57 protein-coding genes and 1 tRNA gene (1 of these 58 running past the window's edge) are annotated in these 57,671 nt (G+C 40.4%); 56 read left to right on the plus strand and 2 right to left on the minus strand.

The window, feature by feature from the left end:
• Positions 1-47: 47 nt before the first annotated feature.
• The 5 genes from I6N96_RS17675 (at position 48) to I6N96_RS17695 (ending at position 4,016) form a co-directional block, all read left to right on the plus strand.
• A tRNA-Asn gene (locus I6N96_RS17675) sits at positions 48-121 on the plus strand.
• A 290-nt stretch (positions 122-411) separates the two neighbouring features.
• Positions 412-1,467, plus strand: a complete 1,056-nt coding sequence (locus I6N96_RS17680) for an LTA glycolipid anchor biosynthesis glycosyltransferase, IagA/BgsA family (protein WP_209558903.1) — start codon at positions 412-414, stop codon at positions 1,465-1,467.
• Between the two features lie 15 nt (positions 1,468-1,482).
• Complete coding sequence (locus I6N96_RS17685; RefSeq protein ID WP_209558904.1) at positions 1,483-2,712, plus strand: glycosyltransferase family 4 protein; 1,230 nt, start codon at positions 1,483-1,485, stop codon at positions 2,710-2,712.
• Positions 2,713-2,714: 2 nt separating this feature from the next.
• Positions 2,715-3,659 carry an NAD(P)-dependent oxidoreductase gene (locus I6N96_RS17690; RefSeq protein WP_209558905.1) on the plus strand — a complete coding sequence of 315 codons (945 nt, stop codon included), beginning with the start codon at positions 2,715-2,717 and terminating at the stop codon, positions 3,657-3,659.
• A gap of 126 nt (positions 3,660-3,785) precedes the next feature.
• Positions 3,786-4,016, plus strand: a complete 231-nt coding sequence (locus tag I6N96_RS17695; protein WP_086351056.1) for a YkuJ family protein — start codon at positions 3,786-3,788, stop codon at positions 4,014-4,016.
• A gap of 145 nt (positions 4,017-4,161) precedes the next feature.
• On the opposite strand, the gene I6N96_RS17700 is transcribed toward I6N96_RS17695, so the two are convergent.
• Positions 4,162-5,226 (minus strand): NAD(P)H-dependent flavin oxidoreductase, encoded by a 1,065-nt coding sequence (locus I6N96_RS17700; RefSeq protein ID WP_209558906.1) that lies wholly within the window; start codon positions 5,224-5,226, stop codon positions 4,162-4,164.
• Between the two features lie 272 nt (positions 5,227-5,498).
• On the opposite strand from I6N96_RS17700, the gene fabT reads away from it, so the two are divergent.
• The 44 genes from fabT (at position 5,499) to I6N96_RS17920 (ending at position 49,695) form a co-directional block, all read left to right on the plus strand.
• Positions 5,499-5,939 carry a fatty acid biosynthesis transcriptional regulator FabT gene (fabT, locus tag I6N96_RS17705; protein WP_209558998.1) on the plus strand — a complete coding sequence of 147 codons (441 nt, stop codon included), beginning with the start codon at positions 5,499-5,501 and terminating at the stop codon, positions 5,937-5,939.
• A gap of 26 nt (positions 5,940-5,965) precedes the next feature.
• The gene (locus I6N96_RS17710; protein ID WP_209558907.1) at positions 5,966-6,934 is read left to right on the plus strand and encodes a beta-ketoacyl-ACP synthase III; all 969 of its coding nucleotides are present in this window, start codon (positions 5,966-5,968) and stop codon (positions 6,932-6,934) included.
• Positions 6,935-6,983: 49 nt separating this feature from the next.
• Positions 6,984-7,211, plus strand: a complete 228-nt coding sequence (locus I6N96_RS17715; RefSeq protein WP_209558908.1) for an acyl carrier protein — start codon at positions 6,984-6,986, stop codon at positions 7,209-7,211.
• A 624-nt stretch (positions 7,212-7,835) separates the two neighbouring features.
• On the plus strand, positions 7,836-8,792 hold the full coding sequence (fabK, locus tag I6N96_RS17720) for an enoyl-[acyl-carrier-protein] reductase FabK (protein ID WP_209558909.1): 957 nt from the start codon (positions 7,836-7,838) through the stop codon (positions 8,790-8,792).
• A gap of 536 nt (positions 8,793-9,328) precedes the next feature.
• Complete coding sequence (gene fabD, locus I6N96_RS17725; protein ID WP_209558910.1) at positions 9,329-10,258, plus strand: ACP S-malonyltransferase; 930 nt, start codon at positions 9,329-9,331, stop codon at positions 10,256-10,258.
• A gap of 2 nt (positions 10,259-10,260) precedes the next feature.
• On the plus strand, positions 10,261-10,998 hold the full coding sequence (gene fabG / locus I6N96_RS17730; RefSeq protein ID WP_209558911.1) for a 3-oxoacyl-[acyl-carrier-protein] reductase: 738 nt from the start codon (positions 10,261-10,263) through the stop codon (positions 10,996-10,998).
• A 21-nt stretch (positions 10,999-11,019) separates the two neighbouring features.
• On the plus strand, positions 11,020-12,258 hold the full coding sequence (fabF, locus tag I6N96_RS17735; RefSeq protein ID WP_209558912.1) for a beta-ketoacyl-ACP synthase II: 1,239 nt from the start codon (positions 11,020-11,022) through the stop codon (positions 12,256-12,258).
• Between the two features lie 2 nt (positions 12,259-12,260).
• A complete protein-coding gene (gene accB / locus I6N96_RS17740; protein ID WP_209558913.1) occupies positions 12,261-12,740 on the plus strand; it encodes an acetyl-CoA carboxylase biotin carboxyl carrier protein in 480 nt (159 codons plus the stop codon).
• 3 nt (positions 12,741-12,743) lie between these two features.
• Complete coding sequence (gene fabZ, locus I6N96_RS17745) at positions 12,744-13,163, plus strand: 3-hydroxyacyl-ACP dehydratase FabZ (RefSeq protein ID WP_209558914.1); 420 nt, start codon at positions 12,744-12,746, stop codon at positions 13,161-13,163.
• A 6-nt stretch (positions 13,164-13,169) separates the two neighbouring features.
• Positions 13,170-14,540 carry an acetyl-CoA carboxylase biotin carboxylase subunit gene (locus tag I6N96_RS17750; protein WP_209558915.1) on the plus strand — a complete coding sequence of 457 codons (1,371 nt, stop codon included), beginning with the start codon at positions 13,170-13,172 and terminating at the stop codon, positions 14,538-14,540.
• A 227-nt stretch (positions 14,541-14,767) separates the two neighbouring features.
• On the plus strand, positions 14,768-15,631 hold the full coding sequence (accD, locus tag I6N96_RS17755; RefSeq protein WP_209558916.1) for an acetyl-CoA carboxylase, carboxyltransferase subunit beta: 864 nt from the start codon (positions 14,768-14,770) through the stop codon (positions 15,629-15,631).
• A 2-nt stretch (positions 15,632-15,633) separates the two neighbouring features.
• On the plus strand, positions 15,634-16,419 hold the full coding sequence (locus I6N96_RS17760) for an acetyl-CoA carboxylase carboxyl transferase subunit alpha (protein ID WP_209558999.1): 786 nt from the start codon (positions 15,634-15,636) through the stop codon (positions 16,417-16,419).
• A gap of 298 nt (positions 16,420-16,717) precedes the next feature.
• On the plus strand, positions 16,718-17,554 hold the full coding sequence (locus I6N96_RS17765; protein ID WP_209558917.1) for a transporter substrate-binding domain-containing protein: 837 nt from the start codon (positions 16,718-16,720) through the stop codon (positions 17,552-17,554).
• 18 nt (positions 17,555-17,572) lie between these two features.
• Entirely contained in the window at positions 17,573-18,262 is a 690-nt protein-coding gene (locus I6N96_RS17770) for an amino acid ABC transporter permease (protein WP_209558918.1), read from the plus strand.
• 10 nt (positions 18,263-18,272) lie between these two features.
• Complete coding sequence (locus I6N96_RS17775; protein ID WP_245187040.1) at positions 18,273-19,007, plus strand: amino acid ABC transporter ATP-binding protein; 735 nt, start codon at positions 18,273-18,275, stop codon at positions 19,005-19,007.
• A gap of 243 nt (positions 19,008-19,250) precedes the next feature.
• Positions 19,251-19,778, plus strand: coding sequence for a YqeG family HAD IIIA-type phosphatase (locus tag I6N96_RS17780; protein ID WP_209558919.1), 528 nt, complete (start codon positions 19,251-19,253; stop codon positions 19,776-19,778).
• Positions 19,775-20,884, plus strand: a complete 1,110-nt coding sequence (gene yqeH / locus I6N96_RS17785; protein ID WP_209558920.1) for a ribosome biogenesis GTPase YqeH — start codon at positions 19,775-19,777, stop codon at positions 20,882-20,884. Before I6N96_RS17780 ends, yqeH begins: the two co-directional genes overlap by 4 nt.
• Positions 20,885-20,906: 22 nt before the next feature.
• Positions 20,907-21,218, plus strand: a complete 312-nt coding sequence (gene yhbY, locus I6N96_RS17790; RefSeq protein WP_209558921.1) for a ribosome assembly RNA-binding protein YhbY — start codon at positions 20,907-20,909, stop codon at positions 21,216-21,218.
• 23 nt (positions 21,219-21,241) lie between these two features.
• Positions 21,242-21,889 (plus strand): nicotinate-nucleotide adenylyltransferase, encoded by a 648-nt coding sequence (locus I6N96_RS17795; protein WP_209558922.1) that lies wholly within the window; start codon positions 21,242-21,244, stop codon positions 21,887-21,889.
• On the plus strand, positions 21,879-22,469 hold the full coding sequence (gene yqeK / locus I6N96_RS17800) for a bis(5'-nucleosyl)-tetraphosphatase (symmetrical) YqeK (protein WP_209559001.1): 591 nt from the start codon (positions 21,879-21,881) through the stop codon (positions 22,467-22,469). The genes I6N96_RS17795 and yqeK overlap by 11 nt, the downstream gene beginning before the upstream one ends.
• A gap of 27 nt (positions 22,470-22,496) precedes the next feature.
• On the plus strand, positions 22,497-22,835 hold the full coding sequence (gene rsfS / locus I6N96_RS17805; protein WP_209559002.1) for a ribosome silencing factor: 339 nt from the start codon (positions 22,497-22,499) through the stop codon (positions 22,833-22,835).
• Between the two features lies 1 nt (position 22,836).
• Entirely contained in the window at positions 22,837-23,574 is a 738-nt protein-coding gene (locus I6N96_RS17810; RefSeq protein ID WP_209558923.1) for a class I SAM-dependent DNA methyltransferase, read from the plus strand.
• Positions 23,575-24,336: 762 nt separating this feature from the next.
• On the plus strand, positions 24,337-25,512 hold the full coding sequence (locus tag I6N96_RS17815; RefSeq protein WP_209559003.1) for a nucleotidyltransferase: 1,176 nt from the start codon (positions 24,337-24,339) through the stop codon (positions 25,510-25,512).
• Between the two features lie 68 nt (positions 25,513-25,580).
• Positions 25,581-26,300, plus strand: a complete 720-nt coding sequence (locus I6N96_RS17820) for a YebC/PmpR family DNA-binding transcriptional regulator (protein ID WP_209559004.1) — start codon at positions 25,581-25,583, stop codon at positions 26,298-26,300.
• A 667-nt stretch (positions 26,301-26,967) separates the two neighbouring features.
• Positions 26,968-31,281 (plus strand): LPXTG cell wall anchor domain-containing protein, encoded by a 4,314-nt coding sequence (locus tag I6N96_RS17825; RefSeq protein WP_209558924.1) that lies wholly within the window; start codon positions 26,968-26,970, stop codon positions 31,279-31,281.
• Between the two features lie 263 nt (positions 31,282-31,544).
• A complete protein-coding gene (locus I6N96_RS17830; protein ID WP_209558925.1) occupies positions 31,545-31,682 on the plus strand; it encodes a hypothetical protein in 138 nt (45 codons plus the stop codon).
• A 219-nt stretch (positions 31,683-31,901) separates the two neighbouring features.
• Positions 31,902-32,057: a hypothetical protein gene (locus I6N96_RS17835; protein WP_209558926.1), complete on the plus strand. Its 156-nt coding sequence runs from the start codon at positions 31,902-31,904 to the stop codon at positions 32,055-32,057.
• Between the two features lie 603 nt (positions 32,058-32,660).
• Positions 32,661-34,163, plus strand: coding sequence for a glycerol kinase GlpK (gene glpK / locus I6N96_RS17840; RefSeq protein WP_209558927.1), 1,503 nt, complete (start codon positions 32,661-32,663; stop codon positions 34,161-34,163).
• Between the two features lie 184 nt (positions 34,164-34,347).
• The gene (locus tag I6N96_RS17845; protein ID WP_209558928.1) at positions 34,348-35,124 is read left to right on the plus strand and encodes a DeoR/GlpR family DNA-binding transcription regulator; all 777 of its coding nucleotides are present in this window, start codon (positions 34,348-34,350) and stop codon (positions 35,122-35,124) included.
• A gap of 320 nt (positions 35,125-35,444) precedes the next feature.
• Positions 35,445-36,140, plus strand: a complete 696-nt coding sequence (gene deoC, locus I6N96_RS17850) for a deoxyribose-phosphate aldolase (protein ID WP_209558929.1) — start codon at positions 35,445-35,447, stop codon at positions 36,138-36,140.
• The gene (locus I6N96_RS17855; protein WP_209558930.1) at positions 36,141-36,587 is read left to right on the plus strand and encodes a PTS sugar transporter subunit IIA; all 447 of its coding nucleotides are present in this window, start codon (positions 36,141-36,143) and stop codon (positions 36,585-36,587) included.
• 15 nt (positions 36,588-36,602) lie between these two features.
• Positions 36,603-37,982, plus strand: coding sequence for a PTS fructose transporter subunit IIC (locus I6N96_RS17860; protein ID WP_209558931.1), 1,380 nt, complete (start codon positions 36,603-36,605; stop codon positions 37,980-37,982).
• A gap of 31 nt (positions 37,983-38,013) precedes the next feature.
• Positions 38,014-39,045 carry a Gfo/Idh/MocA family oxidoreductase gene (locus I6N96_RS17865; RefSeq protein ID WP_209558932.1) on the plus strand — a complete coding sequence of 344 codons (1,032 nt, stop codon included), beginning with the start codon at positions 38,014-38,016 and terminating at the stop codon, positions 39,043-39,045.
• Entirely contained in the window at positions 39,042-40,100 is a 1,059-nt protein-coding gene (locus I6N96_RS17870; protein ID WP_245187041.1) for an alcohol dehydrogenase catalytic domain-containing protein, read from the plus strand. Before I6N96_RS17865 ends, I6N96_RS17870 begins: the two co-directional genes overlap by 4 nt.
• Positions 40,101-40,283: 183 nt before the next feature.
• Entirely contained in the window at positions 40,284-42,017 is a 1,734-nt protein-coding gene (locus tag I6N96_RS17875) for a Na/Pi cotransporter family protein (protein ID WP_209558933.1), read from the plus strand.
• A 212-nt stretch (positions 42,018-42,229) separates the two neighbouring features.
• Positions 42,230-43,090: an AraC family transcriptional regulator gene (locus I6N96_RS17880; RefSeq protein ID WP_209558934.1), complete on the plus strand. Its 861-nt coding sequence runs from the start codon at positions 42,230-42,232 to the stop codon at positions 43,088-43,090.
• A 199-nt stretch (positions 43,091-43,289) separates the two neighbouring features.
• Positions 43,290-44,204, plus strand: a complete 915-nt coding sequence (locus tag I6N96_RS17885; protein ID WP_209558935.1) for an alpha/beta fold hydrolase — start codon at positions 43,290-43,292, stop codon at positions 44,202-44,204.
• 215 nt (positions 44,205-44,419) lie between these two features.
• Complete coding sequence (locus tag I6N96_RS17890; protein WP_209558936.1) at positions 44,420-44,956, plus strand: 5-formyltetrahydrofolate cyclo-ligase; 537 nt, start codon at positions 44,420-44,422, stop codon at positions 44,954-44,956.
• Between the two features lie 10 nt (positions 44,957-44,966).
• Positions 44,967-45,668 carry a rhomboid family intramembrane serine protease gene (locus tag I6N96_RS17895; protein WP_209558937.1) on the plus strand — a complete coding sequence of 234 codons (702 nt, stop codon included), beginning with the start codon at positions 44,967-44,969 and terminating at the stop codon, positions 45,666-45,668.
• Positions 45,669-45,698: 30 nt separating this feature from the next.
• Positions 45,699-45,917, plus strand: a complete 219-nt coding sequence (locus tag I6N96_RS17900) for a YqgQ family protein (protein ID WP_209558938.1) — start codon at positions 45,699-45,701, stop codon at positions 45,915-45,917.
• 1 nt (position 45,918) lies between these two features.
• Entirely contained in the window at positions 45,919-46,887 is a 969-nt protein-coding gene (locus I6N96_RS17905; protein ID WP_209558939.1) for an ROK family glucokinase, read from the plus strand.
• A gap of 14 nt (positions 46,888-46,901) precedes the next feature.
• Complete coding sequence (locus I6N96_RS17910; protein ID WP_209558940.1) at positions 46,902-47,303, plus strand: rhodanese-like domain-containing protein; 402 nt, start codon at positions 46,902-46,904, stop codon at positions 47,301-47,303.
• 177 nt (positions 47,304-47,480) lie between these two features.
• Positions 47,481-47,831 (plus strand): DUF488 domain-containing protein, encoded by a 351-nt coding sequence (locus I6N96_RS17915; protein ID WP_209558941.1) that lies wholly within the window; start codon positions 47,481-47,483, stop codon positions 47,829-47,831.
• A gap of 22 nt (positions 47,832-47,853) precedes the next feature.
• Complete coding sequence (locus tag I6N96_RS17920; RefSeq protein WP_209558942.1) at positions 47,854-49,695, plus strand: FAD/NAD(P)-binding protein; 1,842 nt, start codon at positions 47,854-47,856, stop codon at positions 49,693-49,695.
• A gap of 68 nt (positions 49,696-49,763) precedes the next feature.
• Here the strand turns inward: I6N96_RS17920 and I6N96_RS17925 are convergent, their stop codons facing one another.
• Positions 49,764-49,931 (minus strand): DUF3042 family protein, encoded by a 168-nt coding sequence (locus I6N96_RS17925; protein ID WP_209558943.1) that lies wholly within the window; start codon positions 49,929-49,931, stop codon positions 49,764-49,766.
• Between the two features lie 179 nt (positions 49,932-50,110).
• Between I6N96_RS17925 and I6N96_RS17930 the strand changes: the two genes are divergently transcribed.
• From I6N96_RS17930 to I6N96_RS17960, 7 genes are all read left to right on the plus strand, one after another.
• Positions 50,111-51,385: a UDP-glucose--hexose-1-phosphate uridylyltransferase gene (locus I6N96_RS17930; RefSeq protein ID WP_209558944.1), complete on the plus strand. Its 1,275-nt coding sequence runs from the start codon at positions 50,111-50,113 to the stop codon at positions 51,383-51,385.
• 246 nt (positions 51,386-51,631) lie between these two features.
• Positions 51,632-51,904 carry a YiaA/YiaB family inner membrane protein gene (locus tag I6N96_RS17935; RefSeq protein WP_209558945.1) on the plus strand — a complete coding sequence of 91 codons (273 nt, stop codon included), beginning with the start codon at positions 51,632-51,634 and terminating at the stop codon, positions 51,902-51,904.
• Between the two features lie 249 nt (positions 51,905-52,153).
• Positions 52,154-53,923 (plus strand): DNA polymerase III subunit gamma/tau, encoded by a 1,770-nt coding sequence (dnaX, locus tag I6N96_RS17940; protein ID WP_209558946.1) that lies wholly within the window; start codon positions 52,154-52,156, stop codon positions 53,921-53,923.
• Between the two features lie 85 nt (positions 53,924-54,008).
• Complete coding sequence (locus I6N96_RS17945) at positions 54,009-54,323, plus strand: YbaB/EbfC family nucleoid-associated protein (protein ID WP_209558947.1); 315 nt, start codon at positions 54,009-54,011, stop codon at positions 54,321-54,323.
• Between the two features lie 250 nt (positions 54,324-54,573).
• Positions 54,574-55,392 (plus strand): MerR family transcriptional regulator, encoded by an 819-nt coding sequence (locus tag I6N96_RS17950; protein WP_209558948.1) that lies wholly within the window; start codon positions 54,574-54,576, stop codon positions 55,390-55,392.
• A gap of 558 nt (positions 55,393-55,950) precedes the next feature.
• Positions 55,951-56,670 (plus strand): winged helix-turn-helix domain-containing protein, encoded by a 720-nt coding sequence (locus tag I6N96_RS17955; protein ID WP_209558949.1) that lies wholly within the window; start codon positions 55,951-55,953, stop codon positions 56,668-56,670.
• A gap of 196 nt (positions 56,671-56,866) precedes the next feature.
• Positions 56,867-57,671, plus strand: partial view of a pectate lyase-like adhesive domain-containing protein gene (locus tag I6N96_RS17960; RefSeq protein WP_209558950.1) — the 5' end (the start) only. It continues 2,627 nt past the right edge of the window; 805 of the gene's 3,432 nt are visible here — the first part of the coding sequence; it begins with the start codon at positions 56,867-56,869; the stop codon falls past the right edge of the window.

Below are 57,671 nucleotides of genomic sequence, written 5' to 3' on the forward strand. Positions count from 1 at the left end.
TAGTGAAGGGTTTCCCTTTGTGAGAGTAGGACGCCGCCGCGCAAAATTCCGGCATAGCTCAGTTGGTAGTAGCGCATGACTGTTAATCATGATGTCGTAGGTTCGAGTCCTACTGCCGGAGTTTAAGCGAAAACCAATTGGTTTTCGCTTTTTTTGTGTTATTTGTAAGAAGTATGTTAGAATCATGGTAGTGTAAAGTATTTCAGAAATAATTGTTAAAAAAGCAATAAGCTTCTATCTAACAGTTTTGTAATATGAAGGCTTGGATTTTCTTGAAAAACCTTTATCTATCAGGGTTTTATGATTTGTTTTCTAATAGCAGAGTAAATTAGGACTTAAGTTTGAATAAAGTCATTCTGACTTATGATATAATGTTTTTATTGTGATAGCCAGTTTTGGGAGGGAAAGACGTTGAAAATATTGTTATATTTTGAAGGTGAGAAAATATTAGCGAAATCTGGTATAGGTCGAGCGTTGGATCACCAAAAACGTGCACTTTCTAAAGCAGGGATCGAGTATACATTAGATCCGGAATGTACAGATTATGATATTTTACATATCAACACGTATGGAATACATAGTCATGGAATGGTAAGTAAAGCACGGAAATTAGGCAAGAAAGTAATTTATCATGCACATTCTACTGAAGAAGATTTCAGGAATTCATTTATTGGTTCTAATACTATCTCTCCTTTAGTGAAAAAGTATTTGGTTAGTCTTTATAAGAAGGCAGATCATATTATTACGCCAACGCAGTATTCAAAAGAACTGCTTGAAGGGTATGGTATAACCGTACCAATCTCAGCCATCTCAAATGGGATCGATCTAACTCGTTTTGAGCCTTCAGAGAAAAAGGAACAGGCGTTTAGAGAGTACTTTAAGATCAAAGAGAATGAGAAGGTAGTCATCTGTGTAGGGCTCTACTTTGAACGTAAGGGAATCACTGATTTCGTTAAAATTGCAGGAAATTTACCACAGTATCGCTTTATCTGGTTTGGTCATACACCGATGTATTCTATACCAAAGAATATCAGAGATATTGTCAAAGAGGATCATCCTGCAAATGTAGAGTTCCCAGGATATATTAAAGGTGATATTATAGAAGGAGCTTATTCTGGAGCCGATTTGTTTTTTTTCCCTTCTCATGAAGAGACAGAAGGCATTGTCATTTTGGAAGCTCTAGCAAGCCATCAGCAAATTTTAGTCCGAGATATTCCAGTTTATAAAGGCTGGCTTGAAAAGAATGTAAATTGTTATATGGGAAGCTCTCAAGTTGAGTTCGAAGAGTTGATTCAACAGATTCTGAATGATGAGCTGCCGTCAACGAAGAAAGCAGGTTTTTTAACTGCAGAGGAAAAAGACATTGAGCATATTGGTGATGAGTTGAAAGAGATCTATCAAAAAGTGTTGAAAAATGAAAGTAAAAATGAAAATCAATCAGTTATTCATCAAGGCAATGGATTTTAATGGAGGGAAAACACCGTGAAAGTTGGATTTTTCACTGATACTTATTTTCCCCAAATAAGTGGGGTTGCAACATCTATACAGACATTGAAAGAAGAGCTGGAGCATAATGGTCATGAAGTCTATATTTTTACGACAACTGATCCAAATGCCCCAACTTTTGAAGAAGATGTGATTCGAATGCCTAGTGTACCTCTCGTCTCTTTTAAAGAGCGACGAATCGTTGTTCGAGGAATGTGGTATGCTTATTTGATTGCGAAGGAATTGGATTTAGATCTGATCCATACGCATACGGAATTTGGCTCCGGAGTACTGGGGAAAATGGTTGCCAAAAAAATGAAAATACCGGTTATTCACACCTACCACACAATGTATGAAGAGTATCTGCATTACATTGCAAAAGGGAAGGTGCTGCGTCCGGCTCATGTAAAGTATTTTTCGAAGGCGTTCACTAACCACACGACAGGGATTGTCTGTCCAAGTAAAAGAGTGAGCAATAAGCTTCAGGAATACGGAATCAAAACACCCATGCGGGTCATACCGACAGGCATAGATATTGATAAGTTTGACCGCCCTGATATTACTGAAGAGATGGTTCAAGACTTAAGAGCTGATTTGGGATTGACGAGTGATAATTTAACACTGCTTTCCCTTAGTCGAATATCCTATGAAAAGAATATTCAAACGATCCTCAATGGTATGTCGGAAATACTTGAAGAGTTTCCAGAGGCTCGCTTGCTGATTGTAGGAAATGGTCCGTACGCTGAGGATTTGAAGAAACTCGCTGTAGAGTTAGGTATCAGTGATCAGGTTATTTTCACAGGTGAAGTGCCGAATGATGAGGTTGCGATTTATTACAAAGCAGCTGACTATTTTGTTAGTGCATCAACTTCTGAAACACAAGGCTTGACGTATACAGAAGCAATTGCTGCTGGGCTGCCTTGTGTTGTTGAAGGGAATGACTACCTGAACGGCCTGTTGGATCATAAGTCACTTGGGATAACATTTGAAAAAGACGAAGATTTTGCACAAGCGTTTATTGGGTATGTACACGAAAAGAATCCCTGTGATCAGCATATCATCAGCAAGAAGCTCTATGAGATTTCTTCTACCTATTTTGGTGAAAGAATGATTGAGTTCTATAATGACACGTTGATTTACTATCAGGAGCATGCACTTGCTGAAAAAGAGAGCTTAGTCTCTATGGAAAAGATAAAAGTAAAATTTATTTCTTTGAGAAAACAATAAAAATGTTAAAACCTTTGTTTGTAGTTTATACTATAAACAAAGGTTTTTTATTTTTGAGTGAGAGGGATGCAGCTATGAAGAAAATCGGCTTTATTGGAATCGGAGTGATGGGTCACTCTATCGTAGAAAACATGATGAAACATGGACTAAAAGTGAATGTCTACAACCGAACGAAGAGCAAGACAGATGAGCTGGTACGTCAAGGTGCCGCTTGGCAGGATACACCGGAAGCAATTACAGAAGCAAGCGATATTATTTTCACGATGGTGGGCTTTCCACAAGATGTAGAGGCAGTCTATTTTGGCAAACAAGGGATATTTAAGGCAGATATCACTGAGAAGCTTTTAGTTGATTTGACAACGAGCACACCTTCCTTGGCTGTTAGGATTGCTAAGGAGGCAGAGAAACAAGGAGCTTCTGCATTAGATGCACCGGTTTCAGGTGGTGATCTGGGAGCGAAAAACGGCACACTGACGATTATGGTTGGTGGAGATACTGCTGCATATCAGACCGCTGTTCCGGTTTTTGAAACATTCGGGAAGACATTCAATCTTCATGGCACTGCCGGAAAAGGACAACATACGAAAATGGCGAATCAAATCATGATTGCTGGTACAATGACCGGAATGACTGAAATGTTGGTATATGCTGAAAAAGCGGGCTTAGATATGGAGAAGGTTATCGATACACTTGGCGGCGGCAGTGCATCAAACTGGTCGATGAACAACTATGGTCCTAGGATCTTAAAAGCTGACTACTCACCCGGCTTTTTTGTAAAGCATTTTATCAAGGACTTGAGGATTGCTTTGGATGAAGCAAAATCAATGGGGATCGACCTTCCTTCAACGAAACTGGCCGAAGAGCTTTATAGCCGATTAGCAGAAAAAGGGTTTGAAAATGATGGGACACAAGCTCTGATAAAACTTTGGTGGGGAGCCGAAGGATGAGCTGCTAAATTTTTATTAAGGAACAGCAAAAAAGTGAAAAAAATTTGCGAAAAATCATGCAAGACAGGTAATGTTTTGTTACAATGGTACAGGAATGAAACTTAGTTCGCCAAGGGAGGTCAAGTTATGAAGCAATCACAGTTAGTAGCGATCATCAAAAGACTTGAAGCAATGACAGAAGCAAGTGATAATGAAATACAAGTTCGTCGTTTTGAACGTGAAGGCGTTGAGAAATGTCTGGTAAATTATGATAAGACGACTGATACTTTTGAATTGACAGAAGCAGATAGTCAGCAAAGCTATCAATTTGATAATATCGATATTGTAGCAATGGAGATCTATGACTTGATCCAATAATATTGGACCGGGAGTTTACCTTGCTCAGGACTTAAAAGAGGGTGCGCTGGAAGCACCTCATCGAGTACCGTTTATACGATATGAGAGATGCAATCTGGGTTTAGAGTGAAAAAGGCAGCGGGGACATTTGTCCCCGCTGTCTTTTTTAGTTTGCTTGAGTCAATTCTTCGAATATCTTTCGAACGGTTGTTTTCTCTTTGATTCGATAGGCATTTGATCCGGCAAAGACCAAAGCATGGTTAGGCTCTTTCGTCACTGCATTCAGCAATGTTTGTGAAATACAGTAAGGAATTGTTTTACGGTCACAGTGCTTGTAAGATAAACAGTTGCGGCACTTTTCAATAGGAATCGTTTCATGCTTGATTCTTTCTGTGAATTGATTCTTGATTGCGCGCCCCGGCATACCTACTGGACTTTTGATAATACCAATATCGCCTTCTTTTGCGTCAATATAAGACTGTTTGTAGGACTCAGGTGCATCACACTCTTCTGTGACAACAAATCGGGTGGCCATCTGCACACCGGAACAGCCCAAGCTAAGGTAATAATCGATATCAGAACGTGTATAAACCCCACCGGCAAAAATGACCGGTATCGTACGATTGAATTCTTCGCCGAAAGCATTGACGGTTGCAATGATTTCCTTCAATTCATTATCCATATTCTCAATACTTTCATCCATTGAATCTGCTTTGAAGCCCAAATGTCCGCCGGCTTTAGGTCCTTCAACCACGACAAAATCAGCGGTTTTGTTGTAACGTTTTTTCCACAAGCCAAGAAGAACCTTAGCAGCTTTATTAGAAGAAACGATGGGGGCGATTTTTGTTTTACTACCTTCCACCAATTCAGGTAGATTAACAGGAAGCCCAGCTCCACAAATAATCACATCTGCGCCAACTTCTACACAGCGTTTTACATAGCGCTCATATTGAAATGTCGCTGCCATAATATTGAAGCCGACCACACCGCCTTTTGCGATCTCCTTTGCTTTGTCAAATTGCTTTTTTATAGCGTCCATATTTGCTCTTAGTGGAGATTTTTCAAACATTTCTTCCTGGTATCCAATTTGTGCAGTTGAGAGTATGCCGATGCCGCCTTCTCTGGCAACAGCCCCTGCTAGATTTGCCAGACTCACACCGATACCCATTCCCCCTTGTATTACAGGGATTTTTGCAACAAGTTTATCTATCACCAGCGGTTTTAAAGTCATATCTATGCTCCTTGTACTCATGTATTTTAAAAATAAATAGTTTGAATGTCAAACTAAATTTACTATAGACAGTTCTGACTGAATTGTCAAACCTTTTCTTTTTGTTCTAAGCCAATTTAGCAGCATTCATTAGAATAGACCTGTTGATTTCATTGGATTTCTTTAAAGAAAGAAATAAAAAATAAGAAATGACTTGCAATTATTAAATGAATGATATATAGTTTGATTGTCAAATGATTTGATTATCAAAGTAATTACGGATGGTGTACATGATGGAACCAGATTTGGAAACAGTAAACGATTATCTTGTCAGTGTCTTTAATGACATCCTGACAATCGAGGAGTCAGAATTAAAAAAATCAAAATTTAAAGACTTATCAATCACGGAAATGCATACGATTGAAGCTATTGGCATGTACAAGAGAAAGACTTCTTCAGAGGTAGCGAAAGAGCTTGCTATTACTGTTGGTACATTGACTGTGGCAATCAACAACCTTGTAAAGAAGGGATATGTAGAGCGTATTCGAAGTGAGGATGATCGTCGTGTCGTAAAGTTAGGGCTGACCAAAAAAGGAAAGCTGCTTTATCGGGTGCATCAACACTTTCATCGTGAAATGGTCAAAAACATTTTGAACGAGATGGAGCCGGAAGAAGAACGAGCTCTATTGAAAGCATTGAAGAACCTCCATGATTTCTTACAGGAATACAAGTAAAGCTGGAGAAGATGCGGGAGGAACAAATGAATCAATATGGGAAAATAACATGTACCGGTAAGTATATTCCAACAAGGAAGGTAACCAATGATGACCTTAGTCAGTTCATGGATACCTCTGATGAATGGATAAGCAGCAGGACAGGTATTCATTCTCGTCATGTTGTTACAGATGAAAATACATCTGACTTGTGTACAAAAGCTGCTTTGAATCTATTAGAGAAATCAAAGCTGGCTCCTGAGACAATCGATTTTATTATTGTTGCAACGATTACTCCGGATTATCAGATGCCTTCCGTTGCTTGTCAGGTTCAGGCCGGGATCAATGCAGTCAATGCGTTTGCTTTTGATATAAGTGCTGCTTGCTCAGGCTTTGTTTATGCCTTGAGCATCGGAGAAAAAATGATTCGAAGCGGCTATAGTAAAGGAATTATTTTAGGTGGAGAAACATTATCTAAAACCCTTGATTGGAATGACCGAAGTACTGCTGTTTTATTTGGTGATGGGGCTGCCGGCGTAATATTGGAGGCAACGGATACACCGCATGTTTTAGCAGAAAGTCTTCATTCTGATGGAAGTCGGGGTGGATCACTGACTTCAGGCTTTGTATCAAATAACAGTCCTTTTTATGAACAGAAGGATGAAAAAAGCAATTGGTTGGAAATGAATGGTCGGGCAATTTTTGATTTTGCAATGAGTGATGTTGCAAAGGATATTCGGGAAGTACTGGAAGCAAATGATTGCGAAGTAGATTATTTTCTACTACATCAGGCAAATATACGGATGATCGACAAGATGGCGAGAAAGCTGAAATTGCCTAGAGAAAAATTTTTGACCAGTATGGATAAATACGGCAATACTTCAGCAGCCAGCATCCCAATTTTGTTGGATGAGGCAGTTGAAGCGGGGACTTTGACATTAGGAACACAACAAAACGTGATGTTGACAGGGTTTGGTGGTGGCTTGACTTGGGGCACAATGCTCCTGACACTTTAACACCTGTTTGCATATAAATTAAAAAGTAAACTTTTGGAGGAATATACGCATGATATTTGAAAAAATTCAAGGAATTATTGTAGAAGAACTAGGAAAAGAGCCTGAAGAAGTAAAATTAGAAACAAACATCCAAGAAGAATTGGATGCAGATAGCTTGGACTTATTCCAAATCATTAATGAAATTGAAGATGCTTTTGATGTGAAAATCGAATCAGAAGAAGGCATCGTGACTGTTAAAGATTTAGTAACATACGTAGAAAAACAACAAAACAGCTAATATTTATTGGATAAAGTAGAAGGCCGATCAAAAAAGGTTGAGACAGAAGCGTTCAGCTCTGAGAGATAAGAAGGAATAGCCGAAAATTGCTTCACAGATTTTTGAGATATTTCAACTTATTTCCGAAAGAGCTGCTTCTGTAACACCGTTGAAAGAGGTTGAGACAGAAGTGTTCAGCTCTGAGAAATAAGAAGGAATAGCCGAAAATTGCTTTACAGATTTTTGAGATATTTCAACTTATTTCCGAAAGAGCAACTTCTGTAAAACCGTTGAAAGAGGTTGGGACAGGAGTGTTCAGCTTCAAGAAAATAAGGAAGCTATGTTCACCGTGTTCGGTATATGCTCAGGGTCATTTGTAACTATGCAGATGATACTCAACATGTCCGACAGGAGCTCAACTGTCTGGTTTGAAACATGAAAAGGGTTATTTTTCATGTCTCATTAAGGCAGTAGGGGAACAATTGATTCAACAGAGTTGTTGAATCTACCTTATTCTTGAAGCAAACTACTCCTGTCCCGATATTTATTCATGCCTGAAATTGAATCTGCACCACGTATACATACCTATTTTTATTGATTTTCAATAGCAATTATTTTTTAGATGATAAAGGACGTATGAATGATATGCAATCAAAAATTTGTAAGTTATTAAATATAGAATATCCTATCCTCCAAGGAGGAATGGCATGGATCGCAGATGCGGCATTAGCCGGAGCGGTTTCAGAGGCCGGTGGGTTAGGGATCATTGCAGGCGGTAATGCCCCGAAGGAAGTTGTACAGGAAGAAATCAGGAAAATCAAAGAAATGACAGATAAGCCGTTTGCTGTAAATATCATGCTGCTGTCTCCATTTGCAGAAGATATTGTAGACTTGGTTTGCGAAGAAAGCGTCCCGGTCGTTACTACTGGAGCTGGGAATCCGAGTAAGTATATGGAGCGTTTTAAAGCTCATAACATCAAAGTGATTCCAGTTGTTCCATCTGTTGCCTTAGGGACTCGAATGGAGAAAATTGGAGCAGATGCAGTAATTGTAGAAGGAATGGAAGCTGGTGGTCATATTGGTAAATTGACAACAATGAGCTTAGTTCCTCAAATCGTTGATGCCGTTTCTGTCCCGGTAATCGCAGCTGGCGGTATAGGTGACGGCCGGGGAATGGCTGCTGCTCTAATGCTGGGTGCAGAAGGCGTACAAATCGGTACTCGATTCCTTGTGGCTGAAGAGTGTACCGTTCATGAAAACTATAAACAGAAAATTATTAAAGCCAGAGATATTGATACTGTGGTGACTTGCCAGCATTTTGGACATCCAGTACGAGCAATGAAGAATAAATTGACCCGAGAATATGATCAGCTTGAAAAACAAGAGTTGAAAAGCGATACCCCTGATACACAGAAATTTGACGAATTAGGTCATGGTGCACTTCGTAAAGCTGTAGTTGAGGGAGACATGGAGCGTGGATCTGTTATGGCAGGCCAAATAGCGGGAATGATCAAAAAAGAAGAAACTGCAAAAGAAATTATCGAATCATTTATGCAGGAAACAGAAGAAGTCATCCATGCACAAATTGAGCGATTCAGATAAAGAAAAATAGAAATGGTCCTAATGTAAATGAAATCTAAAAGCAGAAGCCATCGGACTATAAATGAATAAATCATATAGTTACCTGACAGGTTTCCACAACAATAAAAAGGAGAGCCAATTCCCTTTTATCAAGAATGCTAGGGAACTGGACATCGGACCACCAAAAAGAGGAAATCAGACAGTTACCTGACAGATTTCCACAATAATAAAAAGGAGAGCCCTTACTCTTGTATAGGAACCTCTAGAAGTAATGGACATCGGACCACCGAAAAGAAGAAATCAGACAGTTACCTGACAGATTTCTACAACAATAAAAAGGAGAGCCAATCCCCTTTTATCAAGAAAGCTAGGGAACTGGACATCGGACCACCGAAAAGAAGAAATCAGGCAGCTACCTGACAGATTTCTACAACAATAAAAAGGAGAGCCAATTCCCTTTTATCAAGAAAGCTAGGGAACTGGACATCGGACGACCGAAAAGAAGAAATCAGCCAGTTACCTGACTGATTTCCACAATAATAAAAAGGAGACTAGCAATGAAAACAGCTTTTGTATTTAGTGGGCAGGGTGCTCAATATATCGGTATGGGAAAAGAGCTTTATGAACAAGAAGCAATCGTCAGAGAGACATTTTCTGAAGCCAGTGAAGTACTTGGATATGATATGGCTGAGCTTTGCTTTACAGAAAACGAACAGCTGGATCAGACGATGTATACACAACCGGCAATCCTGACAGTCAGTACAGCGTTTAATCGACTGCTGAAAGAAAAAGGATTCACACCGGATATCGTAGCTGGTTTGAGTCTCGGGGAATACAGTGCGCTGGTTGCTAGTGAAGCTATTTCTTTTAAGGATGCAGTAGCATTAGTTGCTAAGAGAGGCAAATTCATGACGGAAGCTGCACCAGCAGGTACAGGTAAGATGGTTGCCGTGATGAATGCAGATCGTGAATTAATTGAAGACAGCTGTAAAAAAGCATCATCCTTAGGAATCGTATCACCAGCGAATTACAATACTCCGCAGCAAATTGTTATCGGAGGAGAAGCTGCAGCTGTTGATCAAGCAGTTGCGTTGCTTAAGGAGCAGGGCGTGAAACGTATGATTCCATTAAATGTTAGTGGTCCTTTTCATACAGCATTATTAGAGCCAGCTTCTGAAAAACTGGCACAGGAACTACAACAAATTGATTTCCATGAACCAAAAATTCCAGTTATCAGTAATACAACGGCAGAAATCATGCCGGCAGATGACATCAAGGAACTGTTGACACAACAGGTGATGAAAGCCGTTCGTTTTGCTGACAGCATTGAAAAGATGAAGCAATTAGGTGTAGATAGAATCATTGAAGTGGGACCGGGGAAAACACTGACTGGCTTCATTCGGAAAATTGACAAGGAAATTTCAACAGCACGGGTAGAAGACAGTGCAACACTGGCAGAAGCCCTAACACTTTTAAGCGAGGTATGACAATGGAATTAAAAGGAAAAAACGTATTCGTTACCGGCAGCAGCCGTGGAATCGGTAAAGCTATTGCACAGGTTTTTGCACAGCATGGAGCCAATATCATTTTGAACGGACGGGGCGAGATACCTAAAGAATTGATAGATGAGATAGAGAGCAATGGTGTCACTTGTATTGGGATTTCAGGAGATATCTCTGATTATAAAGCAGCTGGAGAGATGATCGAAAAAGCTGTAGAACAGCTAGGCAGCATTGATATTTTAATCAATAACGCCGGAATCACAAATGATAAGCTGTTACTTAGAATGTCAGGGGAAGATTTCTCGAAATGTATCGATATCAATCTGACAGGAACCTTCAATATGACACAACATGCAGTTAAACGCATGATGAAGCAGAGAAGCGGACGCATCATCAACATGACAAGCGTTGTCGGTTTGATGGGGAATATCGGTCAGGCAAATTATTCAGCGAGTAAGGCTGGTGTTGTCGGATTTACAAAATCAGTAGCCAGAGAAGTTGCAGCTCGAGGAATTACTTGTAATGCAATTGCACCAGGATTTATTGAAACAGAGATGACAGCAGTACTTTCTGACGAGATCAAGAAAAAAATGAACGAACAGATTCCATTGAAAAAATATGGTCAGACAGAAGATGTTGCTAAAGCTGCGGTATTTTTAGCTGAAAGTCCTTATATCACCGGACAGGTGTTGAATATTGACGGCGGCTTGGTTATGCAAGGATAAACCAGTTAGGGGGAAAAACGGATGAACCGAGTAGTGATTACAGGGTATGGTGTAGCATCTCCAATCGGAAATGATGCACAGACCTTTTTAGAAAGCTTAAAAGAAGGAAAAAATGGTATTGGACCAATCACAAAATTTGATGCAAGTGAGACGGGTGTAACGCTTGCCGCTGAAGTCAAAGAGTTTCCTTTCGATAAATATTTTATAAAAAAAGATGGCAAGCGAATGGACTTATTTTCTCTTTACGGCATCTATGCGGCAATGGAAGCAGTAGAGATGAGCGGTATCGATAAGGATACTATTGACGTAGACCGCTTTGGTGTGATGGTCGGTTCCGGGATCGGCGGACTTCAAACAATCCAGGATCAAGTGATCCGCATGCATGATAAAGGACCTCAACGAGTAGGCCCGTTATTCATCCCCATGTCTATTGCGAATATGGCGGCTGGTAATATTGCTTTGCGTGTAGGTGCAAAAGGGATTTGTACGGCAGTAGTAACTGCTTGTGCCAGTGCAACGCACTCGATTGGTGAAGCTTTCCGCAATATCAAGCATGGTTATTCTGATATTATTCTGGCTGGTGGAACAGAAGCATCAATTACTGAAATCGGAATTTCAGGTTTTTCTTCTTTAACGGCATTATCACATGCAACAGATAAAGATAGAGCTTCTATCCCGTTTGACAAAGACCGTAATGGGTTTGTGATGGGGGAAGGTGCCGGTATTTTTGTTCTTGAATCATTGGAACATGCACAAAAACGCGGAGCAGCGATTTTAGGTGAGGTTGTAGGTTATGGAGCGAATTGTGACGCATACCATATGACTTCTCCAACACCGGACGGAAGTGGAGCAGCAAAAGCGATGAAGCTGGCTATGGAAGAAGCAGGAATCACGCCAGAGCAAGTAGGCTATATCAATGCCCACGGTACAAGTACACCCACTAATGACAGCGCAGAATCAAAAGCAATTGAGCGAGCTATGGGAGAAGCAGCAAAAGATATCCGTGTGAGTAGTACGAAGAGTATGACTGGGCATTTGCTGGGCGCAGCCGGAGGTATCGAAGGAATTGCGACATTGAATGCACTGCAGCATCAGTTCATCCCTCCAACTATTGGATTACAGGAACAGGATGAAGAGGTAACTGTGCGTGTTGTGGCAAACAACAGCGAATCTCATACCTTTGATTATGCATTAAGTAATTCGTTAGGATTTGGCGGGCATAATGCCGTTATCTGTCTGAAACGCTGGGAGGATCAGTAACAATGGATATCAATGAAGTAAAAGAACTTTTAACACAATTTGATGGTTCAAGTTTAACTGAGTTTGATTTAAGAGAAGGCTCATTCGAACTTTATATGAATAAAAACAGTGCATCACAGCGTACTGTACAAGCACAGCCGGAAGTAGAAAAGACATCAGGGCAAACTGCATCTGTTGTAGAAGCTGAACCAGTAATTTCTGCCCGACCGGCAGAAGCACCGCGTCAAGCCTCTACTGAAGGAGAAGAAATCACCTCTCCCCTCGTTGGTGTAGTTTATTTACAGCCTGCACCGGATAAGGCTATGTTTAAATCAGTAGGAGACAAGGTCAAAAAAGGCGAGGTCGTTTGTATTGTTGAAGCGATGAAGCTGATGAATGAAATCACTGCTACTGTTGATGGAACGATCACAGAGGTATTGGTTGAAAATGAATCCATTGTGGAATATAATCAACCTCTGTTCCGCGTAGCTAAAGGAGAGTAATAGATGAATATTCAAGAAATTATGGAAATCATTCCGCATCGCTATCCCTTTTTACTTTTAGATAAAGTGGAAGAGATGGTTGCTGGGGAAAAAGTAGTTGCGAAGAAGAACGTAACGATGAACGAGCCGTTCTTTCAGGGACATTTTCCTTCGGAGCCTGTGATGCCGGGTGTATTGATTATCGAAGCCTTAGCACAGGCCGGAGCAGTAGCATTGCTATCGATGCCGGAATTTAAAGGAAAGACTGCCTATTTTGGCGCTATGGATAAGGTTCGTTTTAGACAAAAAGTGGTTCCGGGAGATACACTGACTTTAGAAGTGGAAATTCTGAAGGTAAAATCAGTAGCCGGAACAGGTAAAGGAATTGCAAAAGTAAACGGTAAAAAAGTTGCAGAAGCAGAAATAACTTTTATGATTGGATAGATGAGTATGTTCTCAAAAATTTTAATTGCCAACCGTGGCGAAATTGCCGTACGGATCATTCGAGCTTGCAGAGAGCTAGGGATTCGTACAGTTGCAGTCTATTCCGAAGCAGATCGTGATGCAATGCATGCACAGCTGGCAGATGAAGCAATCTGTATTGGACCGGCGAAAGCCACGGAATCCTACCTGAATGTTCAACGTATTTTAAGTGCTGCGATCGTCACAAATGCAGAAGCGATCCATCCCGGCTTTGGCTTTTTATCAGAAAACAGTCAATTTGCCTCTATGTGTGAAGAATGCAATCTGACATTTATCGGACCTAAATCAGAGACTATCGATGCAATGGGGAATAAAATCAACGCAAGAAAGCTGATGATTGAAGCGAATGTTCCAGTTATTCCAGGGAGCGAGGGTGTTCTTAATACCGTCGAAGAAGCGTTGGCTGTAGCTGAGAAAATAGGCTATCCAGTCATGCTTAAGGCAGCTGCCGGTGGTGGAGGTAAAGGGATTCGTAAGGTAATGAGCAAGGATGAACTTCCTTCTCAGTTTGATTCTGCCCAACAAGAAGCAAAGGCAGCATTTAATAACGGAGACATGTATATAGAGAAAATAATTTATCCTGCACGCCATATTGAAGTGCAGATATTAGGTGACCATTTTGGTCATGTGATTCATCTTGGCGAGCGAGACTGCTCTTTACAGAGAAATAATCAAAAAGTGATGGAGGAATCGCCGTCAGTCGTTATTTCAGATGAGAAGCGTGAACTGCTTGGAGAAACAGCAGTCAGAGCAGCGAAAGCTGTTGGGTATCAAAATGCCGGCACGATTGAATTCTTGATGGATGCTTCTGGAGCATTTTATTTTATGGAAATGAATACCCGTATCCAAGTGGAGCATCCAGTAACTGAGATGGTCACAGGGATCGATTTGGTAAAAGCACAAATCAAGATTGCTGCAGGTGAAGAACTGACAATCAAGCAATCAGATGTAAAATTGTCTGGGCATGCAATCGAATGTCGTATCAATGCGGAGAACCCAGCCTTTAACTTTGCACCGGCACCGGGCACGATTGAAAATCTGCTTCTGCCAAGCGGAGGAATGGGTCTGCGAGTAGATAGTGCTATGTATTCCGGCTATAAAATTCCTCCATACTATGATTCTATGATCGCTAAGGTGATCGTTCATGGAGAAAATCGTTTCGATGCTTTCATGAAAATGCAACGAGCATTAGGCGAGCTTGTCACAGATGGATTGATAACCAATGCTGAGTTTCAGTTGGATTTGATCACCCACGAAAGCGTACTTGCCGGAGATTATGATACTAGCTTTTTACAAGAAACATTCTTACCAGCATGGGAACCGGAATCAGAACAATAAAAAGGAGAACCTCTATTCTTGCATAAACAAGAGCCTAGAAGTAGAGGATATCGGACCTTCAAAATGAAGAAACTGTAAAGTTACCTGAGCAGTTTCATCAGTAATAAAAAGGAGAACCTCTATTCTTGCATAAACAAGAACCTAGAAATAGAGGATATCGGACCTCCAAAATGAAGAAATTGGCCAGTTACTGGCTGATTTCCTCAAAATGATAAAGGAGTTTAGACATGGCTTTATTCAAAAAGAAAAACTACATTCGTATCAACCCGAATCGTGATGCTCATTCTGATAATAAAAAGCCTGCTGTTCCAGATAATATGTGGGCGAAGTGTCCAAGCTGTAAGCAGACCCTTTATACAAAGGATATGGGGCCGGAAAAGACATGCCCTTATTGTGGGTACAGCTTTCGAATCAATGCATGGGAAAGACTGGCATTGACAGTAGACGAGAAAAGCTTTGCTGAATGGGATACAGACATTGTCACTGAAGATCCATTGAACTTTCCCGGATATCCTGAGAAAATTGAAACGATGCAGGATAAAACAGGACTTCACGAAGCAGTACTGACAGGACAAGCAATGATAGGTGGTGTTTCCGTTGCAATTGGTGTAATGGATGCAAACTTTATCATGGGGAGCATGGGAACTGTAGTCGGTGAAAAAATCACGCGGCTCTTTGAGCGTGCGCTCAAAGAAAAGCTGCCTGTTGTTATCTTTACAGCTTCCGGCGGCGCTCGTATGCAGGAAGGAATCATGTCCTTGATGCAGATGGCAAAAATCTCTGCAGCTTTGAAACGTCATAGTAACGCAGGATTGCTCTATATCACTGTCCTGACTGATCCGACAACAGGTGGTGTGACTGCCAGCTTTGCAATGGACGGGGATGTAATTCTAGCTGAGCCGCAGAGCTTGATTGGTTTTGCTGGAAGAAGAGTCATTGAGCAAACGATCAGACAGGAACTGCCGGAGGACTTTCAGAAGGCAGAGTTTTTACTAAGTCATGGCTTTGTGGATAAAATCGTACCTAGAAATCAATTAAAGGATGCTTTAGAAACAATACTTAAGATACATGCGATGGAGGGATGGTCATAGTGATGGAAAAAACAGCAAATGATATTGTCACGCTTGCCAGATCTCAGGATCGTTTCACTTCATTGGAGTATATTGATACTGTTTTTGATGATTTTATTGAGTTTCATGGTGATCGTTATTTTGGAGATGATCTAGCAATTGTCGGCGGGATTGCTACATTGGCCGGTAAGCCTATTACCGTTGTTGGTATTCAAAAAGGGCGAAATCTTCCTGAAAATATCGATCGTAACTTTGGTGCACCTCATCCAGAGGGGTACCGAAAAGCATTACGTCTCATGAAGCAGGCGGAAAAATTCAATCGTCCAGTCATCACATTCATCAATACGGCAGGTGCTTATTGCGGTATTGGTGCTGAGGAACGTGGTGAAGGCGAGGCAATTGCCAGAAACCTGTTGGATATGTCGGATTTGAAGGTTCCAATCATTTCGATCATTATTGGTGAAGGCGGGAGTGGCGGTGCGTTAGCACTGGCTGTAGCAGATGAGGTCTGGATGCTGGAGCATACGATTTATGCAATTTTATCTCCGGAAGGCTTTGCATCGATTTTGTGGAAAGACGGTAGTCGGGCGAAAGAAGCCGCAGAGTTGATGAAGATCACGGCTAAGGAACTGAAGGAATTGACAGTCATTGATCGTATCATACCGGAAGAAGTAAATGGTGAAGTATTAGAACAGCCGAAAATCAATCGCATGATACAAAAAGCATTAGTCGCTAAACTAACTGAGCTGTCGACGTTATCTAAAGACGAATTGGTAGAGAAACGCTACCAACGATTCCGAAAGTTTTGAAGCAGCTGCTCAGCAATTATCTACATATTCTTTATCAGAATTTGTATAGCAAGAGAAATCAAGGTATTGTACCTGGATTTCTCTCTTTTTTTGCATAAAATAAACGATTATACTTATAATTTTAGTTTTTAATGCATAAAATTTCAAAAAAACGAATAAAATGGATGATTTTTCATTTTTGGTATGGTATGATAAGAACACTTAAGAATCTTGATTATTTATTTCTTTTGAAAAGGAACATTAAATCAATTAGAAAACAACTTGCTGGGGACCAGCTGAAAAGGAAGGGATCAATCGTATGAAAAAAATGAAGACTGTGTTAATGGCACTCTTAGCCGTTGTTACTTTAGCGGCGTGTGGTGGAAATGGAGATACAAAGGATTCCGGAAGTGCGAAAACAGAAAGCGCACTGGATAAGATCAAAGAAAAAGGAAAACTGGTGGTTGGGACATCAGCTGATTTTGCTCCTTTTGAATTTAAAACGTTAGTTGATGGAAAGGACACGATTGTCGGGTCTGATATTGACATGGTAAAAGCGATTGGTGAGAAGCTGGGTGTTGAGGTTGAGTTTATGGATATGCAGTTCGATGCGGTGTTAGTTGCTCTTCAACAAAACAAAGTGGATATCGCAGTTTCAGGAATCTCTGCAACCGCTGAGCGGAAAAAATCATTTGATTTCTCAGTGCCTTACTACAATCCACCTCAAAAAATTGTGATCAATAAGAAGAATAAAGATATGTTCACTTCTATTGAGTCATTGGATGGTAAAAAGGTTGGTGCCCAAAAGGGATCGATTCAAGAAGGAGTAGTGGAGGATCAATTGCCGGATTCACAGAAGGTGTCGATTCCCCGCGTACCTAATCTGATTGTAGAATTAAATCAGGGATCGATCGATGCACTAGTACTTGAAGAAACAATTGCAGAGTCTTACCTTAGCCAGAATCCGGATTTGATGATTGCGGATATTGAGTTGACATCAAGTGAAGATGAAGCATTTGCGATTGCTTTGCCAAAGGGACAAGATGAGTTGAAAAAGGAAATCGACAGTATTTTACAGGAAATGATCGACGACGGTTCTATTGATCAGTATGTACAGGACGCGATGGCCTTAGCAGATAAAAATACAGAAGAATAGTTTGGAGGTCGTCAACGCATGAATTTCTCTTTTTTAGAAACCTATATTCAATACTTTATTTCCGGAGCAGGTGTAACGGTCATTATCTCCCTAGTTACTGTATTTTTTGGAACATTGATGGGCGTACTGGTTGCACTGCTGAAGCTCTCCAAGGTTTCACCTCTACGCTGGCTTGCCAACATTTATATTGAGGTATTTCGTGGAACACCCATGCTGATACAGGTGTTGATAGGTTTCGGGCTGCTTCAAAATCTTTTTCCTTCTGTTAATATTCCGGTGGGGATACTTACGATCGATATGGGACGCTTAGTACCTGGGATGATTGTTCTTTCATTGAATTCAGGGGCATATGTTGCAGAAATCGTTCGGGCAGGTATCACAGCTGTCAACTATGGACAGACAGAAGCGGCACATTCGCTTGGTCTGCGTCCGATACAGGCGATGCGCTATGTGATCTTACCTCAGGCACTGCGTAATATTCTACCGGCTTTGGGAAATGAGTTCATCATCTTGATCAAAGACTCTTCTTTGTTGTCTATCATTGGAATCAATGAATTGTTGAGTAGTGCGCAGACTGTCATTTCCAGCACATATATTCCGTTGGAGCCGTACTATATTGCAGCGGCAATCTACTTTGTCATGACATTTTTGACATCCAGAGCGCTGGCAGCATTCGAGAAGAAGCTTGGAAAAGGATACCATCGATAGGAGAGATGATATGAATCACGCGATTATTGATATTCAGCAGCTATATAAAGATTTTGGAGAGGTTCATGTATTGAAAGGAATCGAGTATCAGGTAAAAAAAGGAGAAGTTACAGTGATCATCGGTCCATCCGGTTCAGGGAAGAGCACCTTCCTCCGCTGTTTGAATCTTCTTGAGGTACCGACATCCGGCAAGATTTTTTTTGAAGAAACAGATATTACAGATAAGAAAAATGATATTTTCAAAATGAGAGAGAAGATGGGGATGGTCTTTCAACAGTTCAATTTATTCCCGAATATGACAGTCATGGAAAATTTAATTTTATCACCTATGAAGGTAAAGAAGATGACGAGAGAAGCAGCAGAGGAAATTGCATGGAAGCTGTTGAAAAAAGTTGGTCTGGAAGAAAAAGCAGCAGACTACCCGCAATCATTATCTGGTGGTCAGCAGCAGCGGATTGCTATTGCCAGAGCTTTAGCCATGGAACCGGACATCATGCTTTTTGATGAGCCGACATCTGCGCTGGACCCGGAGATGGTCGGCGAGGTCCTGAATGTGATGAAGGAACTGGTAGATGAAGGAATGACGATGGTAATCGTTACTCATGAGATGGGCTTTGCACGAGAAGTCGGTGATACGATCCTATTTATGGATGAAGGTATGATCGTCGAACAAGGTCTGCCGGAACAGGTATTCGATCATCCGCAGAATAGTCGAACTGCTGATTTTCTCAGCAAGGTGCTTTAAGAAACAAATTCCATTGAACATAGGAACTAATCATCAGCATTTATAGAAATTTTTGCTGAAATGCAGTATAATACTACAGAAGAGGTCGGGACAAAAGTCATGAAGCTTCATAGAAGCAGACTTTGTCCCGCTATTTGTTCATTTTTAACAGCGCCTTGTTTGAACTGAACAAAATTTTTTTATGTACATACAAATAAATCCTAGTATTGTTATAGAGGGTTTATATAGACGAGAGGAGTCACCATGTTTTCAAAATTTAAACCGACCTGGATGGTCGAGGCAATCTACCAAGTCACCCCTGCACAGCTTCGTGCGTTAGGAGTCAAAGCTGTTCTAACTGACCTAGACAATACGCTGATTGCGTGGAATAATCCAGATGGAACAGAAGAGTTATTAGTATGGATAGAGGAAATGAGAAATGCAGGTCTGCCTGTGATCGTTGTTTCCAATAACAAGGACAGTCGAATCAAGCGAGCCGTAGAAAATTTCGAGCTGGACTATGTTGCTCGAGCGATGAAGCCGTTAACCAAGGGTTTTAAGGAAGCTGAAAAGAAGCTTGGCTTGAAGCCTGAGGAAATGATCATGGTCGGTGATCAGATCATGACAGATATACGAGGTGCCAATGCGGCGGGAATCAGAAACATCCTTGTACGTCCAATCGTAGATACCGATGGCTGGAACACACGGATCAATCGCTTTTTTGAACGAATAATCATGAAGCATCTAGCGAAGAAGCATCCTGAGATGGAATGGAAAGGCGGATTAGAATGAGTGAATCAGTTCACTGCATAGGCTGTGGAGCAGAAATTCAGACAGAGAGACCGAATGAACTGGGCTACACACCACAAGCAGCTTTTGATAAAGGTATGGAAACAGGCGAGGTTTATTGTCAGCGTTGTTTTCGCTTAAGACATTATAATGATATCCAAGATGTACATTTGACAGATGATGATTTCTTACGTCTATTAAATGAGCTTGGACGAGAAGATGCGTTGATTGTCAACGTTGTAGATATTTTCGATTTTAATGGTTCCTTGATACCTGGTCTGCATCGCTTCATCGGAAATAATCCGGTATTGCTTGTAGGTAATAAAAAGGATATCCTGCCTAAATCGTTGAAAAAGGGGAAGTTGATTCAATGGATGAAGGAGCGTGCTCATGAGCAAGGGCTTCGTCCGGTGGATGTTCTTTTGACCAGTGCTAAAAAGACACATGAAATGGATGAGTTGTTGGCAGCAATCGAAAAATATCGTGAAGGCCGCGATGTGTATGTTGTCGGTGTAACTAATGTTGGAAAATCGACATTGATCAATCAAATCATCAAGAAAACAGCTGGAGTGAAGGACGTTATTACGACCTCTCAGTTCCCGGGGACAACATTAGATAAGATTGAGATTCCTTTGGATGATGGTCATTTCTTGATCGATACACCGGGAATCATCCATCGTCATCAAATGGCCCATTATCTTGGTAAAAAAGACTTGAAGTTGATTGCACCGCAAAAGGAAATCAAGCCAAAGGTGTATCAATTAAACCCGGAGCAAACCCTATTTTTAGGCGGGCTGGCTCGATTTGATTTCATTCAGGGGAAACGCAGCTCATTTATTGCCTATGCCTCTAATGATTTAATGATTCATCGAACGAAGCTAGAGAATGCGGATCAATTTTATGACAAGCATGTTGGTGGACTGCTGCAGCCCCCAAGGCCAGATGAAGTATCTGATTTTCCGGAGCTGGTACGCTTCGAGTTTTCAGTGAAGGAAAAGACTGATATTGTTTTTGCCGGATTAGGCTGGATCACTGTTCAGGAGCCGTGTGTAGTTGCGGGATGGGCACCAAAAGGCGTGGAAGTTTTAAGAAGAAAAGCATTGATATAAACATATAGAGAGAAGGATTTTCGTGGAGCTAAGAGGAAAACAGAAGCGCTATTTAAGAAGTCAGGCGCATCATCTTCATCCGATTTTTCAAGTAGGAAAAGGCGGATTGAATGAAGAAATGATCGTTCAGGTCAATGAAGCATTGGAAAAACGCGAACTGATCAAGGTCAGTTTATTACAGAATACAGAAGAAGTCGCTGAAGATGTTGCAGCAGTTATTGAAAAAAAGACTGGCTGTAATGTTGTTCAGATCATTGGACGGGTATTGGTTTTGTTCAAACCATCATCTAAAGAAAAATATCAGAAATACTCTAAAGAGGTCAAATCAATTTAGCATAGTATTGGAGGAATCAGTCGATGAAGGCAACAGCCAGTGCGATAAGAGGAACTCAAACAATTGTTAAGGAAGAACTGCAGCTTTTTCAAAAACGCAAGCAGGTAGGGATATTAGGCGGTAACTTTAATCCGGTACATATGACTCACTTAGTCATTGCAGAACAGGTCCACCAACAGCTGGGCTTGGATAAAGTCTACTTGATGCCGTCCCATCTGCCGCCGCATGCAGATGAGAAGAAGACGATCGACAGTAAGCACCGACTTGCTATGTTGGAGCTGGCTGTTGACGGCAATCCCCATTTGGACATAGAGCCGATTGAATTAGCTCGTAAAGGGAAAAGCTATACCTATGATACGATGAAGGCGCTGATTCAGAATAATCCGGATACGGACTATTATTTCATTATCGGCGGCGACATGGTAGAGTATTTGCCAAAATGGTATAAAATCGATGAATTGATCCATATGACAAGCTTTGTCGGTACACGCCGGCCAAACTATGGAATAGAGACACCTTATCCGATCATCTGGGTGGATACGCCTCAAATGGACATCAGCTCCAGCATGATACGAGAAAAAATCCAAAATAACTGCTCCGTTCGCTACCTTCTTCCGGATAATGTGATAAACTATATCTACGAGAAGGGGCTGTATGCAGATGGAATTTAGCGATAAATATATGTCGTTGAAACGGGAAGAATTGATGCAGAAGGTTCAGATGCAGATGAGTGAACGACGCTTTATACATGTCCTCGGTGTGGAGGAGTCCGCTGTCGCTTTAGCAGCTAAGTACGGCTATTCTCAAGAAAAGGCCAGTATTGCCGCTTTGACTCACGATTACGCAAAGGAACGTCCAGATGATGAGTTTCGGCTAATCATCGAGCGTGACGGCTATAATCCTGAGCTGTTGGAATACGGTAATGCAATCTGGCATGGTCTGGTAGGAGCGGATATGGTAGAGCGTGAGCTGGGTATCACGGATGAGGACATCCTGACAGCTATTCGACTACATACTACCGGGGCAGCTGAAATGTCTTTATTGGATAAAATCATCTATGTTGCTGATTATATTGAACCGAACCGGAAATTTCCGGGAGTCAAAGAAGCCAGAGAACTGGCGTTGATCGATCTTGATGAAGCCGTAGCGTATGAAACAAAGCATACCTTGCAGCATTTGATCGATCAGGAACAAAAAATATACCCAAAGACGATTGAAACCTATAATCGCTGGGTCGTGAACAATCAATAGGAGGGAACTATCATCGATAGTCAGAAAATTTTAGAAATTGCTGTAAAAGCAGCTGATTCAAAAAGAGCAGAAGATATTGTTGCACTTGAGGTCCAGGGGATTTCTCTTTTAGCAGATTACTTTATGATTTGTCAGGCAAATAGTGAAAGACAAATCAATGCTATTGTAGAAGAAATTCTTGATCAAGAAGAAGCAGCTGGTGTTGAAGTAAAACGTATTGAAGGAAAAGATGGCGGTAAATGGGTACTGATCGACCTTGGCGATGTGATTGCTCACGTTTTTCAGGCTTCAGAGCGTACATTCTACAACCTTGAAAAGCTTTGGTCTGATGCACCGTTAGTGAACATCGAACAATGGGTAGATTAAAATGACCTATAAAACATTTGCTTTTGTCTACGATGAAGTGATGGACGAAGCATTGTATGAGCAATGGCTGAATTTTTCTAAGAGGCATTTGCCAAAACAAACAGAACGAATTCTTGAGCTGGCTTGTGGAACAGGGCGTCTGGCTGTGGACTTTGCAAAGGCAGGCTATGACGTGACAGCGTTGGATTTGTCTGAAGAGATGCTGGCGATTGCCAGTAAACGCGCGGTTGAGGAAGAGGCTGAGATTCAATTTGTTCAGGGCGATATGATGGAGCTTTCAGAAGTTGGCCAGTATGAAGCAATCACTTGTTTTTCAGATTCTCTGTGTTATATGGAGAACCGCCGTGATGTTCAGCAAGTCTTTGATGAAGTTTATCAAGCATTGGAAGAGCAAGGAACATTTATTTTTGATGTTCATTCGATTTACCAGATCGACACTGTCTTTCCAGAATATAGTTATCATTATCAGACAGAGGATTTTGCTTTTCTTTGGGACAGTTACCAAGGAGAAAAAGAGCATAGCATTGAACACTTTCTGACTTTCTTTGTGAAACAGGAAGAAGATAAGGCGCTCTTTGTTCGTAGAGATGAACTGCATAAGGAACGCACGTATACTTTGGATACTTATCTGCGGATGCTTGAAGGCAGCGGCTTTATGAATGTTCAAGTATATGCTGATTTTACTGATGAGCAGCCGAAGGAAGACAGCGCACGCTGGTTTTTTGTCTGTGAAAAGTAAAAGATAAACAAGAATTGAAAGCTGAGGGACGGATGAATTTATCAGACGACTCTCAGCTTTTCTAATTACCCTAGTTCCACAGACTAACTTCCTCGGTAATAAAATAACTTGTCTTCAGTGATAAAGGATATTGCCAGTTCTACTAAATATAGGAACTGATAGTAGAATGGTATGCGTAGAGAAAATAGAAGAAATTTTTGTTTATCAAAAATTATGTCATAGTGATGAACTAGCTGCCAGTTCTACTAAATGTGGGAACCTATAGTAGAATGGTATGCGTAGAGAAAATAGAAGGAATTTTTGTTTATCAAAAATTATGTCATAGCGATGAACTAGCTGCCAGTTCTACTAAATGTAGTAACCTATAGTAGAATGGTATGTGAAGTAAAGATAAGGCTAAATTTTCTATAGAAAATTTAGTTACATAATGATTAGCTAACCAAATCAGATATGGTTCCTATATTACTCGAAAGTTGATCGAGTCTATTTAGCTTTTCTATTTGTCTAGCTGCACAAACTAGCTTCCTCGGTAATAAGATAACTTATCTTCAATGATAAAGAACATTGTCAGTTCTACTAAATGTAGGAACCTATAGTAGAATGGTATGTGAAGCGAAGATAAGGCTAAATTTTCTATAGAAAATTTAGTTACATAATGATTAGCTAACCAAATCAGATAAGGTTCCTATATTACTCAAAAGTTGATCGAGTCTGTTTAGCTTTTCTATATACAATCATCAGAAAAAGGGAGGGAATGGAATGATGAAAGCTTGTGGTATTATTGTTGAATATAATCCCTTTCATAAAGGGCACGCATATCATGTACAAAAAGCTCGTGAGCTGTCTGGTGCAGAGGTTGTAGTGGCTGTCATGAGCGGTAATTTTCTGCAAAGAGGGGAACCGGCGATCTTGGATAAATGGACTCGGGCAAAGCAAGCACTGGACAATGGTGTAGATTTAGTTGTTGAACTTCCTGTTGCTTGGGCTGTTCAGTCTGCTGATTATTTTGCCCGAGGGGGGATCAAGCTGCTGCAGGCATTGAATTGTCACTCCTTGTGCTTTGGTACAGATAGTCCTAAGGCAATCGATTATGCGGCATTTGGTCAATTTGCAGTTGAAAATGAAGCGTTGATTGCAGCAAAATATAAGGAGCTGGCAGACAAACAGCTGAATTATCCTCAACAGATGACACGGGTTTTTCAAGAGCTGTATCCGGAGCTGCACCTTGATTTTGATTCGCCTAATCATGTATTGGGACTTAGTTATGCAAAGGAGAATGCCAAATATAAGCAGCCTATGAAGCTGATTCCATTAAAGCGGGAGGTCGCCCATTACAATGAGGAAACAATCCATCAACAATTTGCTAGTGCTACAGCTGTTAGAGCGAGAGCGTTGAAAGGGGCTTGGCAAGAGCTGGCTCCGGTTGTTCCGGAAGAGACCTATACAGATTTGCGTAAAGGCCCGCTTGTTTCGTGGGAAAACTACTGGCCCCTGCTGCAGTATCGACTGATCAGTAGCTCAGTTGAGGAGTTACGGGAGATTTATCAAATGACTGAGGGACTCGAGTATCGTTTAAAGGAGCAAGTGCTTGGTGCGGCGAACTTCCATCAATTTATAGAAGCTGTGAAAACAAAGCGATATACTTGGACTAGATTGCAGCGCCTGTCTGTTTATACACTGCTGAGCATTTCAGATCAGGAGATTCGTGAGAGCTGGGAGAATAGCAGTCTGCGAATATTAGGTATGTCTGAATCTGGACAAAACTATCTGAAAAGTCAAAAAGAAGCAGCTGGATTGCCGATTTTGACCAAGCAATCCAAACAAATGAGCCGCTATTTTGAAGCTGGACTGAAGAGCGATCGTATTTATCAACTAGGAGATTCGAATATTTCGGATCAGAATATTGGTCGTTTTCCTATTCGAATAAAAAATGCTTAACAAAAGCGGCCTCTACAAGTATAATGGAAAAGGTTATTACTTATAAAAAAAGAAAGCGAAGTGAGAATATGGGCCGTAAATGGGCAAATATTAAAGAGAAAAAAGCTGCCAAAGACGCAAACAATAGTCGAGTTTATGCAAAATTTGGTATTGAGATCTACGTAGCAGCAAAATCAGGTGATCCTGACCCACATGCAAATCAAAAGCTGCGGTTTGTCATCGAACGAGCTAAAACATATAATGTACCAAAACATATTATTGATAGAGCTATCGAAAAGGCAAAGGGGTCAGGTGATGAGCAATATTCTGAACTGCGCTATGAAGGTTTCGGACCGAATGGATCGATGATCATTGCCGATGCATTAACGAATAACGTTAATCGTACTGCAGCTGATATTCGTGCAGCTTTTGGTAAAAACGGCGGGAATATGGGTGTCAGCGGAGCTGTTTCCTACATGTTCGATAACACAGCAATTATTGGTTTTGAAGGCTCTGATGCAGATGACATTTTAGAATATCTGATGGAGAAGGATATCGATGTGCGTGATGTAGTTCAAGAAGATGACCAAATCATTGTATACGGTGAGCCGGAGGATCTTCATACGATTCAAGAAGCGCTAAAGGAAAAAGGCATCGAAGAGTTTTCTGTAACTGAATTGGAAATGGTTGCACAAAATGAAGTAACATTGACAGGCGATGACTTGGAAAAATTCGAAAAAATGATCGATGTTTTAGAAGATTTGGAAGACGTTCAAAAAGTCTATCACAATGTTGACTTAGGTGAATAAATAAAATAGCAATCCCCCTTAGAAATATTCCGGACCAACGGCGTATTTCTAAGGGGGATTTTTGTTATATAGTTACCTGTGAACAGGAATAAAGGCAAATAAAAAACCCCTCATACCACACACTAATATGAAGGGAAACACAATATGAAATCTAAGATTGAATACATAATATCATGAAAAAGATTTTTTCTCAATAATTTTGCTCATTTTATAAATATGTGAGAAGAATGTAAGTTTAATCTAACTGAAATGGTACATTGTTCTAATTTTCATACAAAAATAGGAGAATAATGATTTCATCTTAGTGATATTTGTATAAATATATGCAAAAGGTATTAAAAATATAAATATGCTGTTTTTTTGACAAGTAGAAATATATATAGTTATAATTGTTAAAAATATAAAATATGTATATTTTTGATATAAAAATGATTGAAGTTAATGATTCGTTACACCGTATAAAGCCTATAACAACAGTATGTTTTTTCAAAAAATTAGATAATTACTCAAAAATATGATAAATAAATTACTTAGAATTAATGTATAATTACAGTCGTGTAACTATATGTTTCTTTATGCGAAATATGCTGTTATTACTAGGGGTTAGGGAATTGTTACTTCATAATGAAGTGTTGGAAAATAACAAGAAGGAAGGTAGTTTTAACTAATGAATTATTCATGGAAGAGAGGCTCGTTCAAGTTCTTACTGTACTCTAGTACACTGATTGTCGGAACCGCGAGTCCGATTAGTTCACTGGCTGCAATTATTCAGCCAAGTGATTCTGTAGAACAACAGGGAGTGCAGAGGGATTATGCATCAGCACTGCAAGCTTATGAGGATGCAAAATCAGATTATGAGACGACCTTGAGCAACTACAATGATGCATTGGATGTATATAACGATGCGAAAGATGAGGCAGATGTAAAATTTGCAGCAGCAGAAGTACTGAAGGATGAACTGGATACCTTAAAAGACCAGTACACCACTAAGTTGGAGACATTCGAACCAATTGCTGCAGCATATGAAGAGGCACGGGTTGCTTATGAAGAAAACAAAGAGGAGTACGAGCTCAATGTAGCGAGCTATAATCAGGAGAAAGCTGCATATGAAGCGGAAAGAGCTGCTTATATACTTGTAAAAGATGATTACGATATTGCAAAATCCACCTATGAAACAGCTGTAACTGATTATGAAGCAGCAAAAGCTTTGGCTGAAATCGAGCGAAATAATTATGAAACTTTACGTGAGCAATACGAAGAGAAGCGCACAGCTTATGAAGATGCTGCAGCAGACTACGAAGAAATCAAAACAACGTATAACGATGCAAAAATTACCTACGCAGATAATTTGGCAAGCTATAATACAAAGAAACAGGGCTATGAAGAGTTGTTGAGCCTGTACGATTCTAAGAAAGCTGACTATGATTTAGCCGCAGCAAATTTTAATTTAGCGACGGTTACATATAATGATTTAAAGGATGATTTGGAGATTTCCAAAGTAGCCTATGAGGCGGATAAAGTACTTTATGATCAAGCGTTGAGTAGTTACAAGGGAATCGCCGATGCCTATGATGTGTCTAAAGAAAATTATCTGGCTGATAAAGCGGACTATGAAAGTCAATTGGCAGCTTTGAAGACATCGATCACTGAGTATGAGAATAAACTAGCAGCATATAACCAAGTTAAGGCAGACTATACAACAACAAAGGATGCCTATGAAACAGCATTAGCTGAATATGATGCTTTGACTGTAGAAGTAACAGATATGGCAGCTGAGTATGATACTGAAAGAATCGCTTATGAAACAGCGAAGCAAAACTATGATCTGGAAACAGCAGCGTATGAAACAGCTAAAGCAGATTACAATCAGCAAAAAGCAAGTTATGACACTCAATTGTCTACCTATACAGCAGAACTAGACTCTTACAATACGAAGCGTGCAGAAGCTGAATCTGTGTTGAAGCAATACGATGAGGGGACAGTTGAGTACGCGGCAGCATTGGCAGCATATAATGAGAATACGCAGCGCTATAATGAAACAAAAGAAAAATATGATGCTGTAGAACAACAATTGGCTGCATTAACAGCTCAGCACCAAGTTGTCCAAACAGAATATGAAGCAGTTCAAAGTAATTATCAGACAATACTAACCTCTTATCAATCAACAAAACAAAAGTATGATGCTTTGGTTGCAAAACATGACCAGCTGCAAGCTGACTATCAAAAACTTGAAGCTGATTATCAAGCAATCAGTGTTGAGTATGATCAAGTGATGCTTGTTTATACTGACACAGAAACAGCATATAATGCTGTTGTTGACAAAGAAGTAGAGGTAAGAGACCAGTATGACCAGTTGACAGCAGCCCATTTGGCAATTACAGCGGAGTACGATAATGCTAAGCAGGAATTTGATGATGTACTGATCAAATTTGAAGCTGCAAATACTGTGTATGAATCTGTTACTGAACAATTTGAAACTGCTAGAGCTGAATATGATCGTTTGTTTATAATCCAACAGGGATTGCGTGAAGAATTGAGTGACCTTGAGATAGAATGTGCTCAGGTGTTAGCGGAATTTTCTGCATTAGACACGATTTTGACTAATGTCAAAAATGAATATACGGCACTTGAAACGCAGTACAATGATGCAAAAGATCAACAAGATGCTCTTGATCAAGAATTGGCACTACTTGAAGTTGATCGTGCTGCTGCTGAAACAGCATATATAAGTGCACAACAGGCAATTGACACAATAAAAGCAAGCTATGAACTACGAGAAGCTGAGTACGAAGCGATGGCAGCGTACTATATTAGTGTGAAGGAACACTATGATAGAGTTTATGCACAGTATTTGCTTACTACAAGTAAATTTACTACGGTTGATTTAGAGTATACGGCACATGAAGCAGAGTATAACGCTATTTCAGCAGAATATGGGAATGCTGCTGGATTGCTTGCTGATCTTGATGCAAAGCAGACGGAAGTATTGAGCAAGTATACAGCTGCATTTGCAGCATGGGAAGACGCTGATACCTCCTATACAACAGCAAAAGGCTTATTGGAAGATCTTGAACTCGATCGTGCGGCCGTTATGTTGGAGTATCAAAATTTAGAAGCTGCACATGACCTTGCTGTAAGTGAATATGAAACAGCTAGAGCACCTTACGAAACTGCATATGCTGCTTATTTAGCTGCTGATGCAGCAAAGGACGTCATTAATGCTGCTATTATAGATATGAATGCCGTACTGGCTGATTTTCCAAGTGGTGCAATTACACAAGGAAACCTTGCTAATATTGAAACAGAATTAGCAAATTGGGAAGCAAAATATGATTTAGCCAAAGCAGCTTTAGATGATGCTTATACAATTTCATGGCCAGTCATTGAGGCTTATGAATCTGCAAATGAAGAATACAAAAAAGATCCGTTTAATGTAAATCCATTGGAAAATGTATATAATCCTCCTGGATTTGGAGCTAACTTAGCGAGTTATATTCAAGAAGTAGAAGAAGTAGCGCATGGGAATATGGAAACAGCTAAGGCTTATGAAAAATATTATCAGGCTTATAATGAATATCTTAGTGATTATGCTGCATATCGTGATGGTTGGAAAACAGGCAATGCTGGAGATCCTGATAATGAATTATTAACAATTTGGCAACCAGTTATTAATTCTGTACGTAAACAAGATAGAAACTATGGACTTTTAGGTTATACTGATGAACAATTACAGGCGATGAATACAATAGAAGAGTTTGAGGAATTTATTGCTGCCTATGAAGCCAAGGGGAGTGAAGCGCTTGCTAATATTCTTGCATATATTGAAGATTATATAAAAGTAGTCGATGCTCAATGGTCTGAAGATCAAGATAGCTTGAAAGCTGAAGTAGATGAATTTACAGCAGCAACAGGAATCAGTGTTATTAGCTTTTTTGACAAAGATATGCTTACTGAAAATACTGTTGAAATGTATGAACAGCTATTATCTGCATATAACAAAAATGTTAATTATCTAAAACTTACAGCTGTACGTTATCCCTATTATGCAAGTACTCAAAGTGTCTATGCTTGGATTACGGAACATAACACTAATTTTTCAGGATTTGATGGAGAGTTAGGGGGACAACCGCTTTCTGATGCAGTGATTATACCAGGGTTTACTCCAAAAACAGTCACAACAAATATAAGCACATTAGATGTCAATCCGATTTCTGAACCGGATATTCCTGAAGTTGATCCGTTACCAGCAACACCAGCTGTTTTCGATGGGGTGAATATGCCGAACCCTGTTTCTACAATCACGCCTCACACACTTACAGTGACTGAGCCAACAGCCAAATCGACTTTAACAGTCGAAGATGTAGAAGCAATCGATGCACCTGAGTTAACGACGGCACGTGTATCTGACTACTTGGCAGATGTTGCTGCACCAGGTCAGTCACACGCTGTTGAAGAAGTAACATGGGAAAGCGAAGAAGCGGATGACGCGATTGTGGAGCCTGTTACTCCGGATGATGTAAATGATATAGAAGATGTTACTGGTGTTGATCCTGTAGAACGTCCAATTACGGTTGAGCCTGCTCCGGAAGCAGATGAACCAGTAGTTCCGAATGTTGTTGCGCCGGAATCTGTGACTCCTACAACACCTCCAGTAGAAACGGTTGTAGATATTGTAGAAGTGGCTGAGCCTGATGCGCCTGTTGCAGTAGAAATGAGCACGAAACCAACAGCGCCGACAACATTGACAAAACCTGTAGAGAGAGCTCTTCCTGGAACCGGGACGACGACACCTACTACAACTACAGTGAATACACCAACATCGAATCAATTGCCAACTACCACTGCAGAAAGAAGAACATTGCCGAATACTGGAGCAGAAGATTCAGTTGCTGCACAAGGCTTTGGGATGCTTGCAACTGGTTTGGCAGGATCACTGATGTTCTGGAGAAGAAAAGGAAGACACGAACGTAAGTCTAAATAATATCAATAAATAATAACAGAGATACTAAAAATACTATGTGCTTTTTGAATATACATTGTATGCTTAAAGAGCAGTGAGTTTTATAAGAGCTCTCCGAAAATTCTATTTTTCATTATAGAATCGAAGAGGATTCTTATAATCCAGAAGAACAAAAAAGGTATGGACGGCTGCGTTATCCGTCCATACCTTTTGATTTTCCCGAAGAAAAAGTAAACTTTATTGAGTAATTACATAGAAATAAGCGACTGAAGCTAGATATTTCTATGAAAATTAGGTACAATAAAATTGCTGGTGCTTCGGTACTGGCAAAGGGCAACTTGGATAGAGAGTGGCAGCTTTCTATACAAGGCTTCATCATTTGGTTGGCGCCAGTGATGAAGTGCCTTTTTTATTTTGTTTGACCATAGGCTAGATACCAAGTAACAAGATAGGGTTGATAGATGGGTCTCTCAGGGAATCTGTATAGGTTATCTGTTTGGTCACATGCTCCTGCTATTATAAAGAATACTCTTCGATATACTAGCAGGATAGAAAAAAACGGTATCAGAGCTACCTGATACCGTCAATACTACATAACAAATATCACTTTGATTATCTGAAATCGGGAAAGGAGAAACCCTTTGAACGAACGTGCTCAGATAATGGAAAGAATCAACTACGTGATATTGTTTTGTAACTATTGGCATTTGTATCAACAGTGGCAGCTGCTTGTACAAGGCTCCGTTTCTTCGGTTGGCGCCGAAAAAAGAAGTGCCGTTTTTATTTATGATAAATAATTTATTTCTATCCTACCTCATCAGTATACCTAAAGAAGATTCTCTTCGCAATATAAAAATGGATTTTATCCTAATCTCTAAGTCTGATAATTTATACCTGATAGTGGATTTTTTACAGTCCGTATAGTGTCATTCTCCTTCAAAGATACATTTCTGGTTTACAGTGCTAAAGGAAGAAAGAGTTTTTATAATCAGTTATTAACTATCAGCGTATGGATTGAATGAAGGGATCATAAGCAGAATCAATTCAGAAACTGCCGACGATCAGCCTAAAATTTGATTAAAGGATAAGAATTATCTTCAAAAGATGATTTACCATGCGGATTCTTTTATAATAAAAAAGAAGTCATCATTTTGAATATGTCTGAATGTGTTAATGCAGGTATTTGTATCTGTAATGACTCGCTATCATTCAGCATTTGTTAGTGTATCAAAAAATTCAATAATCGTGCGGCTCACAGATAATGTGATGAGAATGATGGAGTAACAGTGTTTGTCCATTTATCTTGTAAGATTTATATGGAGTTCACGACGAATGTAGAAATTTCAGGTTTTATCAAGGTTTTGAAAGATATTCAAGTTGTCAGGGGGAAGAAACAAGGAATGAAAGAAAAAAAATATATCATGGCGATCGATCAAGGGACAACAAGCTCACGAGCGATTATTTTCAATAAAGAGGGAAAACAGGTTAGCAGTTCTCAAAAGGAGTTTCCTCAATATTTTCCAAATGCCGGTTGGGTGGAGCATAATGCCAGTGAAATATGGAACTCTGTTCAATCTGTCATCGCAGGGGTCTTGATCGAGTCAGATATCCGACCATCTGATATTGCGGGTATTGGTATTACCAATCAGCGGGAGACTACAGTTGTATGGGATAAGAAAACTGGGCTGCCTATCCATAACGCAGTAGTATGGCAATCCAGACAGTCTTCGCAAATCGCAGATCAGCTGAAAGCTGATGGCTATGGTGAGATGATCCATAAAAAAACTGGCTTGTTGATCGATGCGTATTTCTCGGCAACAAAGGTGCGTTGGATTTTAGACCATGTAGCTGGTGCTCAGGAACGAGCGGAAAAAGGAGAATTACTTTTTGGGACGATCGATACATGGCTGGTTTGGAAGCTGACTGGCGGGGAAACTCATGTGACAGATTACTCCAATGCAAGTAGAACGATGTTGTTTAACATTCATCAGTTGGATTGGGATCAGGATATTTTGGATTTATTAAATATTCCGAAAATCATGCTGCCGAAGGTTGCTTCTAATTCAGAAATTTATGGGCAGACAAAGAGCTATCACTTTTACGGCAGTGAGACACCGATTTCCGGTATGGCGGGAGATCAACAGGCAGCGTTATTCGGTCAGATGGCTTTTGAACCGGGCATGGTCAAGAATACATATGGCACAGGCTCCTTTATTGTGATGAACACCGGAGAGCAGCCGCAACTGTCAGCGAATAACCTACTGACTACGATTGGCTATGGTATCAATGGAAAAATCTATTATGCGTTAGAGGGAAGTATCTTTGTTGCGGGGTCTGCTGTTCAATGGCTAAGAGACGGGTTGAAGATGATCCATACCTCAGCAGAGTCAGAAGAGGCAGCCAGAGCTTCTGACAATCAAAATGAAGTGTATGTTGTGCCGGCATTTACCGGACTTGGTGCGCCGTATTGGGATTCAGATGCACGGGGAGCAGTATTTGGGTTGACCAGAGGGACAACGAGAGAAGATTTTGTGAAAGCTACCTTACAGGCTGTTGCCTACCAGGTTAGAGACATCATTGATACAATGAAGGACGATACAGGGATCGATATTCCCGTTTTGAAAGTAGATGGCGGGGCAGCAAACAATGATCTTCTGATGCAGTTTCAGGCGGATATCCTTAATACACCTGTTCAACGTGCCTATGACTTGGAAACAACTGCTTTGGGGGCTGCTTTTTTAGCAGGATTAGCTGTCGGCTTTTGGAAGGATCTTGATGAAATCAAAGAATTTTCTAAAGATGGTCGGCTGTTTGAATCAAACATGGCTGAGAGTGAAAGAGACGAGCTTTATGAAGGCTGGAAGCTGGCTGTAGCAGCAACTCAGATGTTTAAGCGTAAGTAGAGGTAATCACCGTGATGATACTTTGCAGGCTAGATGATGAAGCAATTTGATAAAAATAGGTGTTGCAATGATATTCTTGATCAATGTGCTGTCTGAAAATAGAAGCAAAAGCTTCACTTTCTCAAGGACGCATGTTACCATTTGAAATGAAAGTAAATAAAAGTAAGTGATAGGGTGTAAGAAAATGGAAGAAAATAAGTTTATGTATGCGGAGGAACGGAAAACAGAGATATTACGTCTTTTGGATGAACAGGAACGTGTTCAGGTAACAGATTTGGTTGAATTGTTTCAAGTTTCAGGTAGTACGATTCGAACAGATATGCGAGAATTGGAAAAAGAACATTTGCTGACAAGGACGCATGGAGGAGCCATCCGTAATCCACAGCGAAGCTTTGAGGATAAACCAAAGGTCAGGGCTCTTACCGATGAAAAGAGACGAATTGCCAGAAAAGCGGTCACTTTATTGAACGATGGGGACTCTTTAGTTATTGACACCGGAACTTCCTGTCTGGCCTTTGCGGAAGCATTGATTTATAGTCCAGTAAAATCACTGAGAATACTTACCTACGATTTGCAAATTGCGTCTATGTTGAGTGAGGAAACCGATCATGAAATATGTCTGATTGGCGGAGTCGTACGAAATGGGTTTCAATATGCCTCAGGAGAAATGGTTATTGAATCTCTTCGGACTTTTCTTGTGGATAAAGCGATCATAGGAACAACCTCTTTTTCTATAACGAAAGGGTACTCTACACCGAATGTTGGGACAGCAGAATTGAAGAAAGTGTTGTTTTCGATTGCCGATCAAAAGCTGATGCTTTGTGAGTCTAGTAAAATTGGTAAAGACAGCTTTAAACTATTTGCCTTGCCAAATGAGACAGATATTTTTATAACGGATACAACCATCAACAAGAGAGATCATGAGCTGTTAAAACAACAAATGACAGTTATTACTGCTTGATAGGAGCATCAAGGACAGCTCAAATAAATAATAAACTGTATTCAAGAGGCTGAGACAGAAGTGTTTAGCTACAAGCAATAAGCCGGAATTCACGAAAATTGTTTCACAAATTTTTGTTGAATTCCGGCTTATTGTCGTAGGAGCTACTTCTGACTCGCCGTTTATTCGGATTTAGGGTATGGAAAAGAGTGGCAACAGATTATTGTCCCACTCTTTTTATTCGCAAATGAAAGTAATTTAACTTTCATTTGCTTTTATATGTTGACAAAATGAAAATTAGTGATAAAATGAAAACGAATTCAATTCAAGGAGGAATTTCAATGACATTTCAATTAACGGTAGAAGAACTTGCTGGTTTAGTCGATCACACATTATTAAAGGCAGATGCAGTACGTACGGGATTTGAGCAATTATGCAGGGAAGCGGATCAATATGGATTCAAAATGGTTGCAATCAATTCCTCACCAGTTCGTTTATGTGCAAAAATTTTAGAGGAAAGCCCGGTACATGTTGGGGCAGCGATTGGTTTTCCATTAGGGCAGACAACGATTGAGTCAAAAGTATTTGAGGTAGAAAATGCAATTGAGAACGGGGCAGATGAAATTGATTACGTAATCAACATTGGCGAGCTGAAGGATGGAAATTTGGCGTATATCCGCGAGGAGATGGAAAAGATTGTTGCCGTCTGTAAAGAACATAATATATTGAGCAAAGTGATTCTTGAAAACTGTTACCTGACCGATGCTGAAAAACGTGAGGTATGTGAATTGGCTAAGGAGATTCGACCTGATTTTGTAAAGACTTCCACAGGTTTTGGTACTGGTGGTGCGACGGTGGAGGATGTGCGTTTGATGAAGTCGGTCGTAGGCAATGATGTCAAAGTAAAAGCGGCTGGTGGTATACGGGATTTTGCAACTGCCAAAGCAATGGTTGAAGCAGGAGCGGAACGTCTTGGAACGAGCTCAGGTATTTCAATCGTTGAAGAATATAAGGCGTTGATCACGGAGGAGAGCTAAATGGGACTGAAAGAGCTGATGACAGAAGAGACAATTGTTTTGGAACTGAACAGTAAGTCAAAAACAATGGGGATTGAAGAGCTTGCAGAAAAAATGATGCAGGCGGGCAGGATAACTGATTTGACAAGCTACTTAGCTGCGGTCATGAAGCGTGAAGCAGAAGCAACGACAGGGATTGGATTTGGAGTAGGGATTCCTCATGGTAAATCAAAAGCAGTTTCTTCCCCAACTTTAGGATTTGGTCGAAGCAAGGAAGGGATCAGTTACGATTCTATGGACGGCAAGCCCGTTCATCTACTCTTTTTGATTGCCGTTCCTGAAAATTCTGATGATGAGCATCTGAGAATCTTGAGCCAGCTGTCACGCAAATTGATGCATCAGGATATTAGAGATCGTTTAATGAATGCTGTGGATGCAGAAGAGATTTATTCAATCATTGACGAATAAAAGGAGGAAGAAAAAATGAAAATTGTTGCAATTACCTCTTGTTCTACTGGGATCGCCCATACTTATATGGCTGCTGAAAATCTGGAAATAGCTGCAAAAGAAAAAGGATATGAGATAAAGGTTGAAACACAGGGATCTATTGGTGCTGAAAATGTTCTGACAGCAGAAGATATTGCTGAAGCAGATGCTGTTGTGATTGCTGCAAGTACAACGGTCAATAAAGACCGTTTCAACGGAAAACGTCTGGTTGAAGTAGATGTCAACGAAGCAATCAATGCTGGTCCAAATTTACTGGAACGCTCTTTAACTGCACCAGTATTTCAAAACAAAGTCTCTGATGGAGAAAAGTTAGAAGCGAAACAACCCGCAAAAGGGATATATAGCCATTTGATGACAGGTGTTTCTTATATGATTCCTTTTGTCGTTGCCGGCGGTCTATGTATTGCTTTAGCATTTGCCTTTGGCGGGATCAATGCGGAAGGAGAAATCGCCCAGACGATCAACGAGCTTGGCGGAATTGCTATGGGTTTGATGTGGCCGATTCTAGGCGGCTATGTAGCATTCTCAATTGCTGATCGCCCAGGGCTGGTACCGGGAATGGTGGCAGGTATGGTCGCTTCAGGTATGAATGCTGGTTTCCTTGGTGCTTTGCTCGGTGGATTTTTAGCAGGTTACACGATTCTTTTCTTAAAGAAATTCTTGAAGCTTCCTGCTGCTTTTTCAGGATTACTACCAGTTTTGATTCTGCCGATCCTTTCTGTTTTGATTGTTGGCGGCATTATGAAATTTGTCGTAGGTGTGCCGATTACTGCAATCAATGAAGGGATCATGAATTGGCTGAATAGTTTAACAGGGATCAACTCTGTTCTTCTCGGCTTGATTTTGGGTGCAATGATGGCTGTAGATTTGGCAGGTCCTATAGGAAAAGCAGCTTACTTTTTTGGCGTTGCCTCACTGACGAACTTAGCTGCAGGAGAAACAAGTACAATCATGGCAGCTGTTATGGTTTCAGGTATGGTTCCTCCTTTAGCAATGGCGCTGTCATCAACAGTTCTAGGAAAACAGCTTTATACAAATGAGGAGCGTGAAGCGGGGAAATCAGCATGGGTACTAGGCCTTTCCTTTATTTCAGAAGGAGCAATCCCATTTGCAGCAGCGGATCCTCTTCGTGTATTAGGATCAGTAACAATTGGTTCTGCACTCACAGGGGCGCTTTCGATGCTGTTTAATTGTGGAATTGCCGTTCCACATGGTGGATTCTTCGTATTCTTGATTCCCGGTGCAGTGTCCAATGTTCTCTTTTATATTATTGCATTGGCTGTGGGGACAGCTGTTAGCGGATTCTTAGTGACAGCAGTCAAACTAGCTGGTGCAAAGAAGCGTGAACAAGCGTGAAAAAGACATTTATGACTTGGAGGAATAGGAAATGAAGACGATTCGTGTGTGTTTGATAGGTACAGGCAGGGCTGGGCTGATCCATGGCAGGAATATGGCGGCGAAAATTCGAGGCGGGGAATTGATTGCCTTGTGTGATCCATCCCAAGAAGCGTTGAAGGCAGCTGAAAAAGAGCTGAATGTGACATATACCTATACAGATTATCGACAGGCTTTGAAGAATACAGAAATTGATGCAGTGATTGTGGTCACACCAACTGTTTATCATAAAGAGATCGTTATTGCAGCAGCAGAAGCGGGGAAACATATTCTATGTGAGAAGCCGTTAGCAATGGATGAAGCTGAATGTTTAGAAATGATTGCGGCGGCTGAGAGAAATCAAGTGAAGCTGCAGGTGGGATTCATGCGTCGATTTGATGAAAGCTTTCAAGAGGCAAAAAGAATCGTTGATTCGGGAGCTATTGGTGAAGTTGTTTTAGTAAAGTCCTTGACTCATGGCCCAAGTGAACCCAAGCCTTGGATGTATGATATCTCTAAAAGTAATGGACCTATCGGGGAAGTAAACAGTCATGACTTAGATACATTGCGTTGGTTCACAGGTAGTGAAGCGGTGTCTATCTATTCAATTGGCGGAAACTTCCGATCGCCGGAAATAAAAGAGGATTATCCTGATTATTATGATACAGTCTCGATGAATTTACAGTTTTTAGATGGGAAATTAGGAGCAGTTGATGGTGCTCAGTATGTACAGTATGGTTATGACGCACGTGTAGAGATTCTTGGAACAAACGGCAGTGTATTGATTGGCGACCAAAGCAAGCACAAGGTAGTGATTGCCAATCGTGAAGGAGAAATCATCCGTCCGGCCATGCATAGCTGGACTTATCTGTTCGCAGATGCCTATGTTGCTGAGGATCAAGCGTTTATTGATTGTATTTTAGAAGACAGTGAACCATTTGTAACCGGCTATGATGGAATGATGGCAGTAAAGCTGGTACATGCAGGTTTGACTTCGTTACTGGAGAAGCGAATTGTCTGGATAGATAAGGAGGAAGCTCAATGACTCAGGATAAAATGAAAGCAGTCCAACTGCTCGGAAAAGAAAAACTGAAGGTGAATGTGGTTTCTAAGCCTGTGATTGCAGATAATGAGATATTGATCAAGGTAAAGGCAGCTTCTATTTGCGGAACAGATGTCCGAATGTATAAAAATGGGTATTCAGGTGTGGATGAACAGCATCCGCTGACATTAGGGCACGAAATTGCTGGAGTCATCGAAGAAATCGGTAAACAAGTTAAGGGATACGAAAAAGGAATGCGTGTGGCTGTGGCTCCCAATATGGGGTGTGGGATCTGTGATCAGTGCGTTAGTGGAAATACACATTTATGTGCTGCTTATGAAGCTTTCGGCATCAATCTTCCAGGAGGATTTGCTGAATATTTGAAAGTTCCTGAAAAAGCAATACGTCAGGGGAACATTACTATCCTACAGGAAGAAATCAGTTATGAAGAGGCTGCACTGATTGAGCCCTTCAGTTGTGTATTCAATGGACAGGAGATTGCAGGTATACATGCAGGAGATACCGTGTTGATTATCGGCTCCGGTCCAATCGGGATCATGCATGCCATGCTGGCGTTGAGTAAAGGTGCTGGAAAAGTCATCATGAATGATCTCCAAGAGGAGCGCTTACGAACAGCGAAAAGCTTGGTTCCGGAACTAGTAATCTTGACGAGTGAGAATCTGGAGCAGAAGATCATGGAGGAGACGAATAAAAATGGCGTTGATCTGTGCATTGTCGCAGCCCCTGCTCCTCAGGCTCAGGAAGCCAGCTTTAATTATATGGCGATGAATGGACGCCTATTGTTTTTTGGAGGATTACCGAAGGAGAAGGAATATGTCTCCTTAAATACAAACATCCTTCACTATAAACAATTACGAGTGTATGGTTGTACCAGAGCCAGCCTTCATGGCTACCGTACATCTGAAAAGCTGATTGCCAGCGGTAGAATCCCAGTTGTACAATTGATCACTGAACGCTACACGATCGATCAGTTTACCCAAGCGCTGGATAATGCACAGCAAGCAGTAGGACTCAAAAATGTGATTGTTTTTGACTAAAAGAGAGAGAATAACACCGTCTATTAGAAATGGAAATAGACGGTGTTATTATCTCTTTAGATTACAAATTTTAATGAAAAATAAAAGCTGTTTTTATGTGAAAATAGCAATATTGTATTTACTTCTGGCTCTTTTTTTTGTACTCTTAAAGTGAGTTTATTTTTTGTTTGAGGAGGTACAAGGGTGTCCTATCAAGAAATGATATTTCTTTTTCTCGGAGGGTTGGGGATTTTCCTTTTCGGGATGAAGTATATGGGGGATGGTCTGCAAAAAACAGCAGGTGATTCCTTAAGAGAGATTCTGAATACGTTTACTTCTACACCGTTACGATCGGTATTGGCGGGATTGATCGTTACTGCAATTATTCAATCAAGTTCTGGTACAACAGTTTTGACTGTCGGACTGGTAAGTGTAGGCTTCATGTCGCTGCGACAGGCGATTGGTGTTATCATGGGGGCGAATGTAGGAACAACTGTAACAGCGTTCATCATTGGATTTAATCTGAGCGCGTATGCATTGCCGATCATGGGTGTTGGTTCCATCATGCTTTTCTTCTTCAAGCGTGAAAAAATCAATAATATTGGTCAAATTATTTTTGGATTCGGCTGTTTGTTTTATGGCTTGAATTTGATGGGGAGCGGTATGGCACCACTGCAGGAGCTGCCGCAATTCGCAGACTTAATGGTAGATGTTTCACACCAGCCGATTTTAGGTGTTGGGATCGGAACATTACTGACGATGGTATTGCAGAGCTCAAGTGCGACAATTGGGATTTTACAGCAATTATATACACAAGGAAGCTTAGCGATCGGTGCAGCCTTGCCGATTCTTTTTGGGGATAATATTGGAACAACAATAACAGCTGTTATTGCTGCGCTTGGAACAAGTGTGGCTGCGAAGAGAACAGCTGCGTCTCATGTTGTTTTCAACTTGGTTGGAGCAATTATTTTCACGATTCTGCTTTCGCCGTTTACCTCAGTTGTTGTTGCTGTATCCAATACATTTGGTTTGAATCCTGCGATGCAGATTGCCGTCGCTCATGGGATGTTCAATGTGGCGAACCTGATGATCCAATTCTGGTTTATTGATAAAATCGAGTTGTTAGTAAGAAAGATTATTCCTGGGAAAGACAGAGAGGGTATCGACTTCAAACCGTCTAATTTGAATGAATCGATCATCCAAAATTCTCCAACCGTCGCATTGAATCAAGCAAAAATCGAATTGCTTCAGATGGGAGAGTATGTTGTTGGCGCATATGAAGCAACAAGTGCTTTTTATGAGAAACAAGATAAAGTAGATCGTGAGAATGCAGACCAATATGAGACTGCAATCAATGATATGGATAACCGTCTGACAGAATATTTGGTACAATTGTCATCAGCAGAATTATCGATTGCTGAGAGTTATGAACAGACGATGATGCTGGAACTGACAAAGGATTTGGAACGGATCGGCGATCACTGTCGAAATATCGTTGGTTACATTGATGAAGCGATTCGGACTGAAAAGAAGCAAAAAGCGAAAGATAAAAAAGAAGGCAAGACATCTGATCGTACAACCTTGATTGTATCAGATGAAGATTTGCTTGAGCTGTTTAAAAAAGTAGCTAAGAATATCAAAGACTCTTTGATTGCTTTTGAAAATGATGATAAAGAGATTGCCGCTCATATTTTAGAACGTGAGGAAGAGATTGATGAAATGGTCAAACATCTTCGGAAGAAATATATCTCAATCATGAACAGTGGTAAAGGGCGCGCAGCAGACGGCATCCTGTTTATCGATACGGCTTCAAATCTGGAGCGTATGAGTGACCGAACAATTCATATGGCGAAGTATGTTCTGGGTGAGCGTTATGGAACAGAAACAATCACTGTAGAGCAGTCTGTGAACCCAATCATTCAAGAGGCTTTGGATTAGTTTAAAGTAGTTGTAAGTGGTAGTAAGGGCTCAGCAGTAGTGATTGCTTTTTTTACAATATATGTCTGAGCTATTTTTAGAACAGGGTTTATTTTGAGTTTAAGGAGTTGCGGCATATTCATGTCTCAGCTCCTTTTTTAACAACGAAAAATGACAGGCTCCTGCTTTTTTAGAAGTGAATCAGGAGAAAACATAGAATTGGAGTGAATCGTATGGAATGGATCAATAAATTAGAAGAATCATTGGCTTACATAGAAGAACATTTGACAGAGAATATCGATTATAAAAAATTAGGAAGGATCGCCAACTGCTCGGAGTACCACTACCAACGAGTATTTTCTTATATGGTAGGAGTTCCTTTGTCGGAATATATCCGAAGAAGGAGAATATCTTTGGCAGGAGTTGAGCTGCAGCATGGGGGGAAAGTGATAGATGTTGCTGTGAAATATGGTTACGAATCACCAAATTCTTTTACCCGAGCGTTTAAAAACATTCATGGAATCACTCCTTCTCAAGCGCAAAAGGAAGGGGTTGCTCTAAAATCCTACCCTCGCATCAAATTTCAAATTTCCATCAAGGGAGATGTTGAGATGGAGTATCGTGTAGAGACAAAATCAGCGTTTCGAATAATTGGGGCCGCAATCCCTATGTCTAAAGAGATAGAAACGAATTTTAAGGAAATTCCTGCATTTTGGGCAAAGACAGCCAAGGATGGTACGCTGGCAAAGCTGTTTCCGGTGATGAATCATGAGATCGAAGGAGTGATGGGAATCAGTGCCGGATTTACCAAGGAAGAAGAGAAGCCAACTTATTATATTGCTGTGACCAGTGATGATCCTGTACCGGAGGGCTTTTCTGAGTACCAGATTGATGGCTATACATGGGCGATTTTTTCCGGAAGTGGTCCAATGCCTCACTCTATTCAGGAGCTGGAAAAACGAATCGTTACAGACTGGCTGCCTAGCTCCGGTTATGAATATGCAAATGGACCGGATATTGAACTGTATTTAGAACCTGATCCGATGAAGGCGGTTTTTGAGGTTTGGGTGCCGGTGGTAAAATCTGAAGGGTGAGTGTGTATTCTGGGTGCGTATCCCTTATATAGAAATGCCTTGAAGCTGCAACGTATTTCAAAAATCAGCTGTCAGTGTATTTATTTCTTTTGTATTTTCAGAGGATTTAAAACTTTTTTATAAACCTGTCATTTTTTACTACTTAGAAGGCGGGCAATCCGATATAATGAGAGGTATCAATTAAAGTGAGGAAACAGTCATGAAATCAACGTATTGTCTATCTTCAGATAAAAAAACAGAGCTTCATCTAGTAAGTTGGGAGCCGATAGAGACTCCAAGAGGCGTGATTCAGATCATTCACGGAATGGCTGAATATATTGAACGTTACAATAGCTTTGCGGAGTACTTATCAAGTCTAGGGTACTTGGTTGTTGGTCATGACCATCTGGGACATGGAAAATCAGTGGATCAGCTTGACCCTCAGCATGGTTATTTCGGTAAAGGAGAAACGGCACAGCATGTGATCGAAGATATTGAAGTAGTGAGAGACGCAACAGCTGAACAGTATCCGTCGCTGCCCTATTTCATGTTAGGGCATAGTATGGGATCGTTTGCGCTACGCTGTTATCTGCAAAAATACAATAGAACTATTTCCGGTGCAGTACTTATGGGAACCGGAGCAGGTGCAGCAATCATTCCGACAGCACTATCGATCACAGCGGGTTTGAATAAACTGCAGCCTAAAAAGGTCAACCATTTACTTGATGAATTGGCTTTTGGTTCGTTTAGCAAGAAATTTCCAGAGCCGGGGCGTTTTAATTGGCTAAGTAAGAATCAGGAAAATATCCGCAGCTACGAAGAAGATGAGCTGACCGGCTTTACTTTCACAAACAATGGGTTTCATACCTTGTTTCAATTGATCCATGGAGCGAATAAAAAAGGTTGGGCAGACTCGATTGCAGAGGTACTGCCAATTCTGGTGATCAGTGGTGAACAAGACCCAGTAGGCGGCTATGGCAAAGGGGTTAGAAAGACAGCGAAAGCATTGAATGACTCAGGTGTGAAGGATGTTTCACTGGTATTGTTCGCCGAGCTGAGACATGAGCTATTGTTTGAGGATGAGAAGCAGCAGGTATATGAAAAAATCGGCAGTTGGCTGGAAAGGCATCTGTAATAGCGTGCATCATCTGAAAATAAAATATGGGCCTATGACTTTTATTGCCATTTACGCGTTTTTTTTATAAACTTAAGAGATATTGAATAGCTATGAATCTTGTTAAATAAATGGACGAGTATCATTATTCCATAGAATAGTTTAACAGGTTTTGGATAGTAAAAAGTGAAGGGACGAGATTGACGGAAAAACTCATTCGGGTGTGACGGAAAGATATGGAAAAGAAAAAAATCAGAACATTGGGTTTAGCCAATTTAAATTGGCTGTATAGAAATGAAGAACTTAAAGCAGCCAAGGAGCAGCAGATCATCCAGCAGTTATTTGCAGATGAATACTGGCTGGCCGCAAAGACGATTGGGGTCGTCAAGGCGCTGCCGTTTGAATTCGATACATTGCCTGTGATTGGAAAGGCATGGTCTGAGGGAAAACAGGTGACGGTGCCGAAGGTAGAAAACGGCTGGATGGGGTTTCATCAAATCACGCCGGAATCACTATTTGTTCGTTCTTCCTTTGGTGTGGAGGAACCGGCTGAAAAACAGGAGACCGCTTTAGCGGAAATCGACCTGTTGATTGTTCCAGGGGTGGTATTTACAGTTGAAGGCTTTAGAGTAGGCTTTGGCGGTGGGTACTATGACCGAGTGTTGGAGAATTTCAAGGGGAATAGCTGTAGTTTGGTATTTAGTGAACAAATTCAGGAATGCTGGGAAGCGGAAGCTTTTGACCAGCAGATAAACAAACTGTTTATCAAATAAGGAGGATTTGATGGATTATCAAACAAAGATGAAGGCAAAGAGGCTGATGAATCAGCCAATCATTACGTATATATTATTAGGGATCACGACGATCGTGTTTCTGGGGATGGAGGTCTCCGGAGGATCAGAGAGTACAATGGTCTTGCTGAACTGGGGAGCGATGTCCAAACGAATGATTGTCGAATATCATGAATTTTGGCGTTTCTTCACTCCGATGTTTCTACATATTGGCTGGATGCATTTTATATTGAATATGGTTACACTTTATTATGTGGGTGCTCAGGTAGAAAATGTGTATGGTCATTGGCGATATCTCGCTATTTATCTATTGAGTGGTGTTGCGGGGAATCTGCTAAGCTTCTCTTTAGGCGCATCAAATGGCATTTCGGCAGGTGCAAGTACAGCGATTTTTGGTCTGTTTGGAGCCTTCATTATTCTAGGCAGGCATTTTAGAAATAATCCGGCTATTACTTTCATGGTACAGCGGTATGCAACATTTATTGGAATCAATTTGATATTCAATCTATTCAGCAGCTCTGTGGACATCCTAGGACATATCGGCGGCTTGATCGGCGGCCTTTTAGCAGCAACGTTTCTAGCAGTGCCGAAGCAGTCGGAAAAGTTCAATATCCATGAACGAATCATCTCCGGAATGATTTTTGTATTTATTCTGGTTGTTTGCTTCTTCTTAGGTTTTAAAAATTATGTTTAAATTGTATAATGATAAGGAAGTGCTTGGATCTTGGAAACGTTATATGATGTTCAGCAGCTGTTCAAAAGGTTTGGGATGTACATTTATGTCGGCGCCAGAATCTATGATATTGAATTGATGATGATCGAATTGAAGAATCTCTACGATGGCCAGTTGATTGATAAAGAGACCTATCTTCATGCCAGACGTATTCTGAATAGAGAGCACAGAATCGAAGAAAACAGGATGACAGAGAAAGGGATCGAATGAAATGGACAAAAAGATCATAGGGATCGACTTAGGCGGTACAACAATCAAATTTGCGATTTTGACAGTGGACGGGGAAGTCCAGCAAAAATGGAGTATTGAAACAAATATCTTGGACGAAGGCAGTCATATTGTTCCTGATATTATCGAATCTGTTAATCATCGAATTTCCCTTTATGGAATGGACAAAGATGACTTTGTTGGTATCGGCATGGGAACACCGGGAAGTGTAGATATCGAAAAAGGTACTGTGATTGGTGCATATAACCTGAATTGGACAACATTGCAATCTGTAAAAGATCAGATTGAAGAAGGAACAGGAATTCCTTACGCATTGGATAACGACGCGAATGTTGCTGCTTTAGGAGAACGCTGGAAGGGTGCCGGTGAAAATGATCCTGATGTTGTCTTCATCACTTTAGGAACAGGCGTCGGCGGCGGTATCGTTGCTGAAGGCAAGTTGCTTCACGGAACAGCAGGCTGTGCAGGAGAAGTGGGGCATGCGACTGTTGATCCGAACGGCTTTGATTGTACCTGCGGGAAAAAAGGCTGCTTGGAAACAGTTGCCAGTGCAACAGGGGTTGTAAGACTGGCAAGAAAGCTATCTGAAGAATATGCCGGCCGTTCTGAGCTGAAGCAAATGATTGATGATGGACAGGCAGTGACAAGTAAAGATGTTTTCCAATACGCTGAAAACGGTGATCCATTTGCATTGATAGTTGTCGACAAGGTTTGCTTCTATCTAGGTTTGGCATTAGGAAATATCGGAAATGTACTGAACCCTTCAGCGATTGTTATCGGCGGCGGTGTTTCAGCGGCGGGAGAGTTTTTACGCAGTCGTGTGGAAAAATATTTTGAAGAGTTCACATTCCCTCAAGTTCGTGAAAGTACAAAGATCAAACTGGCGGAACTAGGAAATGAAGCAGGTGTCATTGGCGCTGCTTCGTTAGCATTGAAATTTATGGAAGAATAAGAGAGGGTTTTAACATGTCTGTGTTATTAGTAATCAATATTGTTTTAGGTGCGATTCTGCTGGTAATGGCAGGAAATATGCTGTATACATTTATTCTTGGAAAAACAGCAGCGAAAATGATGACAGAAGAAGAATTTCGTGAAGGAATGAGAAAAGCTCAGGTCATTGATGTGAGAGAGAAGAATGAATTTGACGGCAGTCATATCTTGGGGGCACGGAATATTCCTTACTCCATGCTGAAAACAAGTATGCAGTCGATTCGTAAAGATCAGCCTGTTTATTTGTATGACCAAAGACATTCAACAAGCGTTCGCGTAGCGAGAAAGCTGAAAAAGGCCGGCTACACAGATATTTATGTACTGAAAAACGGTTTTGATAATTGGACTGGGAAAATCAAGAAAAAAGCAGTCAATTGATAAGCGGATGATAAGCTGGTGCGGGGATGAAGTATAACCCCTGCACCTTTTTTGTTTAGAGCCCATGAAAATCGTTATTCCTATTTTTTTATTCACAGCAGTACGAATTCGTTGATGGAATGAGAAATAGTTCCTTTTTTATCATTTTGCGATACAATAGAAATAGGGGGGATCGATATGATTTCTATCAAGAGAGCCTATGAGGAACCACAGGAAGCTGACGGGTATCGAGTGCTTGTAGACAGACTATGGCCAAGGGGGCTTTCCAAAGAACGGGCCAAAATTAATTATTGGTTGAAGGAAATTGCGCCAAGTAAAGAATTGAGGCAATGGTTCAATCATGATCCTGAAAAATTTGACCTATTTAAAGATAAATATGAAAAGGAATTAGTTGAGAATAAAGAGGCATACGCAAAGCTTTTATCTATTGTAGCTGAAAAAGAGAATATTACTTTTATTTACAGTGCAAAAGATCAACTCATGAATAATGCCGCTGTATTAAAAGCATTTATTGAAGGCAAAAAATAGCTTGGCCAAAAGGAGGAAAAAGATGAAAATCGTTATTGTTGGCGGCGGTCCGAGAGGGCTATCAGTATTGGAGCGAATTGTTGAGCACTCCAGAGATGAAAAGAATTTGAAAATCACGATGTTCGATCCTTATGGTCCGGGCGGGAAAATCTGGCGACAGGATCAACCGTTGTCTCTTTTGATGAACTCTGTTGCCTGTCAGGTCACGCTATTTACAGATGAAACATTGAGTACTAGCGGTCCGGTAGCTAAGGGACCTAATTTATATGAGTGGGCGGAGCAGTATGCAGAAGAGTATATACAAGAGTATGAAGGAGGTTCGCTGGCATTTATCAATGAAGCTAGAAATCTAGGTCCAAACGATCATTGTTCTCGAGCTTTTTATGGACTCTATCAGAGATGGTTTTACCGCTATGTTCAAACACGAATGACGGAGCAGACCTCTGTTACCTTTTTCAATGATACGGTTCGTGCTGTTCGAATCGCTGAAGAGGGAGAAGGCTTTTTAGTTTACACAAAATCTGTTGAAATCACAGCAGATAAGGTTATTCTAGCTCTTGGGCACCAAGAAACAGAAGGAAATGAGACTGAACAGAAGCTGGCAGCATATGCTACAGAGCATCGCCTATTTTACTCTACACCAAAAAATGCTGCTGATAATTTCTTTGACGCAGTGAAGCCTCGGCAAACTGTTTTGTTGAAGGGACTGGGATTGGCATTTTTTGATTATATGACGATGCTGACTGTGAATAGAGGCGGACGATTTCGTAGAAGAGCTGGTGTTCTGGAGTATCAGCCATCCGGAAATGAACCGAAAATCGTTGCGGGCTCAGGCAGAGGGTTTCCTTATCATGCAAGGGGAGACAATCAGAAGAAATATGGGGAACAATATCAACCTCGTTTCCTGAAACAAAAGAACTTAAATAAATGGAAGCGGCAAGGTCATTTTTCTGCTGAACGTTTTTTTCTTCTATTAAAAAAGGAAATCGAGTTCGTTTATTATTCTGCATTGATCAAAGAGAGCTATCCTCAAACGAACCAAGCAAGATTTGCAGAAGAATTTGTCAGAAAAAAAGGGGATACGACAGTTCTGACAAAATACAGAATCCAGCCTTCTGACTGGTGGGATTGGTCAATCATTGAGCATCCCGATGTAGAATTATCGGAATATGAAGGATTTGCTTCTTTTGTATCTGAATATATTCGAGAGGATTGTCAGGATGCGAAAAAGGGCAACATAAAAGGACCTGTCAGCAGTGCCTTTGACAGTTTGAAGGATATGAGAGATCAGATTCGATTTATGCTGGATCATCAGTTGTTCACCAATGAAGAATATCAGGACGTCTTCTTAAAATGGTTTGTTCCGTTGAACTCATTTCTATCGATTGGCCCGCCATTGGAACGAATGGAGGAACTACAGGCATTATTGGATGCGGGAGTTGTGACATTACTTGCACCGAATATGCAAGTCGATACAGTTGATGGTCAGTTTGTCGGTTATTCAAAGGAAGTACCTGACAAACGGTTTGCGTCGTTCTTTCTGATGGAGGCAAGAATCCCTTCCGTTGATGTTGCCAGGAGTATGAACCCGTTGATACAGCAGCTGTTGAATGAAGAGGTAGGTCGTCGTCATTCGTTGGAGCTGCCGGCACAGAGAATCTATTTCACTGGTGCAATTGATGTGGAACGCACGTCTAATCAGCTGATCGATGGGCAAGGGAATGTGATTGCTGGGTTGTTTTGCTATGGTGTCCCGACAGAAGGGATTCATTGGCTGACAGCAGCGACTGCTCGACCGGGAACGGACCCATGGAATTTACGTGAAGCAGATGAGATTGCTGAACAATTATTGATTGATAATTAAAAAAGCTAAAGCAACTCAACGCTGAGCTGCTTTAGCTTTTTTGCTGAAATCATTTAGAGGTTCTGCTGTTAACGGGCGATCCGTTTACGCATTGCTTTTTTACGATTTTGTTCGATCATGTCTTCTTTTTCTTCGATAGGATCGATCACTGTTTTCTTCACAGTAAAAGCAAGACCGGCAATCGCAGCAACTGTTGCGGCAGTTCCCACCAGTAGACCAGAAACAAATTTTTTCATAACTATCCTCTCCTCTGTAAAAAATAATTCTACTTACTAATCATTATGAACCAAAACAGAAAAAAAGCCAACTGTTAAGTGAGTAAGACTGTTATTTTAGTAAATATCTTTGGAATGAAAATAATTAGAAAACATGAGATAATCTTCTATAGATGAATTTTAAAGAATGGCGGGAATAAATGATGAAGCTCAATCAAGTAATGGACGATTTTATTACAATAGCTATTCAGTCAGGCGGCTGGATGGAGTTGGATCGGTTATATTTGAAAAATAGACTATTAACGATGATCGGCGGGAAAACTCCTGATAGCGACTATGAAACGGAGTATGACTCAACCTCTGCGGATAGCTTGTCAGACTCTTTAGTTGATTATGCTGTTACACAAAGCAATATCACAGATAATCGAAAGGAGCGGGAGTATTTAAAGGTGCAGCTGCTGGATTTGTTAGCGCCGCCTCCTTCTGTTGTGAATGCGTTCTTTGCGCAGCACTATTCCAAGAGTCCGGAAGAAGCAACCGATTATTTTTATGAACTGAATAAACGCAGCAGCTATATCAAAAGCCCAAATATGTTAAAGGAATATCGATACAGCACGAAGTATGGAAACTTCCTTCTTCGAGTAGTCACGGATGATTGGGAAACTGAGGTATCTGAGCAAGCATTAATAATGAAAGAAAACGACTATCCAAAGTGCATGTACTGCTTTGAGAATGAGGGACTGTGTGAAGAAGGAACGCTAGCTGTTCCTGGAAGAAGGCTGATTCGAATGAATGTAGCTGGTGAGAGCTGGGGCTTTCAATTCGCACAAGCGGAAGAATATCAGGAAAAGTTCATTATTTCTTCTGAGAAGCATCAGTCAATGACTATAGATGAGCCCAGTATCGCTCGAATGACACAGCTGTTGGATATCTTTCCACAGTATTTCATCTGTTTAGCAGCTGAAGGTCGAAATGATCATGGATTTTATGAGGGAGGAAGAGAAGAGCTTCCAATAGCACAGGCTGTCATCGATCAATATATTGAACTAAAAGAATTTCCGTTGATGAACATCGGCTCTCTCATCTGGCCATTTCCGGCTATTCGTTTACAAAGTCCAAATGCTGAAGATATCCCGAGAGGAATTGCTCATGTTCTTAGTAAATGGCAACAGAATTTTAAAACAAAAATCCAAATAAGCAGTGTGATTCTTGGCCGGAAAAAGGAAAACCTTTATGAATTTGATCTTCTGCTTCTCTCAGAAGAGCAGAAAAAGGTTATCAGTTATCAAGGGAATGTATTATTGGCTCAAAAAGAGTTTGAAAAATTAGCAAATACTTCCGAGCTGGATCAAAAGAAGGCAGCAGACCAAGTGATCGATCAGCATATTTCTCTGATGAAATCATGGTCGCCAGTTGAAAATGGGCAGCTGCTGCAAGAGAACTTTGAAACTTTCTTAATCAGCTTGGAACAATGAAAGCTATGGAAAAAATAGTATTCATGTGAGTGTCCGTTATTGTTTAATAATAAAGATAATCTACCTTTCTCTTCTATATAATGATATACTATTCGAGTAACACTATTTTTGACTAACTGGGATATGATTGAACACGAAGGGGCAACTACCTCTAATTTTATGGTATTGATGGTTGTTAGTATTGTTAAAATCAAGAGGCAGAAACAACATGTTCGATTGGTTTCCTCAAAAAAAAAGGAGATTTTTATGAAAAAGAAAGCGTACAGAAACACACCGGCATTCATGTTTATGAGTTGGGGATCATTTGCAATTTTTCTAGCACTTATGTTGGTAGGCCTATACACATTGAAAGAGCCGTTGATGGTAAAAGGCTACTACCTAATGGGATCAGTAGGTCTGATTTCATCATCATTTACTCTGGCAAAAGTGATCAGAGATAATCAAGAAGATGAAGAACGCTATAACCAAATGTTCCGTGCAATGGATGAGACGACGAATAAAGACGAAACATCTGTATAATTATAGTAAAGTGAAGGCAGTCAAATTCCATGTGAGGATTTTGGCTGCCTTTAGTCATTCTCAGAGCTAGCAGCTGTAAGAGCAATTGCTTAGTAATCACGGAAGAACTGCTGAATATATTTAGAAAGTCGACTATTCAGGGATTAATTTTTGTTCATTTAGTTAATACAGCTTATGAATGTTTTTAATGATTAAATCATGAAAATCACGTATAATAGTACATAGCGAAATTTCAGAGGAGGGTATAATATGGCATATCAGGCACTGTATCGTGTGTGGAGATCTCAGCGATTTGAGGATATTGTCGGTCAAAAGGCAGTCACTCAGACATTGAAAAATGCAATTATGCAGCATAAGACTTCACATGCTTATTTGTTTACTGGTCCCCGGGGAACAGGGAAGACCAGTGCAGCCAAAATTTTTGCCAAGGCAATCAACTGTCCCAACAGCGTTGATGGAGAGCCCTGTAATGAATGCACTATCTGTAAAGAGATCACTGAAGGGCGCCTGAATGATGTGATTGAGATTGATGCGGCTAGTAACAACGGTGTCGAGGAAATCCGAGATATTCGTGACAAGGCAAAATATGCGCCGACACAAGCAGAATACAAGATATATATCGTAGATGAGGTCCATATGCTGTCAACTGGAGCGTTTAATGCGTTACTGAAGACACTGGAAGAACCTCCTAAGAATGTTATTTTCATTTTGGCTACAACTGAACCACATAAAATTCCGTTGACGATCATTTCGAGAACACAGCGCTTTGATTTTAAACGGATCGGGACACAGGATATTGTTGACCATTTGGCCCATATCCTAATAGATAGCTCTTTGAAATATGAGGAACAGGCGTTGTACACGATTGCTCGAGCGGCAGAAGGCGGAATGCGGGATGCTTTGAGCATTTTAGATCAGGCGCTTTCCTTCAGCGAAGATGAGGTGACGCTTGCGGATGCGCTTCAAGTAACTGGGAGTTTAACCTTTGAGATGATGGACCGCTATATCTCAGCCTGCTTGTCAGGAGATGTTGAACAAGGGTTAGAGACCTTGGAGGTCATTTTGAATTCTGGTACAGAAGCAAGTCGCTTCTTAGAAGATATTTTGTTGTACTGCCGAGACTTACTGATGTATCAGCAAGCTCCTAAGCTGCTGGAGGGGAAAACGGGCACTATCACAGATGCATTCAAGGATTTAGCTAAACAGACAGCGCCGGAGAGGATTTATCAGCTGATACAGATTTTAAGTGATACTCAAAATGAGATTCGGTTTACCAATCACGCGACGATCTATTTGGAAGTAGGGACTGTGAAGCTCGCTCAGGGAAATCGTTCTATTGTATCAACGACAGCTGTTTCGCCAGCGACAGGTGCAGCTGATCCGGAAGCAGTTACTGAACTGAAGGCACAAATTCAAAAGCTGCAGCAGGAAGTCGAGCTTCTTAAAAAGAATGGCGCTGCTCCAGCTCAGGAGACAGCTAAAGCACCTGCACGTCAACAAGCAGCAAACCGTAATAGCTTGAAGATTCCTACAGAACGTGTGTATCAAGTACTTAGAGATGCAACACGCGAACATTTGATAAAGGTCAAGGATGTCTGGGAAGACTTGTTGCAGATGATGTCTGTGACGCAACGGGCAATGCTGAAGGCAAGCGAGCCGGTTGCAGGGAGCCCGACAAGTATCGTTCTAGCCTTTGACTATGAGATTGTCTGTGCGAGAGCTTCAGGAGATGATGAAATCCAACTGGCTATTCAAAATAACCTTAGTAAGCTGATCGACTATGCGCCAACAATCGTCTGCATTACCAGAGACAGCTGGCCGAACCTTCGTAAAACCTTTATTCAGCAGAATAAGGATGGACAATCAGAGACGCCGGAAGTCGACGTACTTGAAGCGGAAGGGGATATTCAGTTGATAGCAGAAGATTCAGAAGAGAATGATTCTGCTAGTCGTCAGGAAATCGTTGATGAGGCGGTAACGATGTTTGGCTCAGAGATTGTAGAAGTTGTAAACGATTAGACGACAGGAGATTTATATACTCGTTTAATAAACTTATAATAGATTTAAAAAAGTAATTGATGGATAAGAGAAGGAGACAAGAGATATGATGCGTGGAATGGGAAATATGCAAGGCATGATGAAGCAGGTACAAAAAATGCAGAAAGAAATGGAACAGGCTCAAGCTGCATTAAATGAAAAGGAATTTATTGGGGAGGCAACGAACCAGCTTGTAACAGCTATTTTCACAGGCGACAAACGATTGAAGGATATGACAATCAAAGAAGAGATTGTAGATGCAGACGATGTTGAAATGCTTCAGGATTTAATCGTTATGGCTGTTAATGACGGATTAGTAAAAATCGAAAAAGAAACAGAAGCAACTATGGGCAAATATACAAAAGGCTTGCCGGGCTTCTAATAGATAGAGTAGAAGAACGTGAGACTGATTTTGTCTCACGTTCTTTTTTATTACTAAGGGCAGATGCTGTATCACCTGATATCACACCTTACTTTGCTGACGAGACTCAAGGCTTCGTGATAAGAGTGGAATAATGATGAATTTATCTTTTATAAAATAAAATTAAATAAATGGTTGACTCATACCTAAGGGAACGGTTTAAAGTATAAGTAAGCTAGCGATGAGACATAATAGAAAGAAGGAGTAGGACATGTTCAAAATTGGAGAATTCTCAAAATTATCAAATACCACGGTACGTACCTTAAGACATTATGAGAAAATAGGTTTAATGCTGCCAACGACTATTGATCAGCAGTCAGGCTACCGCTTCTATGGAGCAAATCAAATAGGCACAATAAATAAAATCAAGATGCTTCAGCAAATTGGTTTATCTCTTGAGACGATCAAGGAGATCATTGAAAAGCAGCAAGCAGATATTCTGAATTACTATTATGAAATCAAAGAAAATGAGCTTCAGCAGGAAATGGAAGCATTACAAAAGAAAAAAGAAATGATTAGGCAATTGCAAAAACAATTGAAAGAAGGAAATAATATGGAGAAATATAATGTAGTATTAAAAACAATACCGATAAGAAGGGTAATCAGTGTGAGAAAAGTCATCCCTACATTTCAAGATGAAGGGATGCTTTGGGGACTGCTGCAAGAAGAAGTCAAGAACAGTGGGGCCAAAATTGTTCCAGGAACATTGGGTGTGAGTCTATATCATGATAAAGAGTATAAAGAAACTGATGTGGATGTTGAAGTACAATTGGAAGTTGACGGAGATTACAAAGATGGAGAAGCTGCTTCATTCTTTGAGGCACCGGAATATAATATAGCTTCTGTTACCTTCAGTGGAAACTTTGATCAAATGCCTCAAATATCTCAAGCGTTGGGAGCATGGATTGAAGCGAACGACTATCATGTTTCCGGACCAATGATCAATATCTCTCATGTTTCTCCTGCACAGGACCCTAATCCTGAAAATTGGGTCACTGAGGCATCGTTTGTTGTGTCATTAATAAAATAAAAGACTATATAGTAGAAATAAAAAATGAATCCCTAAGCATTTTCTTTAATAAAAAAGAAGGTGCTTGGGGATTTATTTGTGCGTGAATATCTGGTGAATGTTAGAAAATTATTGTTAATTAATCGTTGAATATATCACTGTAAATCAATTATATCGTAAAAGTAATATCTATAATAGTTATATGCACCTGACATTTCTCTTGTATTTTTATTATTTCTCTTATATATATCGAAAAACAAATTTTTTGTATATTTATTGTGTTATAGAAATTATTGAATAAATCAAATAAACCTTATTGCTGCTAGGTTTCTTTAATGATAAAAAATCAATATTTGTATTTTTATCAAAAATTTTGTTTTTCTAACAAAAAAGTGAGAAGAAATAGTATAGACTTTTAAAAATATTTGATATAAAATTCATTTGTATTAATAAAAAGATATATTTGGTTGCAGGAAATAAATTTGTTTTTAATTTTTGTGAACTGAATTTAAGAAATGTCTAATATTTAAAAAATCAAAAGCACTTACCACTTAGTAATTTAAGTTTAAGGAGGCAAACATGGATAAAAAGAGTGTAAATACGGGGATCATTTCGTTGTCAGCGAATTTGGCTGAACCTTATTCAGAAGAGTTGATGAAACATAACATGAATGTTATGCCCCTTACAATGGAAAATTTCGAACAGTACATAGACCAACTGGATGCAGTCATTATCAGAGAAAACGCAGAGCAGGACGTTAGGCATACCTGTCAGCTCTTGGTAAAAATAAAAGAAAGCTCAGATGCTTTTGTCTGGGTATTCTCACCCAATACAGCTGTGTCCATGCGGATAGTTTATCTTCAATTAGGTGCTGTCGGAGTTATATCTGACGAGTGTAAGGCAGATGAGCTTCATCTAATCATTTCAAACAGTGTTCAAAAAAGAAAAAACACGAAACATATAAATGATGAATCAGATGATGAACGATTGAATGAAAAAGATCAAAGTAGAAGCCTTGTTGAACTGAACCAAAGAAATTCCAGTGTGCGAATTGATGGCAAGAAAGAAATTCCTTTAACAAAACTTGAGTATCGAGCAATTGATTTCTTCTATAAGAATATGAACAATGCGGTTACTTATCAGGAAATATTCGAAGCTGTCTGGGAAAAGGAATTCGACAACAAGAATTATCGTGTAGCGAATCTTATTTTTCATTTAAGAGAAAAAATTGAAAAGGATGCCTCAAATCCAATCCTTATCCAAACGGTCCGCTCCAAAGGATACATGCTGGCTGAGTAAGCTGTCAGTCATGGCGGTTCCTTTGACGAGGAGTGACGGTGACAGAAAGCAAAGGTATTTCATTTTCTAACAATGGATAGACACAGGGGAAAACACAATATGAAATCCTGGATTTATCACGTAGTCAAGAAAATTGAAATAAATGTATTTCTGTTGAAAGACAGGATACACAAATATTGAGGAAAGGAGGAGAAAAATGAAAATTAGAAAAAAGGCTTCCGTTTTATTAACGCTGGCGATTGCTTTTTCATTAGTATTTGCAGTTTTCTTCAATTCAGTAACGAGTATCAAGGCAAATGAAACTGAAACCAGCACAACTGAAACCAGTACCACTGAAATCAGCACGACCGATAACAGCACCGTCGAGAGTACTCAAACGTTTGATCCTTCATCAGAATTGACAGGCTTGCCTGAAACCGAGGATGATTTGAGAGCGAAAGATGAGATAACTGTAGACGAAATGTCCGCTTACATGGATGGTACAGCGTATCAATCTCCTTTAGCCAGAGCAAATGGGAAAATTACAGGAGGCATGACACAAGCAGAGTATAATGCACAGTATTCAGCGTTGAATCAGGAGCAAAACGATGCATGGAATGCGAAATACAATTTCCGTCCAGAAACCAATGTCGTGCGTGTTAACGATTGGACAACATTTAGAGCGGCGTTTGAAAATAACGCAGTGTCTAAAATTATTATTGAAGCTGATATTTATTATGGTACAAGTATCAGAATTTCCAGAACAGAATCAATCGAAATAGATGGTCAAGGCCATTTGTTGGAAATGAGAAACGGCTCTCTTAATGTAGACGGTCTGACTTCTCTTGCCAATTTTGGGAAGGCATTTTCTGATGTTCCGGTATTTCACATGCATGACCTTCAGATTGCCAATAACACTGGGTATGGAGCAGTCGAAGGAAACCTTTCGAATGCGTGGGCTTTTGTCAACGGTAACGGTCAAAGGAATTCCAATCGTAGATTATGGAATTACCGTATAGGGA

Source organism: Enterococcus larvae, from assembly GCF_017830045.1.
GTDB lineage: Bacteria > Bacillota > Bacilli > Lactobacillales > Enterococcaceae > Enterococcus_L > Enterococcus_L larvae.

What these genes read in the sequence shown, in the direction of transcription:
- I6N96_RS17690 (WP_209558905.1), top strand. Translation starts at nt 2,715, where the DNA reads ATGTTAAAACCTTTGTTTGTAGTTTATACTATAAACAAAGGTTTTTTA.
- I6N96_RS17695 (WP_086351056.1), top strand. Translation starts at nt 3,786, where the DNA reads ATGAAGCAATCACAGTTAGTAGCGATCATCAAAAGACTTGAAGCAATG.
- I6N96_RS17700 (WP_209558906.1), bottom strand. Translation starts at nt 5,226, where the DNA reads ATGACTTTAAAACCGCTGGTGATAGATAAACTTGTTGCAAAAATCCCT.
- fabT (WP_209558998.1), top strand. Translation starts at nt 5,499, where the DNA reads ATGGAACCAGATTTGGAAACAGTAAACGATTATCTTGTCAGTGTCTTT.
- I6N96_RS17710 (WP_209558907.1), top strand. Translation starts at nt 5,966, where the DNA reads ATGAATCAATATGGGAAAATAACATGTACCGGTAAGTATATTCCAACA.
- I6N96_RS17715 (WP_209558908.1), top strand. Translation starts at nt 6,984, where the DNA reads ATGATATTTGAAAAAATTCAAGGAATTATTGTAGAAGAACTAGGAAAA.
- fabK (WP_209558909.1), top strand. Translation starts at nt 7,836, where the DNA reads ATGCAATCAAAAATTTGTAAGTTATTAAATATAGAATATCCTATCCTC.
- fabD (WP_209558910.1), top strand. Translation starts at nt 9,329, where the DNA reads ATGAAAACAGCTTTTGTATTTAGTGGGCAGGGTGCTCAATATATCGGT.
- fabG (WP_209558911.1), top strand. Translation starts at nt 10,261, where the DNA reads ATGGAATTAAAAGGAAAAAACGTATTCGTTACCGGCAGCAGCCGTGGA.
- fabF (WP_209558912.1), top strand. Translation starts at nt 11,020, where the DNA reads ATGAACCGAGTAGTGATTACAGGGTATGGTGTAGCATCTCCAATCGGA.
- accB (WP_209558913.1), top strand. Translation starts at nt 12,261, where the DNA reads ATGGATATCAATGAAGTAAAAGAACTTTTAACACAATTTGATGGTTCA.
- fabZ (WP_209558914.1), top strand. Translation starts at nt 12,744, where the DNA reads ATGAATATTCAAGAAATTATGGAAATCATTCCGCATCGCTATCCCTTT.
- I6N96_RS17750 (WP_209558915.1), top strand. Translation starts at nt 13,170, where the DNA reads ATGTTCTCAAAAATTTTAATTGCCAACCGTGGCGAAATTGCCGTACGG.
- accD (WP_209558916.1), top strand. Translation starts at nt 14,768, where the DNA reads ATGGCTTTATTCAAAAAGAAAAACTACATTCGTATCAACCCGAATCGT.
- I6N96_RS17760 (WP_209558999.1), top strand. Translation starts at nt 15,634, where the DNA reads ATGGAAAAAACAGCAAATGATATTGTCACGCTTGCCAGATCTCAGGAT.
- I6N96_RS17765 (WP_209558917.1), top strand. Translation starts at nt 16,718, where the DNA reads ATGAAAAAAATGAAGACTGTGTTAATGGCACTCTTAGCCGTTGTTACT.
- I6N96_RS17770 (WP_209558918.1), top strand. Translation starts at nt 17,573, where the DNA reads ATGAATTTCTCTTTTTTAGAAACCTATATTCAATACTTTATTTCCGGA.
- I6N96_RS17775 (WP_245187040.1), top strand. Translation starts at nt 18,273, where the DNA reads ATGAATCACGCGATTATTGATATTCAGCAGCTATATAAAGATTTTGGA.
- I6N96_RS17780 (WP_209558919.1), top strand. Translation starts at nt 19,251, where the DNA reads ATGTTTTCAAAATTTAAACCGACCTGGATGGTCGAGGCAATCTACCAA.
- yqeH (WP_209558920.1), top strand. Translation starts at nt 19,775, where the DNA reads ATGAGTGAATCAGTTCACTGCATAGGCTGTGGAGCAGAAATTCAGACA.
- I6N96_RS17795 (WP_209558922.1), top strand. Translation starts at nt 21,242, where the DNA reads ATGAAGGCAACAGCCAGTGCGATAAGAGGAACTCAAACAATTGTTAAG.
- yqeK (WP_209559001.1), top strand. Translation starts at nt 21,879, where the DNA reads ATGGAATTTAGCGATAAATATATGTCGTTGAAACGGGAAGAATTGATG.
- I6N96_RS17810 (WP_209558923.1), top strand. Translation starts at nt 22,837, where the DNA reads ATGACCTATAAAACATTTGCTTTTGTCTACGATGAAGTGATGGACGAA.
- I6N96_RS17815 (WP_209559003.1), top strand. Translation starts at nt 24,337, where the DNA reads ATGAAAGCTTGTGGTATTATTGTTGAATATAATCCCTTTCATAAAGGG.
- I6N96_RS17820 (WP_209559004.1), top strand. Translation starts at nt 25,581, where the DNA reads ATGGGCCGTAAATGGGCAAATATTAAAGAGAAAAAAGCTGCCAAAGAC.
- I6N96_RS17825 (WP_209558924.1), top strand. Translation starts at nt 26,968, where the DNA reads ATGAATTATTCATGGAAGAGAGGCTCGTTCAAGTTCTTACTGTACTCT.
- I6N96_RS17830 (WP_209558925.1), top strand. Translation starts at nt 31,545, where the DNA reads ATGAAAATTAGGTACAATAAAATTGCTGGTGCTTCGGTACTGGCAAAG.
- glpK (WP_209558927.1), top strand. Translation starts at nt 32,661, where the DNA reads ATGAAAGAAAAAAAATATATCATGGCGATCGATCAAGGGACAACAAGC.
- I6N96_RS17845 (WP_209558928.1), top strand. Translation starts at nt 34,348, where the DNA reads ATGGAAGAAAATAAGTTTATGTATGCGGAGGAACGGAAAACAGAGATA.
- deoC (WP_209558929.1), top strand. Translation starts at nt 35,445, where the DNA reads ATGACATTTCAATTAACGGTAGAAGAACTTGCTGGTTTAGTCGATCAC.
- I6N96_RS17855 (WP_209558930.1), top strand. Translation starts at nt 36,141, where the DNA reads ATGGGACTGAAAGAGCTGATGACAGAAGAGACAATTGTTTTGGAACTG.
- I6N96_RS17860 (WP_209558931.1), top strand. Translation starts at nt 36,603, where the DNA reads ATGAAAATTGTTGCAATTACCTCTTGTTCTACTGGGATCGCCCATACT.
- I6N96_RS17865 (WP_209558932.1), top strand. Translation starts at nt 38,014, where the DNA reads ATGAAGACGATTCGTGTGTGTTTGATAGGTACAGGCAGGGCTGGGCTG.
- I6N96_RS17870 (WP_245187041.1), top strand. Translation starts at nt 39,042, where the DNA reads ATGACTCAGGATAAAATGAAAGCAGTCCAACTGCTCGGAAAAGAAAAA.
- I6N96_RS17880 (WP_209558934.1), top strand. Translation starts at nt 42,230, where the DNA reads ATGGAATGGATCAATAAATTAGAAGAATCATTGGCTTACATAGAAGAA.
- I6N96_RS17885 (WP_209558935.1), top strand. Translation starts at nt 43,290, where the DNA reads ATGAAATCAACGTATTGTCTATCTTCAGATAAAAAAACAGAGCTTCAT.
- I6N96_RS17890 (WP_209558936.1), top strand. Translation starts at nt 44,420, where the DNA reads ATGGAAAAGAAAAAAATCAGAACATTGGGTTTAGCCAATTTAAATTGG.
- I6N96_RS17895 (WP_209558937.1), top strand. Translation starts at nt 44,967, where the DNA reads ATGGATTATCAAACAAAGATGAAGGCAAAGAGGCTGATGAATCAGCCA.
- I6N96_RS17905 (WP_209558939.1), top strand. Translation starts at nt 45,919, where the DNA reads ATGGACAAAAAGATCATAGGGATCGACTTAGGCGGTACAACAATCAAA.
- I6N96_RS17910 (WP_209558940.1), top strand. Translation starts at nt 46,902, where the DNA reads ATGTCTGTGTTATTAGTAATCAATATTGTTTTAGGTGCGATTCTGCTG.
- I6N96_RS17915 (WP_209558941.1), top strand. Translation starts at nt 47,481, where the DNA reads ATGATTTCTATCAAGAGAGCCTATGAGGAACCACAGGAAGCTGACGGG.
- I6N96_RS17920 (WP_209558942.1), top strand. Translation starts at nt 47,854, where the DNA reads ATGAAAATCGTTATTGTTGGCGGCGGTCCGAGAGGGCTATCAGTATTG.
- I6N96_RS17925 (WP_209558943.1), bottom strand. Translation starts at nt 49,931, where the DNA reads ATGAAAAAATTTGTTTCTGGTCTACTGGTGGGAACTGCCGCAACAGTT.
- I6N96_RS17930 (WP_209558944.1), top strand. Translation starts at nt 50,111, where the DNA reads ATGATGAAGCTCAATCAAGTAATGGACGATTTTATTACAATAGCTATT.
- I6N96_RS17935 (WP_209558945.1), top strand. Translation starts at nt 51,632, where the DNA reads ATGAAAAAGAAAGCGTACAGAAACACACCGGCATTCATGTTTATGAGT.
- dnaX (WP_209558946.1), top strand. Translation starts at nt 52,154, where the DNA reads ATGGCATATCAGGCACTGTATCGTGTGTGGAGATCTCAGCGATTTGAG.
- I6N96_RS17945 (WP_209558947.1), top strand. Translation starts at nt 54,009, where the DNA reads ATGATGCGTGGAATGGGAAATATGCAAGGCATGATGAAGCAGGTACAA.
- I6N96_RS17950 (WP_209558948.1), top strand. Translation starts at nt 54,574, where the DNA reads ATGTTCAAAATTGGAGAATTCTCAAAATTATCAAATACCACGGTACGT.
- I6N96_RS17955 (WP_209558949.1), top strand. Translation starts at nt 55,951, where the DNA reads ATGGATAAAAAGAGTGTAAATACGGGGATCATTTCGTTGTCAGCGAAT.